At 42.7% G+C, this 57,671-nt stretch carries 55 protein-coding genes, 2 rRNA genes and 1 riboswitch (2 of these 58 only partly in view); of the genes, 55 read left to right on the top strand and 2 right to left on the bottom strand.

The window, feature by feature from the left end; all coding sequences use genetic code 11:
- From QPK24_RS00075 to rsmI, 13 genes are all read left to right on the top strand, one after another.
- Positions 1–1,796, top strand: a 23S ribosomal RNA gene (locus QPK24_RS00075); it begins 1,135 nt to the left of the window's first position.
- 80 nt (positions 1,797–1,876) lie between these two features.
- Positions 1,877–1,993, top strand: a 5S ribosomal RNA gene (gene rrf / locus QPK24_RS00080).
- 223 nt (positions 1,994–2,216) lie between these two features.
- On the top strand, positions 2,217–2,597 hold the full coding sequence (locus QPK24_RS00085; protein WP_285745258.1) for a hypothetical protein: 381 nt from the start codon (positions 2,217–2,219) through the stop codon (positions 2,595–2,597).
- Positions 2,598–3,566: 969 nt separating this feature from the next.
- Positions 3,567–3,764 (top strand): sigma factor G inhibitor Gin, encoded by a 198-nt coding sequence (locus tag QPK24_RS00090; RefSeq protein WP_160036698.1) that lies wholly within the window; start codon positions 3,567–3,569, stop codon positions 3,762–3,764.
- 224 nt (positions 3,765–3,988) lie between these two features.
- A complete protein-coding gene (locus tag QPK24_RS00095) occupies positions 3,989–5,503 on the top strand; it encodes an aminotransferase class I/II-fold pyridoxal phosphate-dependent enzyme (protein ID WP_285745261.1) in 1,515 nt (504 codons plus the stop codon).
- A 151-nt stretch (positions 5,504–5,654) separates the two neighbouring features.
- A complete protein-coding gene (gene tmk, locus QPK24_RS00100; protein ID WP_407082943.1) occupies positions 5,655–6,290 on the top strand; it encodes a dTMP kinase in 636 nt (211 codons plus the stop codon).
- Positions 6,291–6,436: 146 nt separating this feature from the next.
- Positions 6,437–6,766 carry a cyclic-di-AMP receptor gene (locus QPK24_RS00105; protein ID WP_160036695.1) on the top strand — a complete coding sequence of 110 codons (330 nt, stop codon included), beginning with the start codon at positions 6,437–6,439 and terminating at the stop codon, positions 6,764–6,766.
- Positions 6,767–6,817: 51 nt separating this feature from the next.
- The gene (locus QPK24_RS00110; RefSeq protein WP_285745263.1) at positions 6,818–7,261 is read left to right on the top strand and encodes a YaaR family protein; all 444 of its coding nucleotides are present in this window, start codon (positions 6,818–6,820) and stop codon (positions 7,259–7,261) included.
- A gap of 228 nt (positions 7,262–7,489) precedes the next feature.
- Positions 7,490–8,464 carry a DNA polymerase III subunit delta' gene (gene holB / locus QPK24_RS00115; RefSeq protein WP_160036693.1) on the top strand — a complete coding sequence of 325 codons (975 nt, stop codon included), beginning with the start codon at positions 7,490–7,492 and terminating at the stop codon, positions 8,462–8,464.
- A gap of 143 nt (positions 8,465–8,607) precedes the next feature.
- Positions 8,608–9,408 carry a PSP1 domain-containing protein gene (locus QPK24_RS00120; RefSeq protein WP_160036692.1) on the top strand — a complete coding sequence of 267 codons (801 nt, stop codon included), beginning with the start codon at positions 8,608–8,610 and terminating at the stop codon, positions 9,406–9,408.
- A 29-nt stretch (positions 9,409–9,437) separates the two neighbouring features.
- Positions 9,438–9,806 (top strand): DNA replication initiation control protein YabA, encoded by a 369-nt coding sequence (gene yabA / locus QPK24_RS00125; protein ID WP_160036691.1) that lies wholly within the window; start codon positions 9,438–9,440, stop codon positions 9,804–9,806.
- 77 nt (positions 9,807–9,883) lie between these two features.
- Positions 9,884–10,654, top strand: coding sequence for a tRNA1(Val) (adenine(37)-N6)-methyltransferase (locus QPK24_RS00130; RefSeq protein WP_285745267.1), 771 nt, complete (start codon positions 9,884–9,886; stop codon positions 10,652–10,654).
- Positions 10,651–11,538 (top strand): 16S rRNA (cytidine(1402)-2'-O)-methyltransferase, encoded by an 888-nt coding sequence (rsmI, locus tag QPK24_RS00135; RefSeq protein WP_285745269.1) that lies wholly within the window; start codon positions 10,651–10,653, stop codon positions 11,536–11,538. The genes QPK24_RS00130 and rsmI overlap by 4 nt, the downstream gene beginning before the upstream one ends.
- A gap of 199 nt (positions 11,539–11,737) precedes the next feature.
- On the opposite strand, the gene QPK24_RS00140 is transcribed toward rsmI, so the two are convergent.
- Complete coding sequence (locus tag QPK24_RS00140; RefSeq protein ID WP_047914173.1) at positions 11,738–11,992, bottom strand: AbrB/MazE/SpoVT family DNA-binding domain-containing protein; 255 nt, start codon at positions 11,990–11,992, stop codon at positions 11,738–11,740.
- Positions 11,993–12,341: 349 nt separating this feature from the next.
- Here QPK24_RS00140 and QPK24_RS00145 point away from each other — a divergent pair, with 349 nt between their 5' ends.
- The 13 genes from QPK24_RS00145 (at position 12,342) to QPK24_RS00205 (ending at position 25,039) form a co-directional block, all read left to right on the top strand.
- Positions 12,342–13,622, top strand: coding sequence for an HD domain-containing protein (locus tag QPK24_RS00145; protein WP_285745271.1), 1,281 nt, complete (start codon positions 12,342–12,344; stop codon positions 13,620–13,622).
- A gap of 60 nt (positions 13,623–13,682) precedes the next feature.
- Positions 13,683–14,447 (top strand): TatD family hydrolase, encoded by a 765-nt coding sequence (locus QPK24_RS00150; RefSeq protein WP_285745273.1) that lies wholly within the window; start codon positions 13,683–13,685, stop codon positions 14,445–14,447.
- A 189-nt stretch (positions 14,448–14,636) separates the two neighbouring features.
- A riboswitch (cyclic di-AMP (ydaO/yuaA leader) is annotated at positions 14,637–14,853 on the top strand.
- 271 nt (positions 14,854–15,124) lie between these two features.
- Positions 15,125–16,327 (top strand): resuscitation-promoting factor, encoded by a 1,203-nt coding sequence (locus tag QPK24_RS00155; RefSeq protein ID WP_285745275.1) that lies wholly within the window; start codon positions 15,125–15,127, stop codon positions 16,325–16,327.
- A 166-nt stretch (positions 16,328–16,493) separates the two neighbouring features.
- Positions 16,494–17,039 carry a ribonuclease M5 gene (rnmV, locus tag QPK24_RS00160; protein WP_285745277.1) on the top strand — a complete coding sequence of 182 codons (546 nt, stop codon included), beginning with the start codon at positions 16,494–16,496 and terminating at the stop codon, positions 17,037–17,039.
- Between the two features lie 13 nt (positions 17,040–17,052).
- Positions 17,053–17,934, top strand: coding sequence for a 16S rRNA (adenine(1518)-N(6)/adenine(1519)-N(6))-dimethyltransferase RsmA (gene rsmA, locus QPK24_RS00165; RefSeq protein ID WP_407082978.1), 882 nt, complete (start codon positions 17,053–17,055; stop codon positions 17,932–17,934).
- Between the two features lie 101 nt (positions 17,935–18,035).
- On the top strand, positions 18,036–18,944 hold the full coding sequence (gene yabG / locus QPK24_RS00170) for a sporulation peptidase YabG (RefSeq protein WP_285745279.1): 909 nt from the start codon (positions 18,036–18,038) through the stop codon (positions 18,942–18,944).
- A 252-nt stretch (positions 18,945–19,196) separates the two neighbouring features.
- A complete protein-coding gene (veg, locus tag QPK24_RS00175; protein WP_160036682.1) occupies positions 19,197–19,475 on the top strand; it encodes a biofilm formation stimulator Veg in 279 nt (92 codons plus the stop codon).
- Positions 19,476–19,754: 279 nt separating this feature from the next.
- Positions 19,755–19,931, top strand: coding sequence for a small, acid-soluble spore protein, alpha/beta type (locus tag QPK24_RS00180; protein ID WP_105406382.1), 177 nt, complete (start codon positions 19,755–19,757; stop codon positions 19,929–19,931).
- Between the two features lie 174 nt (positions 19,932–20,105).
- Positions 20,106–20,960, top strand: coding sequence for a 4-(cytidine 5'-diphospho)-2-C-methyl-D-erythritol kinase (gene ispE, locus QPK24_RS00185; protein WP_213535542.1), 855 nt, complete (start codon positions 20,106–20,108; stop codon positions 20,958–20,960).
- Positions 20,961–21,076: 116 nt separating this feature from the next.
- Positions 21,077–21,910, top strand: coding sequence for a pur operon repressor (gene purR, locus QPK24_RS00190; protein WP_285745286.1), 834 nt, complete (start codon positions 21,077–21,079; stop codon positions 21,908–21,910).
- Between the two features lie 172 nt (positions 21,911–22,082).
- Complete coding sequence (gene spoVG / locus QPK24_RS00195) at positions 22,083–22,367, top strand: septation regulator SpoVG (RefSeq protein WP_047914164.1); 285 nt, start codon at positions 22,083–22,085, stop codon at positions 22,365–22,367.
- A gap of 232 nt (positions 22,368–22,599) precedes the next feature.
- A complete protein-coding gene (gene glmU / locus QPK24_RS00200; protein WP_285745288.1) occupies positions 22,600–23,997 on the top strand; it encodes a bifunctional UDP-N-acetylglucosamine diphosphorylase/glucosamine-1-phosphate N-acetyltransferase GlmU in 1,398 nt (465 codons plus the stop codon).
- Positions 23,998–24,085: 88 nt separating this feature from the next.
- Positions 24,086–25,039, top strand: coding sequence for a ribose-phosphate diphosphokinase (locus QPK24_RS00205; protein ID WP_160036678.1), 954 nt, complete (start codon positions 24,086–24,088; stop codon positions 25,037–25,039).
- Between the two features lie 79 nt (positions 25,040–25,118).
- On the opposite strand, the gene QPK24_RS00210 is transcribed toward QPK24_RS00205, so the two are convergent.
- Positions 25,119–25,319, bottom strand: coding sequence for a hypothetical protein (locus QPK24_RS00210; RefSeq protein WP_160036677.1), 201 nt, complete (start codon positions 25,317–25,319; stop codon positions 25,119–25,121).
- A 163-nt stretch (positions 25,320–25,482) separates the two neighbouring features.
- Between QPK24_RS00210 and pth the strand changes: the two genes are divergently transcribed.
- From pth to QPK24_RS00355, 29 genes are all read left to right on the top strand, one after another.
- Positions 25,483–26,043 (top strand): aminoacyl-tRNA hydrolase, encoded by a 561-nt coding sequence (gene pth / locus QPK24_RS00215; RefSeq protein WP_285745291.1) that lies wholly within the window; start codon positions 25,483–25,485, stop codon positions 26,041–26,043.
- A gap of 85 nt (positions 26,044–26,128) precedes the next feature.
- Positions 26,129–26,359 carry an anti-sigma-F factor Fin gene (locus tag QPK24_RS00220; RefSeq protein WP_160036675.1) on the top strand — a complete coding sequence of 77 codons (231 nt, stop codon included), beginning with the start codon at positions 26,129–26,131 and terminating at the stop codon, positions 26,357–26,359.
- A gap of 259 nt (positions 26,360–26,618) precedes the next feature.
- The gene (gene mfd, locus QPK24_RS00225; RefSeq protein ID WP_285745293.1) at positions 26,619–30,143 is read left to right on the top strand and encodes a transcription-repair coupling factor; all 3,525 of its coding nucleotides are present in this window, start codon (positions 26,619–26,621) and stop codon (positions 30,141–30,143) included.
- The gene (locus tag QPK24_RS00230; RefSeq protein ID WP_285745294.1) at positions 30,130–31,293 is read left to right on the top strand and encodes a peptidylprolyl isomerase; all 1,164 of its coding nucleotides are present in this window, start codon (positions 30,130–30,132) and stop codon (positions 31,291–31,293) included. Before mfd ends, QPK24_RS00230 begins: the two co-directional genes overlap by 14 nt.
- Positions 31,294–31,571: 278 nt before the next feature.
- On the top strand, positions 31,572–32,114 hold the full coding sequence (spoVT, locus tag QPK24_RS00235) for a stage V sporulation protein T (protein ID WP_213535548.1): 543 nt from the start codon (positions 31,572–31,574) through the stop codon (positions 32,112–32,114).
- A gap of 123 nt (positions 32,115–32,237) precedes the next feature.
- Positions 32,238–33,902, top strand: a complete 1,665-nt coding sequence (locus QPK24_RS00240) for a putative polysaccharide biosynthesis protein (protein ID WP_285745295.1) — start codon at positions 32,238–32,240, stop codon at positions 33,900–33,902.
- A gap of 99 nt (positions 33,903–34,001) precedes the next feature.
- On the top strand, positions 34,002–35,501 hold the full coding sequence (yabN, locus tag QPK24_RS00245; protein ID WP_285745296.1) for a bifunctional methyltransferase/pyrophosphohydrolase YabN: 1,500 nt from the start codon (positions 34,002–34,004) through the stop codon (positions 35,499–35,501).
- 283 nt (positions 35,502–35,784) lie between these two features.
- Entirely contained in the window at positions 35,785–36,057 is a 273-nt protein-coding gene (locus QPK24_RS00250; protein WP_160036669.1) for an HU family DNA-binding protein, read from the top strand.
- Entirely contained in the window at positions 36,057–36,341 is a 285-nt protein-coding gene (locus tag QPK24_RS00255) for an RNA-binding S4 domain-containing protein (RefSeq protein ID WP_160036668.1), read from the top strand. Before QPK24_RS00250 ends, QPK24_RS00255 begins: the two co-directional genes overlap by 1 nt.
- A gap of 136 nt (positions 36,342–36,477) precedes the next feature.
- Positions 36,478–36,762 carry a sporulation protein YabP gene (yabP, locus tag QPK24_RS00260; protein WP_285745299.1) on the top strand — a complete coding sequence of 95 codons (285 nt, stop codon included), beginning with the start codon at positions 36,478–36,480 and terminating at the stop codon, positions 36,760–36,762.
- Positions 36,759–37,328 carry a spore cortex biosynthesis protein YabQ gene (yabQ, locus tag QPK24_RS00265; protein ID WP_285745300.1) on the top strand — a complete coding sequence of 190 codons (570 nt, stop codon included), beginning with the start codon at positions 36,759–36,761 and terminating at the stop codon, positions 37,326–37,328. The genes yabP and yabQ overlap by 4 nt, the downstream gene beginning before the upstream one ends.
- Positions 37,329–37,389: 61 nt before the next feature.
- On the top strand, positions 37,390–37,734 hold the full coding sequence (locus QPK24_RS00270; RefSeq protein ID WP_285745301.1) for an FtsB family cell division protein: 345 nt from the start codon (positions 37,390–37,392) through the stop codon (positions 37,732–37,734).
- 181 nt (positions 37,735–37,915) lie between these two features.
- Positions 37,916–38,446 carry a S1 domain-containing RNA-binding protein gene (locus QPK24_RS00275; RefSeq protein WP_285745302.1) on the top strand — a complete coding sequence of 177 codons (531 nt, stop codon included), beginning with the start codon at positions 37,916–37,918 and terminating at the stop codon, positions 38,444–38,446.
- A 365-nt stretch (positions 38,447–38,811) separates the two neighbouring features.
- Entirely contained in the window at positions 38,812–41,316 is a 2,505-nt protein-coding gene (spoIIE, locus tag QPK24_RS00280) for a stage II sporulation protein E (RefSeq protein WP_285745304.1), read from the top strand.
- A 96-nt stretch (positions 41,317–41,412) separates the two neighbouring features.
- Positions 41,413–42,165, top strand: coding sequence for a vWA domain-containing protein (locus tag QPK24_RS00285; RefSeq protein ID WP_285745306.1), 753 nt, complete (start codon positions 41,413–41,415; stop codon positions 42,163–42,165).
- On the top strand, positions 42,143–43,087 hold the full coding sequence (locus tag QPK24_RS00290) for a serine/threonine protein kinase (RefSeq protein ID WP_407082979.1): 945 nt from the start codon (positions 42,143–42,145) through the stop codon (positions 43,085–43,087). Before QPK24_RS00285 ends, QPK24_RS00290 begins: the two co-directional genes overlap by 23 nt.
- Positions 43,088–43,137: 50 nt before the next feature.
- The gene (tilS, locus tag QPK24_RS00295; RefSeq protein WP_285745309.1) at positions 43,138–44,550 is read left to right on the top strand and encodes a tRNA lysidine(34) synthetase TilS; all 1,413 of its coding nucleotides are present in this window, start codon (positions 43,138–43,140) and stop codon (positions 44,548–44,550) included.
- A gap of 75 nt (positions 44,551–44,625) precedes the next feature.
- A complete protein-coding gene (gene hpt / locus QPK24_RS00300) occupies positions 44,626–45,165 on the top strand; it encodes a hypoxanthine phosphoribosyltransferase (RefSeq protein ID WP_160036660.1) in 540 nt (179 codons plus the stop codon).
- Between the two features lie 100 nt (positions 45,166–45,265).
- Positions 45,266–47,302 carry an ATP-dependent zinc metalloprotease FtsH gene (gene ftsH / locus QPK24_RS00305; RefSeq protein WP_285745310.1) on the top strand — a complete coding sequence of 679 codons (2,037 nt, stop codon included), beginning with the start codon at positions 45,266–45,268 and terminating at the stop codon, positions 47,300–47,302.
- A gap of 238 nt (positions 47,303–47,540) precedes the next feature.
- Positions 47,541–48,479: a quinolinate synthase NadA gene (gene nadA, locus QPK24_RS00310; protein WP_213535559.1), complete on the top strand. Its 939-nt coding sequence runs from the start codon at positions 47,541–47,543 to the stop codon at positions 48,477–48,479.
- A 95-nt stretch (positions 48,480–48,574) separates the two neighbouring features.
- On the top strand, positions 48,575–50,200 hold the full coding sequence (gene nadB, locus QPK24_RS00315) for an L-aspartate oxidase (protein ID WP_285745311.1): 1,626 nt from the start codon (positions 48,575–48,577) through the stop codon (positions 50,198–50,200).
- Positions 50,190–51,056, top strand: a complete 867-nt coding sequence (nadC, locus tag QPK24_RS00320) for a carboxylating nicotinate-nucleotide diphosphorylase (protein ID WP_285745312.1) — start codon at positions 50,190–50,192, stop codon at positions 51,054–51,056. Before nadB ends, nadC begins: the two co-directional genes overlap by 11 nt.
- A gap of 6 nt (positions 51,057–51,062) precedes the next feature.
- Positions 51,063–51,830, top strand: coding sequence for a type III pantothenate kinase (locus QPK24_RS00325; RefSeq protein WP_285745313.1), 768 nt, complete (start codon positions 51,063–51,065; stop codon positions 51,828–51,830).
- A gap of 184 nt (positions 51,831–52,014) precedes the next feature.
- Positions 52,015–52,899 (top strand): Hsp33 family molecular chaperone HslO, encoded by an 885-nt coding sequence (gene hslO / locus QPK24_RS00330; RefSeq protein ID WP_285745314.1) that lies wholly within the window; start codon positions 52,015–52,017, stop codon positions 52,897–52,899.
- A 26-nt stretch (positions 52,900–52,925) separates the two neighbouring features.
- Complete coding sequence (locus QPK24_RS00335; RefSeq protein ID WP_285745315.1) at positions 52,926–53,870, top strand: peptidyl-prolyl cis-trans isomerase; 945 nt, start codon at positions 52,926–52,928, stop codon at positions 53,868–53,870.
- A 279-nt stretch (positions 53,871–54,149) separates the two neighbouring features.
- Positions 54,150–55,088, top strand: a complete 939-nt coding sequence (gene cysK, locus QPK24_RS00340; protein ID WP_285745316.1) for a cysteine synthase A — start codon at positions 54,150–54,152, stop codon at positions 55,086–55,088.
- Positions 55,089–55,267: 179 nt separating this feature from the next.
- Complete coding sequence (locus tag QPK24_RS00345; RefSeq protein ID WP_285745317.1) at positions 55,268–56,866, top strand: anthranilate synthase component I family protein; 1,599 nt, start codon at positions 55,268–55,270, stop codon at positions 56,864–56,866.
- 14 nt (positions 56,867–56,880) lie between these two features.
- Positions 56,881–57,456, top strand: coding sequence for an aminodeoxychorismate/anthranilate synthase component II (gene pabA / locus QPK24_RS00350; protein WP_285745318.1), 576 nt, complete (start codon positions 56,881–56,883; stop codon positions 57,454–57,456).
- Between the two features lies 1 nt (position 57,457).
- A protein-coding gene (locus tag QPK24_RS00355) for an aminotransferase class IV (protein WP_285745319.1) crosses the window boundary here: on the top strand, positions 57,458–57,671 show its start. Its footprint extends 686 nt past the window's final position; the window shows 214 of its 900 coding nt (coding positions 1–214); its start codon is at positions 57,458–57,460; the stop codon falls past the right edge of the window.

Here is a 57,671-nt window from a genome sequence, read left to right on the forward strand (position 1 = left end):
AGAGTGCGTAATAGCTCACTGGTCGAGTGACTCTGCGCCGAAAATGTAACGGGGCTAAACACACCACCGAAGCTATGGCTTGATGCTTTGCATCAGGGGTAGGGGAGCGTTGTATACCGGGTTGAAGGTAGACCGGAAGGACTGCTGGACTGTATACAAGTGAGAATGCCGGTATGAGTAACGAAAAGATCAGTGAGAATCTGATCCGCCGAAAACCTAAGGGTTCCTGAGGAAGGCTCGTCCGCTCAGGGTAAGTCGGGACCTAAGGCGAGGCCGAAAGGCGTAGTCGAAGGACAACAGGTCGAAATTCCTGTACCACCGTAAATCGTTACGAGCGATGGGGGGACGCAGTAGGGTAGTGACGCAGACTGATGGATGTCTGTCCAAGCAGTGAGGCTGATGTGTAGGCAAATCCGCACATCATAAGGCTGGGCTGTGATGGGGAGTGAAAATTACAGTAGCGAAGGTCATGATCTCAGACTGCCAAGAAAAGCCTCTAGCCAGATGAAGGTGCCCGTACCGTAAACCGACACAGGTAGGTGAGAAGAGAATTCTAAGGCGCGCGGAAGAACTCTCGTTAAGGAACTCGGCAAAATGACCCCGTAACTTCGGGAGAAGGGGTGCCCCGGTAGTGTGAATAGCACGAGGGGGCCGCAGTGAAAAGGCCCAAGCGACTGTTTAGCAAAAACACAGGTCTGTGCGAAGCCGCAAGGCGAAGTATACGGGCTGACGCCTGCCCGGTGCTGGAAGGTTAAGGGGAGTGGTTAGGGATCAGTCCCGAAGCTATGAACCGAAGCCCCAGTAAACGGCGGCCGTAACTATAACGGTCCTAAGGTAGCGAAATTCCTTGTCAGGTAAATTCTGACCCGCACGAATGGCGTAACGACTTGGGCGCTGTCTCAACGAGAGATCCGGTGAAATTTTAATACCTGTGAAGATGCAGGTTACCCGCGACAAGACGGAAAGACCCCATGGAGCTTTACTGCAGCTTGATATTGGATTTGGGTACGATCTGTACAGGATAGGTGGGAGCCTAGGAAGCATGAGCGCCAGCTTGTGTGGAGGCAACGTTGGGATACCACCCTGATCGTATCTAGGTTCTAACTTGGTACCGTGATCCGGTGCGAGGACAGTGTCAGGTGGGCAGTTTGACTGGGGCGGTCGCCTCCTAAAGAGTAACGGAGGCGCCCAAAGGTTCCCTCAGAATGGTTGGAAATCATTCGCAGAGTGTAAAGGCACAAGGGAGCTTGACTGCGAGACCTACAAGTCGAGCAGGGACGAAAGTCGGGCTTAGTGATCCGGTGGTACCGCATGGAAGGGCCATCGCTCAACGGATAAAAGCTACCCTGGGGATAACAGGCTTATCTCCCCCAAGAGTCCACATCGACGGGGAGGTTTGGCACCTCGATGTCGGCTCATCGCATCCTGGGGCTGAAGTAGGTCCCAAGGGTTGGGCTGTTCGCCCATTAAAGCGGTACGCGAGCTGGGTTCAGAACGTCGTGAGACAGTTCGGTCCCTATCTGTCGTGGGCGTAGGAAATTTGAGAGGAGCTGTCCTTAGTACGAGAGGACCGGGATGGACATACCGCTGGTGTACCAGTTGTTCCGCCAGGAGCATCGCTGGGTAGCTATGTATGGAAGGGATAAGCGCTGAAAGCATCTAAGCGCGAAGCCCACCTCAAGATGAGATTTCCCAATGAGTAAGACCCCTTGAAGACGACGAGGTAGATAGGCTGGGGGTGGAAGTGCAGCAATGCATGGAGCTGACCAGTACTAATCGGTCGAGGGCTTATCCTACAACATAAAATTGCAAAGATTGTTTCGTATCTAGTTTTCAGGGAGCAAATCCTTGAATACCGCATTTGTAAAAATGCACGTTTGGTGGCGATAGCGGAGGGGTTCCACACGTACCCATCCCGAACACGACCGTTAAGCCCTCCAGCGCCGATGGTACTTGGACCGCAGGGTCCTGGGAGAGTAGGACGTCGCCAAGCAAAGAACCACTGTCGATCAATCGATGGTGGTTTTTATTTTTTTTAAAAAGACTGTATTGAAAGAAGGTAGTAACATTTTTGTTACGGATTTACCCTTTTAAAAAGTTATAATAACTACGGGTTATAAAATAAAAGGGGTGGTATCATTTTTGCAACAAAGGGAGAATATAGGCTGCGATACAAAAAACTATGTCTCTATTGTCTGCTGTGCCTGAGTTTGTTGATGACAATGGGATGCAGCCAGAAAACTTCTTGGGAGTCATATGAAGAAGCAGCTAATGTTAAAGGTTTTCCTGTCCCAGAAGAAGCTAATCGAATGGATCGTGCAACGACTAATCCGGAAATGGATTACATACAATATTCGCTACCAGGCGTGAATAAGAACGATCAATTACCGGATGAATATATAAATGAAATTATAGAGTGGGGTTGGACTGAGGACGTAGCTAGTGAACAATCTGATACATCTGATCCAGCACCGCGTATTTTTGTGAAAGACACAACTAGAGTACATTTATCTTTGCATAATGGTTATTTAACCGTTCTTGTGCCTACACAAGATGCTTCACTAATTAAACCCAAAATCGTAGATACCAATAATTAAGACCTTTCGATTAGGAAAGGTCTTTTTTTATTTATTCATTAGCTTTAATAAGTTCAATAAGCTGATCAAATTCATTAAATTTATTAAATTTATTAAATTCATTATGCAACTATACTATTAGGTGTTAAATGTATCTTATTAGCTATAATATATTTTTACTAGGGGTGTGGTAAGTTACCACGAAGCCCCTACTGTATGTAGTATGAGATATCCTGATTTGTTACTTTTATAAGACCGTCTTTTCTTTCACGGATTAACCAGGTTATGCAGTAGAGCCTAGGGAGTAGCAACCAAAAGTGCCAGAATAATAAGTTAATGGAGAAAGCAATTGGGGCAGCTATGATAAAGATGAAGATGAGGATCAGGCTGATCCAAGTGATATGCAGGTGTATTTTTGAAAAAAAACGATAATTGACATACTGTTCTGGAATCATTCCCACCCAGGGCAGTTGCCAGGTGAACCTCCACTTCTGTAAGTATCTTTTACTGAGGAGAAGGGCGGAGCGGGAAATAACGAAATGAGTCCAAACGATTGTAATGAATGATAATACATAGCAAAGTACTCCGAACCATGTGAAGAAGAGAAGACTAATGAATAGCATAATGATGGCCAAGCTTACATAACTCCAAATGACTGGGCGCGATATGTAGTTTTTGCGTAGAAGACGATAATGATAGTATGTAGCTTCTTCTCCGATGACTTCGGGCATTCTAATAAATCCTCCCTTACCTATGAACTGATTGACTACATTTATTGTCTAAGCCACTTTTGAAACCTCTTTCATATATTGTATATCGGATAATGATATGGATAAATTTAAATGTTGTAAAGAAATAGGTACAGACACCCATTCGATATAGGATGAATAGCATAACCTATGATAAAGAAATGGTGTTTGACTATGAAAAGGTTTAAAATAGTAGAAACTGTACCATACTAATAGGAAAAGAAATAAAGGTGGGATAGTTATGGAGGCACAGCAAGTTCAGCCTAAACACAAATGTATTGTCTGTGAGCAGTCTAAAGAAGAAGGTATTTTTATTGTTTCTGAATTTATTTGTACAGATTGCGAGACCGAAATCGTGCACACAGACGCTCAAGATGCAAAATATCCTTTTTTTATTCATCAACTCAAGCAAATTTGGTTACAACAAAATAATGCATAATATATAATGCTCTTCTCTTTCAACTTTTAGAAAAGGCCTGGAAAGGCCTTTTTTATATTTCTGGCTCTGCACTATATATTTCTGGCTCTGTATTATATATTTCTAGCTAGGTATTATATATTTCTATTTCATTTATTAATTTTTTCATCTATCCTCGATGTTATTTTAATTGGAATACAATACAATATAGTTGTATCTATGAAAAGATCGGAAGGAATAAAGAAATGGACAATCACCAATTAAACAAAGATAAAGCTCCCTTGTACGAAGCTTTGGTTCAATATAAAAATTCAAAGAAACATACATACCATGTACCTGGTCATAAAAATGGACAGGTCTATTCATCTGTTGCACAGGATACATTGCTTCAAGAAGTAATGAAAATAGACGCTACAGAGATTACAGGCCTTGATGATCTGCATCATCCAGAATCGGTAATCATGGAGGCACAGCAGTTAGCAGCCGACTGTTTTGGTGCAGAGGAAAGCTTCTTTCTGGTAGGAGGAAGCACCTCAGGTAATATTGCGCTGCTTCTTACGGTATGCACTGAACCAGGGGATCTTATACTAGTACAGCGTAATGTTCATAAATCAGTAATCCATGGTCTTATGCTTGCTGGTGCACATGCAGTTTTTCTAGCTCCACAGGTAGACCCATCAAGCGGCCTTGCTACAGCACCAGCAAAATCAACGATTGAGGAAGCACTGCAGGCTTATCCGAATGCTAAAGGTGTTTTTATTACCATGCCTAATTATTATGGGATGGGATTTGATCTATCTGGTATTGCAGCAACTTGCCATAAGGCAGGTGTACCGCTTCTTGTAGATGAAGCACACGGTGCGCATTATGGACAGCATCCTGCGCTGCCTGTGTCTGCCTTAACCGCAGGAGCCGATGGAGTGGTGCAATCCACTCATAAGATGCTGTCAGCCATGACAATGGGTGCTATGCTTCATGTACAGGGGAACCTGCTGGATCGTGAGCTGCTAAAGCAGCGTTTGTCTATGATTCAGAGTTCGAGTCCGTCCTATCCCATTATGGCCTCTCTTGATCTTGCGCGCTTACATCTGCATAAGCATGGTGAGAAGGTCTTCTCTACTGGCCTTGCAGCTGTACACATGGTAGGAAAGGGAATCGAAGACTTACCCCGTTTTGGTTTATTGGATACTTTGAGAGAATCGGAGGCTTATACGGTTCAGGATCCTTTTAAACTCGTCATATATGATAAAAAGAAGCTGTTATCAGGATATGAATTGCAGGGTAAGCTCGAAGAGCAGGGCTGTGTCCCTGAAATGAGTGACGACACTTACGTTGTCCTTCTTTTTAGTCTAGGCTCCTCAGAGGAGGATGCTAGGCACCTTTTAAAGGCCTTAGTGCATATATCATTAGAAGAGGGCCCTAAAGAAATAAAACAACATCATAATTTAGAGAGCACAGCTACACATCATGTTTCCACGTGGAACATTTTGCATTCTTCTGTCTATTCTTGTCCTGTTCCTTTTCATTTAGGTAAAATAAAGAAAGAGCAAAAAGAAAAAGTTAGTATTACAAAAGCATCTAACCGAATTAGTGCAGAGATGGTTATTCCCTATCCTCCGGGTATACCTATATTGTATCCAGGAGAAATAATTAGTGAGAACATGAGAAATCATCTGATAAAACTACGGGATTCAGGAGCAAAAATTCAAGGTACTGCAGATTCGAGTTTGGAAACGATATGGGTTATGGTAGAAAAGTAATCTACTATCCGTATTCAAGAGCGAGTTCACGTTAGTAGAAATGAATGTGTCGATTTAATCAAACGTATTGTTATGAATGGTTCTCAACCATCTATAAACTAATAAATTAACGTACTCATTGCTAAAAAATAAAGCCTAGGGGAGAGAAACATTGTCTAAAGGAATATTTATCACGCTTGAGGGTGGCGAAGGATCAGGTAAAACTACCATGATTTCACGTTTATCAAATTATTTAGAAGAACGAAACATTGCTTATCTAGTAACTCGGGAGCCCGGAGGTATTGAAATAGCCGAAAAAATCAGGTCTATTATTCTAGATCCGGAACATACAGCGATGGATGCGAGAACCGAAGCACTTCTGTATGCAGCAGCACGTAGACAACATCTTGTCGAAAAGGTAATTCCCGCACTTGAGAAAGGGCTTATTGTTTTATGTGATCGGTTTGTCGATAGCAGCCTGGCATATCAAGGGTACGCAAGAGGAATTGGTGTAGAGGAAATCCGTTCAATTAATCTTTTTGCGACGGAAGATATTACGCCGGATGTTACGATTTACTTTGATGTTGACCCAGAGATTGGACTTGCAAGAATAGCAGCCAATCAAAATAGAGAAGTGAATCGTTTAGATTTGGAAAATCGTTTATTTCACGATAAGGTGAGAGAAGGTTATCTCAAATTGGTAGAAAATGAGCCGGGGAGAATAAAAATGATAGATGCTTCGTTGTCACCTGATGAAGTATTTTGTAGTTTAATTGCAAACATTGATTGCGTATTAAAGGATATTTAGGGGTATATGTCTAATAAAGACTTAAACAGAGCAAGTTTGGACTCTGGCAGTAAGGAAGGCTGTTCAAGTCGTGGAGAATAGATTTGATCTGAACAGATGAATTACATTATGGGTATTATGAATTTCTACTTAGGAGGCGTTTTTCGATGAAACTTATCGTAGCCATTATTCAAGATAAAGATAGTAACCGTCTTTCCAGCGGACTCGTGAAAGCAAACTTTCGTGCAACGAAACTTGCGAGTACAGGTGGTTTTCTAAAAGCGGGAAATACCACATTTATGATCGGGGTAGACGATGGTCAGGTAGAAGCCGTGATGAATGTAATTCGCAGCAGCTGTAAAGTAAGAGAACAACTTGTAACCCCTGTGACACCGATGAGTGGAACAACGGATTCATATTTGCCTCTGCCGGTGGAAGTACAAGTGGGCGGAGCAACCGTATTCGTATTACCAGTCGATCGTTTTGAACATTTCTAATAGAAGGAATAAACACCCTAAGTTTGTTTTAAGAAGAAAGCAGGGATACGTGTGAAAATCAACCCAGGATTTCGGCCGCTGCAGAATGGAATAAGTCCCTCTGATTCAGGTGCAAGACCTGTACAGAATAAGGAATTTACCAGCATGATGCAGCAACAGGGAGAGAGAGCATCGAATGAAGAGCTAACTCGCCGATTGAACGAAATTCAACTTCAGGGGGACCGGCTTGCACGTTCCATGACGATTCGTGAGTTAAAAGCGTATAAGCAACTCGTTAAGCGATTTTTAGAGGATACGGTAAGACAAGGCGTAAGCACGAAGGAATCTAGAGGTTGGGATCGTAGAGGACGCGGGAAACGTTATCTGCTTTTAGATGAGGTAGATGAGGTTTTGCTCAAAATGGCTGAAGAGATGCTTCAAACAGAACAAGGAAAGATGGAACTCCTTCAAAAAATAGGCGAGATTCGCGGAATGCTTATTAATCTCAGCTTTTAGATAAATGTGGAGAAAGACAAGTGAACTCTAACTTGTCTTTTTTTATATACAACGCTTCTTATAAAATGGTAATTAATTTTATTATCATCCTAAAATTTATATTACCAGCGAACATGATATAATAGATAAAGATGATGATTTGTAATTCTTTTTAGGAAGAATTCAGTTATATAGGATTGTCATACAAACATAATTCATGCGGCAATACAGCATGGGGAGGATCATCTCATGTCTTTTCGTGATATTATGGGCCAGGAAACAGCAAAACAAATGCTGCAAAGCGGACTTCGGCAGCAATCAACTAGTCATGCCTACTTATTCAGTGGTCCTTCGGGCAGCGGGCAGCGACAAATGGCTACTGCATTAGCCCAAGCGATCTATTGTACTCGTCAGGAGGATGATGCGTGCGGGGAGTGTCTGGAATGTCGTAAGGTGGAACACGGGAACCATCCGGATCTACACTATATAGAGCCTGAAGGGGCCAGCCTTAAGATTGATCAGATTCGTGAGCTGCAGAAAATTTTCAATTACCGGTCCGAGAACAACAATCGTAAAATTTACATTATAGATCAGGCAGATAAGATGACGACACAGGCTGCGAACAGCTTGCTAAAGTTTCTTGAAGAACCACAGGTACCCGCTGTAGGGATCTTAATAACAAGTAACAAAGGGGCTATGCTTCCAACGATTCTATCCAGGACTCAGGAGGTCCCCTTTAAAGCGCTTAGTCCGGAGCGAATTGAAGAGGTCTTTGTGAAAGAAGGATATTCACCTGCACTTGTGAGAACTGCCGCATTTTTAACCTCTGGGTTGGAATCATGCAAGAGTCTGCTTGACCAGAATTGGTTTGCAGAAATTAGAAATGTAATGTTACAATTAGGAGGAGAGTCACTGACGAGAGGCAGTATGTCGCTAGTTTCTGCACAACAGAAACTTTTTAAGACAGGACTTTCCGAACATCTTGAACTGATGTTTGATATGTTCCATTTGTGGTTCAAGGACATGCTTTATGTAACTTACGGCAAGCAAGAGAACGTTATTTTTATAGATCAACTTAGTTCCATTTCTACGATAGCAAGAAGTCGTTCGACAGAGCAGTGGGTATCTTATATGGATCTGGCTGCAGAATGTAGGAAAAAATTGCGTTCGAATATGAATGGGCAACTATGTGTGGAGCAATTTTTGATTGGACTTGCATCGTAACTCTTTAAGAGGGTCTAGTCAGCAATAAATATATTGTTTTTTTATTCTTTACCCTAGCAATGTCTTAACATATTACGCTTTGATTGCGGTCTTTTTTTAAAGGCTTCAATAGAGGTTTTATTGTATACAAGGGGGTTAATTTTTTGTACAGTGTAGTCGGTGTCCGTTTCAAAAAAGCGGGCAAAATTTATTACTTTGATCCCCTCGATCTTCCTATTGAAAAGGATTCTAGCGTTATTGTAGAGACCGCTCGCGGGATTGAGTACGGCAAAGTAGTTATAGGTAAGAAGGAAGTCGGGGAATCTGACGTCGTATTGCCTCTCAAAAAGGTCATTCGTATCGCAGGTGAAGCGGATGCCAAAGTAGTGGAAGAGAATAAGCTCGCAGCAAAGGACGCGTTTGGAACCTGTTTAAATAAAATCAGAGACCATGGCCTCAAAATGAAGCTGGTTGATGTGGAATTTACCTTTGATCGCAATAAAATCATATTTTACTTTACGGCAGAAGGCCGTGTGGATTTTAGAGAACTGGTAAAAGATTTGGCAAGTATTTTCCGTACTCGCATTGAACTGCGCCAGATTGGTGTGCGTGATGAGGCGAAAATGCTTGGAGGAATAGGTCCTTGTGGACGAGTACTATGTTGTTCCTCTTGGCTGGGGGATTTTGAACCCGTATCGATCAAAATGGCGAAGGATCAGAGCCTCTCGCTCAATCCAACCAAAATTTCAGGACTTTGTGGAAGACTTATGTGTTGTTTAAAATTTGAGCATGATAACTATGAGAGTGTTAAAGAGGAGATGCCAGCCGTAGGAAAACTTGTGGTTACCTCACTTGGTGAAGGTAAGGTTGTTGGAATACATGCAGGTAATCGAACCATTCATGTTCAGTTGTTTGAGATAAATAAAGTGAAAGAACTTTCAATGGATGACGTTGTCATCAAGTAAACCATTATGTTTGCTTTCGGGGTGGGATTTTGGAGAAGAAAACAGTTTTTGCGCACATTCTTGAAATGGAAACACAAATGGGACAAATGAGCAGTGATCTGGGAGAGCTGAAAATGATCGTTAAGGAATTGCTCGAAGAGAATCAGCGTATCACACTAGAGAACGAGCAACTTCGTAAGGTGTTAAAACGTGGGGCTTCTGCCGAAAAGGCAGCTCCTACACCCAAGACTCCACTACCTCAGACTCATGTCCTTGAGCCAGAAGAAGATGTCGTTGGTGAAGGTCATGACAACTTGGCTCGACTGTATTATGAAGGTTTTCATATTTGTAATGTCTATTATGGTCATTTACGAACGGAAGGCGATTGTCTGTTCTGTCTATCATTTTTGAATAAGTAATGAGCCGTAGGGGTTCCCTACGGTTTTTTTTTAGGGATCAGGAACGATATTAAGAGTAAGGCAGGGAAGAGATAATAATGAAAAGAAACGAAGTTGTTCTACATCCCTCTGAACGATTAGATGATCTACTTACGCATGATCTACAGATCATTCAGAGCGATGAGGTTTTTAGTTTTTCTATGGATGCCGTCCTCTTAGCAAGGTTTGCAGGGATTCCGAAGAGAGGAAAAATTCTAGATATATGTACGGGTAACGGTGTGATTCCCATTCTGTTAACCACTCGAACAAAGGCTTCAATTGATGCCGTAGAAATTCAGCCCAGATTAGCAGAGATGGCAAGGCGAAGTGTGCAATTAAATCAGCTGGATGAGCAGATCCAAATTTACGAGGGGGATGTGCGGAATTTTGCGGATCAGATTGGATATGGAAAGTATGATGCAATCACAGTGAATCCACCTTATATGCCGCTCAATGGAAGTGACATTAAGCTGAGTATACACCAAGCTACAGCGAGGCATGAACTAAATGGAACACTCGAAGATATCATAAAAGCTTGCATGCACCTTGTGCGCACAGGCGGCAAAGTTTCTATGGTTCATAAACCACAGCGTATCGGTGAAATTATTACACTTATGCGGAAATACCGTTTGGAGCCCAAACGTATTCGTATGGTTCACCCTAGGATGGATAAAGAGGCGAATATGGTGCTAATCGAAGCTTTACGTGATGGAAAACCGGATGTAAGAATGCTCCCGCCTCTAATTGTCTATAACGAAGAGGGACAATACTGTGAGGAGATTATGAACATCTATTATGGTGAGCACAATCTAGAGGAGGAGAATAAATGAGATTTCAGGTACAAAAAAGCTTTGATAGTCAGATACAGACAGGCACACTCTATTTAGTTGCTACACCGATAGGTAATTTAAATGATATGACTTATCGTGCGGTTCAAACATTGAAAGAGTGCGACATTATAGCAGCAGAGGACACAAGGATGACAAGGAAATTACTTAGTCATTTTGAGATTAGTCCAGAGCTTTTATTTAGTTATCATGAACATAATAAGGCTGCAAGTGGTCCGGAGCTGATACGTTATATAATAGAAGGAAAAAATTTGGCGCTTGTTAGTGATGCCGGAATGCCGGCTATTTCGGACCCTGGTTCTGATCTCGTTGCGCTGGCGATTGAAGCAGGTATTCCCGTTGTTACTGTACCAGGTGCTAATGCAGCTTTATCCGCTCTTATTGCATCAGGTTTACCTACAGAAAGGTTTACGTTCATTGGCTTCTTACCGCGTGACAAAAAAGATATGCAAAAGGTTCTAGAAACAGTAGGCTACTCCCAAGGGACATTAATCTTCTATGAATCTCCGCACCGCGTACTGAAAACATTAACCATATTACTTGAGAGTTATGGCAATCGAAACGTCGTTCTTGCTAGAGAATTGACTAAGCGACATGAGGAATATGTAAGGGGAAGCATTCAGGAATGTATAGAATGGCTTGAGGAAAATCCACCGATAGGAGAGTACTGTGTCATTGTGGAAGGGATGAGTGCTGAGGAAGAACATACGCTGCAAAATGAATGGTGGCAAAACCTAAAGTTAGATCAGCATGTAGAGCATTATGAGAACGAAGGATTATCCCGGAAGGATGCCATGAAAAAGACAGCGTCTGATCGTGGATTATCAAAAAGAGATATCTACAATGCTTTATTAAAAGAAGAATAAATGAGCTTTCAGATATCAAAAAATGCCTTCACCGGTTACATAGTGACCGAGGAAGGCATTAAGAATTATAAAAAGGTTAGAGATAACCGTAGTTAAGACTAAAATCAAAAAAAGAAAAGCACTATATATAAAATAGAGATATCTATAATTTAATTTAAAATGATAGCTTTTCTATAGCATCTTTTATAACCAATATTCTTTAATTTGTCACAGGTGCTGGGATTTCAGAAATACATTCGTGACAAACAATTTTTCCTTTGAAGTAAGTTACGTTCTCAGCATTACCACAGAAGATACAAGCAGGCTCATATTTCTTAAGCATGATGCGCTCTCCGTCAACATAGATTTCCAGAGCGTCTTTTTCTCCGATGCCTAGTGTACGACGCAGCTCGATAGGAATAACCACCCGTCCTAGTTCATCAACTTTTCTTACAATACCTGTAGATTTCATCATTAATTTGTTGCTCCTCTCGCCATCACTTATAATTGCATTATTCGACATTATTTTATCTTTTATGCTAATCATCATACCAACCATTCCCAAATCAGTCAACATTAAAAATGACTTATTAGATTAATATTTAATGAACATCTATGAAAAGGACTGGTTTATCTATGATTTTCACTGTCGCTTTTATTATTATAACGCTTGTCGATTTGGAAATCAAAACTACAGCCTAATTCGACACAAATTGTCGTAAAATGTCGAAAAAAATAATAAATAGTTGACTATAAGTCGAAATTATTGTAAGGATTGCGCGCAATTGAATTTTAATTCATTATCTTGAGGAGGATTGAGACATATGCAACTAAAACTAACTGAAGAAAAGGTTTTTAAAGATCCAGTTCATAATTATGTGCATGTTAAAGATCCGATTATCTGGCAGCTAATCAACACCCCTGAATTTCAACGACTTCGTCGAATTAGACAGCTGGGGACTTCCTATCTGACTTTTCATGGAGCTGAACATAGCCGTTTCTCCCACTCGCTAGGTGTTTATGAAATTACGAGAAAAATCATTTCTCAATTTGAGCGAAGTGGTTATACAGATTGGCCGACAGAAGAGAAACTTGTCGCACTTTGTGCGGCTCTGCTGCATGATGTGGGTCATGGACCTTTTTCACATTCAATAGAAGAAGCATTTGATATGAACCATGAAGAGTGGACATGTAAAATTATTATGGGAGATACGGAGATTGGGGCGATTCTAAGAACGGTTGCACCTGATTTTCCAGAGAAGATAGCTTCTGTCATTGAAAAGACCTACGATAAACCCATTGTAGTAAACCTTGTCTCGAGTCCACTTGATGCAGATCGTATGGATTATTTATTACGAGATGCTTATTACACGGGGGTAAACTACGGCACGATTGACCTTGATCGAATCTTAAGAATGCTGCGCCCATACCATGGCAGGGTTGTCGTAAAGGATTCAGGAATGCATGCGGTAGAAGATTATCTTATGGCGCGTTATCAAATGTATTGGCAAGTTTATTTTCATCCTGTAACCCGCAGTTCAGAAATTATTCTTCGTCAAATTTTTAGAAGAGCAAAAGAACTGGTTCAAAGCGAATATTCATTCGGTTTTATGTTACCCTCACTCCTTTCCCTCATTAAAGGGAATATTACGGTACAAGAATATCTTCGTATTGATGAGTCTATTATACAAACTGCATTTAACCAGTGGACTGAAGAGAAGGATGAATTACTACGAGATTTATGTACGCGATTTTTAGATCGGAAACTGTATAAATATGTAGAAGTGGATCTTATGTCAGCTGACGAAATTACGGAAATCACACAGGCTTTTAAAGACGCGGGCCTTAATCCAGGATATGACCTGGAAATTGATTTTCCATCTGATCTGCCGTATGATGTGTTTCGTCCGGATGATGAGGATAGCCAAAAGCAAATTATTATCATAGACAAACAGGAACGGCTGCGCGATATCTCAGAAGTATCGGAAATTGTTCGTTCCATCAGCGGCATTCAGCGCGGCAAGTATCATTTATATTTTCCAGAAGAAAAAGTGAGGAAAGTTCTTGATCAACTTCCACCTCAGATCGCAAAAATATTTTCCTAAACATGAATGTATTTTTAGAATAGATACTTTTTATTATGAGCAAGAGAGGAGCACAAAACGATGTTATTTGACACACATACACATTTAGATGCAGCGGAGTTTGACAATGATCGAGAAGAAGTGATCCAGCGTGCTCTCGATGCAGGAGTAACTCGGATGGTGAATATCGGTTTTAACCGCGAAACGATACCAACAACCATGGAACTTGTCGAAAAGTACGATTTCATCTATGGAGCTGTTGGCTGGCATCCGGTTGATGCCATTACAATGAAGGATGGAGACCTAGAGTGGATCGCTTCTTTGTGTGAGCATGAGAAAGTGGTAGCAATCGGGGAGATTGGACTAGACTATCACTGGGACACATCTCCAAAAGAAGTTCAACATACAGTTTTACGTCGTCAAATTGGACTTGCTAGAGAAATTAAGATGCCGATTATTATTCATAATCGAGATGCTCATGAGGATATCGTAAAAATTTTGCGAGAAGAAAAAGCCCATGAGGTCGGCGGTATTATGCATTCTTTTTCAGGAAGCTGGGAAACGGCACAAATGTGTCTTGATATGGGTTTCCATCTTTCATTTGGGGGACCTATCACGTTCAAGAATGCCAAACAGCCAAAAGAGGTACTTGCCAAAGTTCCGATGGATCGATTATTGATTGAGACAGACTCTCCCTACCTGACTCCGCATCCCTATCGCGGAAAGCGAAATGAAACAGGACATGTTGCACTTGTGGCAGAAGCAGCAGCAGCTCTAAAAGGGGTATCTGTTGAGGAAATCGGGGAGATTACGACCCGAAATGCACTGGAACTATTTGGAATATAATTCATATTTGGAGAAAAACAGATGAAATAGTGAGTAAATAAGAGCGATTCACCTTTTTGGAAGGATTTTTACCTGTTTATTACAAAGTTTTAACCATTTATTTAGAAAAACGTACTTGAATACCGCTTTACAACATGCATACAAACAGGATATCATCGTTTCAGTGAAATGTTGAAATATTCACTGCGTGTGTTATTCTCGCTGAATTCTTCGAAAATAGAAGAACGGGGGAACCAATAAGGTGGTCTTACAAGCGTTTAGCTTTCTAATTTAGACCATCCTATTTGATTTCAATTTGAGTCTTGGGGTGAAGGAAAAGGCACTAGCCATGAGCTAATGACCTGATCCAGGGCGACTCTTGCGTCCCAATCCGACAGCTAACTCCGTAAGCGTATAAAGAGGTAAACTCGCGTATGATGTTTCCGGTTATTTTTATGATCCTATCCGGAAGCCATGAGAGAGCTCCTCATAAACTCTCTACTGGCTTTTTGTTTTAGGAGAATAAAAGTTACAACCTCGTCATACTGTTGGTTAACAGGAGGAAACATCATGCCGCGAAGAGTGGCACATGGTGCAGAAACAGAAGCAATCTGATTCTGTATACAAATGTTATAGTCGCGTCAAAATACAATCATGCATTACTCTTGACGGCGGGACTACGAAGGAGGACGGAGTAAGTGGGAAATTTCCAACCAGAGGAGACCCATGAGTCACCATCATCCAGCAAGTCTTACGCGTTGCGATGGAAGCATGAGAATCTGCGTCAAATGATATTAGTCGCAATCTTCTCAATCGCACTGTTAGTTATGGTCTCTCTTATTGTTTACAGTCAGGGAGGTAAGGAAATTTCACTAGTCGTGGATGGAAAGGTCCAAACGCTGGAAACTCGTGAGGGTATGCTTAATGAAGTGCTGGATGAGCATGCAATAACAGTAAGCCCCCATGATGAGATTTCGATGCCGCTGAATGGAGCAATCCAAGATGGAGATCGAGTTACTATTAAACGAGCTGTTGCCGTAAACGTAACAGCAGATGGAAAAACGGAACAAATTTATACGACAAAGGATACAGTCCAGGAAGCGCTTCAAAATGAGGGCGTGAAGGTATCAGAAGATGATAAAGTATATCCTTCTGTGGACACTGCGGTGAAAGCAGATCTTAATATTAAAATTGTCCGGGTAACGAAACAAACGGCAAAACAAGAAGTTGCGATTCCTTATAAAGTAATCAAAACTGCTGACCCTAGCTTGTACAAAGGGGATAACCGCGTAATACAAAATGGGCAAGAAGGTGTGATGGTTCAAACCATCGAGAAAGTGTTCCAAGATGGGGAGCTTGTATCCAAGAAAATGACAGACAAGGCCGTATCGAAGAATCGTGTTGATAAAGTCATTGCAGTCGGGTCCAAGAAAAAGCCAGAGCCGAAACCTGAACCTAAGCCTGAGACACTTGTGGCAGCAGCTAGTACAACAAATGTAAGTAGCAAGTCTTTATCAGATAAAGTGAAGAAGGTATCTTCCTCTTCTTCAAGCAGTGATACAATAACGAAAGACGGCGTTTCTTTCAAAGCGAAAAAAGTACTTAATAATGTTTCTATGACTGCGTATTCTTCAGAAGAAGAAGGCATAGGAACAAAGACAGCATCCGGTACTCGTGTACAAGAAGGTCGCACAATTGCGGTTGATCCGAATGTGATACCACTTGGATGGTGGGTGTATATTGAAGGCGTCGGCTTCCGCCGTGCTGAAGATACCGGCGGTGCTATTAAAGGAAATAAAATAGATGTCTATTATGACAGTCTGGATCAAGCCTTAACTTTTGGCCGTAAAAAGGGAAAAACCGTGTATGTCATCGGTCCTGTGAAGCCGGAACTGAACTAAAATATAATTTACAATGCATCACTAATGCTATAGTATTAACAACATGATTCGGTGATGCTATATAAGGTGAACGGAAGTTTAGACCACAGGTCTATCGTTTGCCTCTTACATGCAGAAGAGGAAATTTTCCTCTTCTCTTTTTGTTTAGAAAGGAAGACAAGCGGTCATGATTAAAGAAATTATTGTCGTTGAAGGCAGAGATGATACTGTAGCAATTAAACGGGCTGTAGATGCAGATACCATTGAAACGGGAGGCTCTGCTATTAATGCTCAAATTTTGAGAAAAATCGAACTTGCCCAGCAGAGAAGGGGTGTAATTGTACTTACAGATCCTGATCATGCTGGAGAACGCATTCGTAAAATAATAGCGAATAAAATTCCCGGGGTAAGTCATGCTTTCATAAAAGAAAAAGATGCAACTCGTAAAGGCGATATTGGTGTTGAGAATGCTTCACCGGAAGCGATTCGTGAGGCATTATCTAGAGCTCATACAGCGTATGAGGCAGCTAAGCCGCTTATTGACTGGCAGGACTTGATCGAAGCAGGTCTTATTGTACATCCAGATGCTTCTGCTCGGCGTATGGAGCTTGGTAACATTTTGGGAATCGGTTATTGTAACGGAAAACAGCTATATAAAAGACTAACGATGTTTCAGATTAGTCGTGAAGAGTTTGTAAATGCACTTGAGCAAATTGAACAAAAAGGATTGTGAGAATGTGAAGAGTATGGATGAAATTGCAACACCTAGGCGGACAAAAGAGATTATTGCAAGACACGGATTTTCTTTTAAGAAAAGCTTGGGACAAAACTTTCTTATTGATCAGAACATCCTCCACAAAATTGTAGATGCTGCAAATTTGGATGAAAACAAAGGTGCGCTGGAGATAGGACCAGGTATCGGGGCACTGACTGAAAAACTGGCGCAGGCAGCTAAGAAAGTAACCGCAGTGGAAATTGATCAGCGCCTGATTCCGATTTTGCGAGAAGTACTCGAACCTTATCCTAATATATATTTACATCACGGAGATGTTCTTAAAACAGATTTACCTGCATTATTTAAAGAAAATTTTAGTGACATCGATCAAGTCAGTGTCGTGGCTAACCTTCCGTATTACGTGACAACCCCTATTCTGATGAAGCTGCTCGAAGAGAAGCTGCCGATCGATAATATTGTGGTTATGATTCAAAAAGAGGTAGCAGAGAGAATGGCTGCATCTCCAGGAACAAAAGATTACGGTACCCTGAGTATTGCTGTGCAATATTACAGTGAACCTGAGCTAGTGTGCATCGTACCGCATACGGTCTTTATACCTCAGCCTAATGTAGAGTCTGCTGTTATTCGATTGAAGGTAAGGGAGAAGCCTCCTGTTGAGGTAACAAGCGAAAAACACTTCTTTGAAGTGGTCCATGCTTCATTTGCACAGCGGCGGAAGACGATAGCAAACAACTTGAAAAGCCGTTTCTTTACAAAAGAAAATAAAGATGAATTAGAACCGCTTCTGATTAAGGCAGGTATTGAACCGACAAGACGCGGGGAAACGCTCAGTATTGAGGAGTATGCTCGTTTGAGTGCTGTTTTACTAGAAGCAGGTATAGGTACGGAATAAATTATAATTATGATCCAAGGATCTGAGAGTTCATATTTTTTATCACCTACGAACCAAAGCAGGGGGATGCCCATACCATAGGGTTAGAGGTGATAATGTTGATGAATGTAGGAGACTTGGTCATTCGGAAGTCGTACGGTGGTGACGTTACTTTCCGGGTAGAGGGCCTCCAGGAGGATAAAGCGGTGATTAAAGGAACCGAGTTTAGGCTTCTTGCCGATTCTCCCCTGGATGATCTGGTGAAAGTGCCATACGAACCAGAGACGAAAAAAACAAGGTTGGCTCACATAAAAGCCAATGAATCGTATTCGCTGCTTCAGCAGCATCGCAAGGAACAGGCGCAGCGTAATCAGGCAGGACTTATTGATGATTGGAACCATACAGCAGTAAAGGCGGAAACTCCCTCTTATTTTGAGATGCCAGGTAAGGTGCTACATTTGGATGGAGACCCTAATTACTTAAAGAAAAGCATGGCGCTTTACGAAAGGCTGCGTGTACCGGCTGAAGGACATTTTGTACATGAAGCCTCTATGGCAGATACTCTCTACCGCTTATTACCGCGTTCCCGTCCAGATATTGTTGTTATCACAGGACATGATGGTGTTTTGAAGAGTAGACAGCCGTACGATCTATATAACATCAATCATTATAAAAACTCAGCTAATTTCATTGCTGCTATCCAAGTAGCAAGACAATATGAGTGGCATCTTGATGCACTCACTATTGTGGCGGGGGCATGTCAGTCTCATTTTGAGGCGCTGATCCGTGCCGGTGCTAATTTTGCTAGTTCACCTAGCCGAGTGCTGATTCATGCTCTTGATCCGGTATACGTAGCGGCTAAGGCTGCTTTTACTTCTGTTAAAGATACAATGAATATGAATGATATCGTTCATCATACCATTACAGGAAGTGAAGGAATTGGCGGTCTTGAATCCAAAGGAAGTTACCGAATCGGGCTGCCTCCATTACAAGATTTATCGACTTTAAAAGTTACACCAGCTGCAATCTAAAGATCTGGAGTGAACCTTTTGAAGCTTTCTAGAGAACAGATTCCTTTAGAGGGATCTGTTTTTTTGTTTCGTATAACAACAGACTAACAAAACAATAAGGGATGTTTCATAAAAATGATTGGAATAAACGTAGATTCCGCTAAAAAATTCGTTGACAACATATTTTTGATACTGATATAATTATTTATTTAATTTGACATTACATATGAAACGTTGTATAATGGACAAGAGGAAAGAGGTGGTCGTTACACGATGGCTAAAAATACGCTATTGGATATTAAACGAAGTCTCGACGCTCACGTTGGTCAGAAGATCTTGCTTCGTGCGAACGGCGGACGCCGTAAGACAATTGAGCGGACCGGTGTACTCGAAGAAACGTACCCTTCTGTTTTTATTGTCAAGCTAGATCAAGAACAACAAACGTTTAAACGAGTGTCTTACAGTTACGCCGATATTTTAACTGAATCTGTACAAGTTTCAATTTTTGATCCTGAGCAGGTTGCAAGTGAAATATCGTATACCGAAGTGTAGGCATGATTTTTGTAAGGTGGTCTTATCCTGTTTAAGCAGGGTGAGGCCATTTTTTTGTATGAGGAGAGGTTTCATGGGAACGTCATGTCCTTATAGCCCGCTGTTATATCGTTGTTATATCTTACTAAGCGGTATAAAACTAGCAGTATAACCCTACGCTTGGCTTAGACCTTATTAAGCAGCAGGGAATGGCCATAAGTGTTAATGCATATTGTTTCTGTACTACAGAGATACTAAGGGTGCAGGAAATTATCAGTCCCCTTATAAGGAGGAACCATCATGAGCCGCAGAAGACGCAGTGTAATGTCAGAGGAACTTAAGAATGAGCTTGCAAAAGACTTGGGGTTTTATGATACTGTTCAGCAGGAAGGCTGGGGAGGCATCAAGGCCAAAGACGCAGGTAATATGGTAAAGCGGGCCATTCAGCTCGCTGAACAGGCTGCGAGAAAGTCCTAGAAGGAATATAGCATGAGACTCCCTGAAAGATGGGGGTCTTTTCTCTATATTTCATCCCTATCGTTTACTGAGCAGGCAGAAGTTATTCTAAGATCGACAGAATGACTTGACAGCGTCATTTTGATATAATATGTTAAGTTGTCTTGAGGGAAAAGCTAAGGGTGGGTGAACGCCTTGAAAATTTACGAAAAAGCTCCTGCAAAAATTAATTTAATGCTGGATGTATTACATAAAAGAAACGATGGGTATCATGAAGTTGAGATGATCATGACAATGGTCGATCTTGCTGACCGAATCGAGATGGCGGAAATGCCTCGCGATACCATCATGATTTCAAGCCAGGCGGGATATATCCCTCTTGATGAGAAGAATTTAGCCTTTCAGGCTGCCAGACTAGTAAAAGAGCGATATAACGTCAAGAAAGGCGTCTATATTCATTTAGATAAAAAAATCCCAGTTGCTGCAGGACTAGCAGGGGGAAGCAGTGATGCTGCTGCAACACTGCGAGGACTAAATAAACTCTGGGGTCTCGGTATTTCTGATGAAGAGCTTAGACTTCTAGGCGCAGAGCTTGGGTCTGATGTCCCTTTCTGTATAACAGGAGGAACCGCTCTTGCTACAGGAAGAGGAGAAAAACTCTCGATGATGCCAAATCCTCCTCAGTGCTGGGTTATCCTTGCGAAGCCGCCGATCAATGTATCAACGGCTGAGGTCTATGGACGTGTACGAAGCGACCGTATTACACATCATCCTTCGGCCAAAAGAATGGAAGAGGCTATTCGCAATCAGTCCTTCGCAGGGGTTTGCCAGGAACTTGGTAATGTTTTAGAAGATGTTACTTTAAAACTTCATCCTGAAGTAGGTCAATTGAAGGAGGCCATGCTGCGTCTTGGCGCCGATGGTGTATTGATGTCAGGCAGCGGACCTACCGTATTTGGACTAGTCTCCAAAGAATCGAAAGTACCGAGGATTTACAACGGGCTGCGTGGCTTCTGTAAAGAAGTTTATGCGGTAAGATTACTAACTTAGAATAATTTTTTCCAAATATAGTGCTATTTTCATTTGTTGCATTGTACAAATACGTACAAAATGATATATTTATTAGCAAATATTCGGATTTGGAAGTAGATCGTGAGGAATCGTCTGTGAAGAAATTGAAACGTAGTGCACGTTTGGTTGAAATGACACAATACTTGCTCTCTAGACCACATACCTTAATCCCGCTTACTACTTTTGCGGAACGATATGGAGCTGCGAAGTCGTCTATAAGCGAAGATTTAGCTATCATTAAAGAAGTATTTGAAGAAGAGGGCATGGGAGATTTGCAAACTCTTGCAGGTGCTGCAGGAGGCGTGAAATTCATGCCGAAAATGTCTCAAGAACGGGCTTTCTCTTTTATTAAGCAGCTGTGCAGTAAGTTAGAACAGCCTGACCGGATTTTACCGGGCGGATATCTATACATGTCTGATTTGCTGGGACAACCGTCGGTTGTCAATGAAATTGGTAAGATTCTTGCCACTGCTTTCTCGGGTCTTGAGATTGATGCCGTTATGACGGTAGAAACAAAGGGAATTCCTTTGGCTTATGCGGTAGGCTCTCAGTTGAATCTTCCTGTTGTTCTTGTTAGACGCGATCATCAGGTGACTGAAGGATCAGCTGTAAGCATTAACTATGTATCAGGTTCTCATAAAAGCCTTCATACGATGTCTCTTTCGAGAAGAGCGCTGCCTGAAAAATCTCGTGTGCTTATTGTAGATGACTTTATGAAAGCAGGAGGAACGGTTCAGGGGATGATTGATCTCCTCGGTGAGTTTAATGCTGAAGTCGCAGGTGTAGGTGTATTGGTTGAATCAGGAACGGTAGATTCGGAGGAACGCCTGCTCCATGATTATATTTCCCTAGCCACGTTAACTGCTGTTGATGCAAAAACAAAGCAGATTACGGTGAAGCCTGGAAATTACTTTAATGCTCTTCAATAATTTGCTGTTTTTTGGTGAGTTTACACTAATTTTGTCGAAAATGTACTAAATCGGCTCAAACGCAAAAAAATTCCTGAAATTAGGACATTTTGTAGCAGTAAAAAGAAGGAAATCTTGCATGTTGTGTGGAATTATTACACCAAGTTCCGATGGAAAAAGGTGGTGAACACACATGCAGATCACAGATGTCAGACTCCGCCGCGTTAATTCTGAGGGGAGAATGAAGGCAATAGCTTCGATTACTATTGATAATGAGTTTGTCGTTCATGACATTCGAGTTATTGACGGTAACAATGGAATGTTCGTTGCTATGCCAAGTAAGCGGACTCCTGATGGAGAATTCCGTGACATCGCCCATCCGATTTCTTCAGGGACTCGCGAGAAGATTCAAGCTGCTGTATTGGCTGAATACGAGCGCGCCGCAACTGAAGAAGAGGTTATCGAAGAAGGCGCATAATAACATTATTGGGGTTCGAAAGAAAAGAGAGTCATTCTATGGCTCTCTTTTCTTTTTTTCAATAATGAAGTATATTCTTTAATGAGTAAGATTGAGCGAAGTGGCATCCCTTCCTGAAGATAAGGATTAGGGTATAATTGTTTGCGCCCAATTCACTGTTGAATAGTCCTGAGATCCTTTTTTGGAATTAGAGTGGATAACATTACAATTACAGCGTAGGAGGTCGGGATTGTTGAAAAGAATGGCTATTATTCTTGCCGCAGGGCAAGGAAAACGTATGAAGTCGAAGCTATATAAAGTACTCCATCCTGTATGTGGTAAACCGATGGTTGGTCATGTTTTGGATACAGTAGGAAAAGCTGGGGTAACACGTAATATTGTTGTTGTAGGACATGGTGCTGAAGCTGTAAAATCATATCTTGGTTCAGCTGCTGAATACGTACTACAGGAACAACAACTCGGTACAGGACATGCGGTTAAGATGGCAAAGGATATGCTTGGCAAAGAAGAAGGAACCACAATTGTCATCTGTGGAGATACTCCTTTGGTAACAAAAGAAACATTAGAAGGTTTGATGGAGCTCCATGAGTCTCGCGGAGCAGCGGCAACGGTGCTGACAGCACATATGGATAATCCAGCTGGCTACGGCCGTGTGATTCGCAGCAACGAAGGATCTGTAACTAAAATTGTAGAACAGAAAGATTGCAGTCCGGAAGAAGATGCTGTACAAGAAATCAATACAGGTACGTATTGTTTCGATAATGCTAAGCTGTTTGCAGCTTTGGATAAAGTAACAAATAATAATGCACAACAAGAATATTACCTTACTGATGTGATTGGTATTTTCCGTGAAGCGGGAGAAACCATTGAAGCATACATGACACATGATGCTGCAGAATCCATTGGTGTAAATGATCGTGTAGCTCTATCTGAGGCGGAAGGTTTCATGAGACAACGTCTTGTGCGCAAACATATGCTGAATGGAGTAACCATTATTGATCCTTCATCTACGTATATTGGCGCTGATGTTACGATTGGTTCGGATACTGTTCTTTATCCAGGTACCATGCTTAAAGGTAACACAGTTATTGGTGAGGGTTCCGTCATTGGGCCAAATACCGATATTGAAGACAGTACAATTGGAGATAACGTCACCGTTAAACATTCTGTACTCAGTAAAGCAGAAGTGGGGAACGGTTCTTCCGTGGGTCCATTCGCATATTTACGCCCAGCATCCAAACTTGGTGAAAATGTTAAGATCGGTGATTTTGTAGAGATCAAAAACGCGACCATTGATAATGGCTCAAAAGTTTCGCATTTGAGTTATGTTGGAGATGCTGCTGTCGGCAAGAATGTAAATATCGGCTGCGGAGCAATAACTGTGAACTACGATGGTTATAATAAGTCTGTTACAGAAATTGAAGATGACGCGTTTGTAGGAAGTAATGTGAATTTAATTGCACCTGTTAAAGTAGGCAAAGGCGCTTATGTCGTTGCAGGATCAACGATTACGCACTCTGTATCAGATAATGACCTTGCTATTGCAAGAGTCCGTCAAGAAAATAAGCCGGGATACGCAGATAAGATTCGTGCTCGTGCCAAAGCTAAGAAAAACAACAAGAATTCATAATGAAATGCTGTTCTATACGAATAGCGCCGACTTTTATGAGCAGAACTAAAATCGATTCCAATGAACCAGCACGGAGGTTTTCTATTTTATGACTTATTTTGATTCCAAACTAAAAATATTTACTTGTAACTCTAACCCGAAACTCGCACATCAAATTGCCGACTACATCGGAATTCCAATGGGTGAGTCTCATACAACAAGCTTTAGCGATGGCGAGATTCAAGTAAAACTGTCAGAGAGTGTACGTGGCAGCCATGTGTATATCGTACAATCCACTTGCTTGCCAGTTAACGACAACTTGATGGAAATGCTTGTTATGATTGATGCACTAAAGCGTGCTTCTGCTAAAACCATTAACGTAGTTATTCCGTATTATGGATATGCAAGACAAGACCGTAAAGCACGTTCTAGAGATCCAATTACGGCTAAACTCGTAGCAAACTTGATTGAAAAAGCAGGAGCGACACGTGTTATTGCTATGGACCTGCATGCAATGCAGATTCAAGGATTTTTTGATATCCCTGTAGATCATATGCTTGCAGTTCCAATTATTGCACAATACTTCCGCTCCAAGCAGATCGAGAATCCGGTTGTTGTATCTCCGGACCATGGCGGCGTTGTACGCGCAAGAAAATTGGCTGATTTCCTAAATGCGCCGCTTGCTATTATTGACAAGCGCAGACCTGAACCGAATGTAAGTGAAGTGATGAATATCATCGGTAACATTGAAGGGAAAACAGCAATTCTAATTGATGATATTATCGATACAGCAGGTACGATTGTTCTTGGCGCGAATGCACTGATGGAAGGCGGAGCGAAAGAAGTGTACGCTTGCTGTACTCATCCCGTTCTTTCCGGACCTGCTATGGAACGACTGGAGAACTCACCGCTTAAGGAAGTTGTAGTGACGGATACCATTCCGATTACTCATCCAAATCCAACGAATAAGCTGAATGTGCTTTCTGTAGCACCGCTACTAGGCGAAGCTATTATCCGGGTTCATGAGGAATTGTCGATTAGTAAATTGTTCGAAATTGAATAGTTCTGCATAGTTAACATGAAAGAGGGGTTACATTGTCTTGGATAAGACATTGTAACCCCTGTCGGCGTATGATCTGATTTTAGTACCCTGGCCTTGAAATAAAGTAGTGGCAGGCACGGTTAAATAAAACACTGCCCACTTCCACAAAATGTTCATCGTAATGAGTGATGTAACCAATATCGATGTGTCTGTCTCGGTCATACACTTGTACCGGTATGGCCTGTTCCATATGATGCTGAAACTGGGACAGCTGCGTTAAACGTTCTATATCGTGGCGCATAACCGGGTCACCCTTTCATTGGTTGCTATTACTCGCTTTCCGCTGTATACAATTGTTTTTATTGTAAAGTGAAAAAGACCGTAAGTCCACATCAGCGGATCTAGCGATGTCTTTTTTGATATTTTGTTCGTTACTCATCTATAAGAGGAAGGAGGAGCATATTATGAAATGGATTGTAGGACTTGGGAATCCAGGTTCTGAATATGCTAAGACAAGACATAATGTTGGATTTATGGCACTGGATGCCTTAGCAGAACGACATAACATATCTATTAATCAGAGCAAGTGTAAGGCGCTTATTGGAGAAGGAATGATCCAAGGAGAAAAAGCGGTTCTGATTAAGCCGATGACCTATATGAATCTTTCTGGAGAAACAGTCCGAGCTTATATGGATTATTATAAGGTTGCCCTGGAAGATTTAATTGTGGTCTACGATGATATGGATACAGAGGTTGGAAAAATACGACTTCGGTATCAAGGAAGCGCGGGCGGACATAATGGAATTAAATCCATCATCCAGCATACAGGTACTCAGCAGTTCAACCGAATACGCATGGGTATCTCAAGACCCGAACCAGGGCATGCCATTGTTGATTATGTCCTTTCCAACTTTCCAAAGAAGGAAAAAGAGGCGCTGACTTCAATGATAGAGTCCACTTGTGATGCTTTGGAGTATGCAATGAAGGAATCATTCGAGAGAACAATGGCTAAATTTAATGGCTAATTTTTAATTCTATTCTGATCGATGGGCTAAACTGGCAGTCTCCTGGAAAGACTAAAGATATTAATCTCTTTCAGGAGGCATATCTATGCAAATCCATTATGTCTGTCGTCATTGCCGCTCATCTATAGGAAGTATCGAGGCGGATCTAACGACAGAGGTCCGATTAGGTCTTCATTTCTTGACCCCTTCAGAGCGTCAAGATATAATTGCCTATAATTCAAAAGGCGAGCAGATTGTCAGTATTACCTGCAGCTATTGTACGGAAGCAATCATGGACCATCCAGAGCTTAGCCTCATTGCAAGTCCCTTGCAGTAAGCTTACGTTTATGAACATAAGATTCATTGAGCTTTATGGGAAGACTCATTCCATTCCCTCTAGCCTTGGCTGTAAGTGCTGAGGCTTTTTTTTCAGTTACAGAGCAGTAAATAAGCGGCATGTTCTGACTTTACCTATGGTAAGGCCAGATAAAAAAGATTATGATGAGATAACCAGTATCCAAAAGTTTACATTTACCATGCAGACTATCTTTTATAAATAGCAGATAGATTAGAAAGTGATAAGAGAGGTGCCCCTTTTGCTACAAGCACTTATTGATGCCTATTCCAAAGATTCTGATTTTGAATCGATTGCATCCGGCGTTACGTCGGGAATGAAGGAGCAGTTGATCTCCGGTTTGACTGGGTCGGCTCGTCAAATCATGATAGCTGCCTTACACAAGCATCTAGATCGACCAATGCTCGTTGTGACCCATAATATGTTTGCAGCGCAGAAAGTGGCAGATGATCTACAGGAAGCGCTTTCTGCAGATCAAGTCCTTTTATACCCTGCAAACGAGTTAATTGCTGCGGAGGCAGCTATATCAAGTCCAGAAACCCTTGCACAGCGTATAGATGTTCTCCTCAAGTGTGCCAAAGGATTTCGTGGTATTGTCGTTATTCCTTTATCGGGAGCTCGCCGGTATTTACCTTCTCCTGAGATTATTGCAAATGCGGAAATTACATTACAGCAGGGCGGAACGCTTGAGCTGGATTCCTTCCTTCGCGGTATGGTGGAGCTGGGATATGAACGAGTTGAACGCGTAGAAACACAAGGAGAGATGAGCATCCGTGGAGGGATCATTGACTTCTTCCCTGTGACTTCTGGGCTTGCTTATCGTGTGGAATTATTTGATGATGAGATTGATTCGATACGTACCTTTGATCCGATAGATCAGCGTTCTATTGATAAGATTAATCAGGTTGTCATTACACCTTGCAAGGAATTAATTGCAAACGAAGCGAAAATGAAGCAAGCCGCAGATCGAGCGGCCATTTTGCTTGAAGAACAATTAGAAAAGACGACCGACCGGCAGGCGAAACTTCGTCTACGCGATGAAATCCATCGTGAGATCGAACTGCTGCGTGAACATGTCTATTTTCCTGAAATATATAAATATGTAACAGAGTTATACCCTGAGAAACAAACTATCTATGACTTTATGCCCCAGGATACAGTCCTGATATTTGACGAGCCGGCCAGGCTTCTGGAAACGGGAAAACAACTTGAGCGGGATGAGTCCGAGTGGAGTATGCATTTGCTCCAAAATGGCAAAACGCTGCCACAGCTTACTCTTTCCCTTGATCATGAAGAAGTTTTATATAAACGTCCATTCCAGACGTTATTTATTTCTGTTTTCCTAAGACAGGTTCCACATACATTACCTCAGAACATTCTGAACATGGTCAGCCGCAGTATGCAGGACTTCCATGGCCAAATGAATGTGCTAAAAGCGGAAATGGAGCGCTGGCAAAAAGCAGGCGTACAGGTCTTTATGCTGGCAAGCAGCGAAGAACGACTGGACCGAATGCGCCGTGTATTACAGGATTACGATATACATGAACCGACCATGATGATCGGCAGCTTACAGAGTGGTTTTGAGATGCCTTCGATTCATTTAGCCGTCATTACGGAAGGCGAGATGTTCTCCCAAAAACAACGTAAAGTTCGCAAACCTATTCGTAATGTAGATAATGCAGAACGTATTAAGAGTTACAGTGAACTTAAGGTTGGGGATTATGTTGTCCATCAGAACCACGGTATTGGTAAGTATATGGGGATCGGCACATTAGAAGTAGGTGGAATCCATAAGGATTACATGCATATTCTATATGCTGGCGGAGATAAGCTGTCTGTTCCTATTGAACAGATTGACCTCATCCAGAAGTATGTAGGATCAGAAGAGAAAGAACCAAAAATCTATAAACTTGGCGGCAATGACTGGACACGTGTTAAAAATAAAGTTCGGAGTTCTGTTCAGGATATAGCGGATGATTTGATCAAACTGTATGCAGCTCGTCAATCTTCACCTGGTTATGCCTTTGAAAAAGATACGGCCGAACAGCAGGAATTTGAAGATTTATTCCCTTATGATGAAACAAGGGATCAGGAAAGAGCAATTGAAGAAATTAAAAAAGACATGGAACAAAGTCGTCCTATGGATCGTTTATTATGCGGGGATGTAGGATACGGCAAAACCGAAGTAGCCATCCGAGCTGCATTCAAAGCAGCAATCGAAGGGAAACAGGTTGCAGTACTTGTTCCTACAACGATTCTTGCGCAGCAACATTATGAAACATTCCGTGAGCGTTTTTCTGGATATCCATTTAATGTGAGCGTTCTGAGCCGGTTCCGTTCTCGTAAGGAACAGAATGAGACGACGAAGGGAATCAAGGATGGAACTATTGATATTGTAATCGGTACGCATCGTTTATTATCTCAAGACCTTGTCTTTAAAGATCTGGGGCTGCTGATTGTGGATGAGGAACAACGTTTTGGGGTGACTCATAAAGAAAAGCTCAAGAAGCTGAAGACGAATGTGGACGTACTAACACTAACGGCAACACCAATTCCTCGAACCCTTCATATGTCTATGCTGGGTGTACGTGACTTATCAGTTATTGAGACGCCTCCAGAAAACCGTTTCCCTGTGCAGACCTATGTTGTTGAGCACAGTCAGACTTTGGTTCGGGAAGCTATAGAGCGGGAACTGGCAAGAGGCGGGCAAGTGTACTACCTATATAACCGTGTTCAAGGAATTCAAGAGATGGCTGCGGAGATTTCAGATCTTGTCCCTGGCGCAAAAGTCGGTGTGGGGCATGGGCAGATGACAGAGTCCGAACTTGAGAAGACGATTCTTGATTTTCTGGATGGAGAGTTTGACGTGCTTGTCAGCACCAGTATTATTGAAACAGGGGTTGATATCCCGAACGTCAATACATTGATCGTACATGATGCTGATAAAATGGGACTTTCTCAGCTGTATCAGCTGCGCGGACGAGTTGGACGTTCCAACCGAATAGCGTATGCCTATTTTACGTATCAAAGGGATAAAGTTCTGACAGAAGTAGCAGAAAAAAGGCTTCAATCCATCAAGGAGTTTACAGAGCTTGGCTCCGGTTTCAAAATTGCTATGCGGGATCTAACGATTCGGGGAGCTGGAAACCTGCTTGGAGCAGAGCAGCACGGGTTTATCGCCTCAGTCGGTTTTGATCTCTACTCACAGATGCTCGCCGAAGAAATTAATAAACGTAAAGTGACCATGCTGGGTGAGGAAGCTCCACAAGAATCCAGCTGGACAACAGCCATTGATCTAGCGATCGATGCTTACTTACCATCTGATTACATCTATGACAGCATTCAAAAAATTGAAATTTACAAAAAAGTGGCTGTTCTTGCTTCCTTTGATGATACGATGGAATTAGAAGATGAACTGGTGGATCGTTTTGGTGATTTACCAGAGGCAGTTACGAATTTGCTCACTGTGGCGAGACTTAAAATCTATGGTAAAGCCTATGGTATTGAGTCGATTGTACAGCGAGGAGATGACATAACTTTAAAATTCTATGAGGGTCAAGAAAATGCTGTAAATGGAGTAAAACTTATTCAGATTGGAAATCAGTTTGAAAGACGTGTACAATTTGAACAAGGACAAAGTATGTCTATTCATGTAAAAGGTAAAGGACTCAGCGATTTGGAGCTTCTTCAATTGCTAGAGAAATTCCTTGCAGCCATGAAGGATGCTTTTAAATCAAAGGGGGAACTTCAAGATGTTGCGAAGTAATAAAAAATCCTGGAAGACGATTGCGGTGACAATGGTCGGCGTATTATCAATATCTCTTCTGGCTGCTTGTGGAAATGGCGATGATCAGAATTCGGCAAGCGACGATAAGAGTGCGATCATCGTTAAATATGATGGCGGCGAAATTACAGAGAATGAATTTAACACTGAGATGAAAATCATGAAATTTATGAGTCCTCAGTACGCACAGCTCATGGAAATGGATGAATTCCGTGAATATCTAGTTGAGCAGCAAGTGACTTATGAGTATTTGAGCAATCAAGCTTCTGAGGAATCCAAGAAACAAGGAGAAGAAGAAGCAGACAATCAGCTTGCTCAGATGAAAGAACAAGTTGGAGATGAGCAGTGGAAAGCAATGCTCGAAAATTATGAACTTACAGAAGCAGATATCAAAAATTATATGGCTCGTGTTTTGACCATTGTTAAGGATAAATCACCAAAAGTAACAGAAGAAGAGCTTAAAGCACAATACGACGCTAGCCCGGAACAATTTATTACAGCTACCGTTCGTCACGTCCTGATTAGCTTCCAAGATCCTGAAACACAAGAAGAGCGTGCAGAAGGGGAAGCACTGAAAATCGCAAAAGAGGTAAAAGCAAAACTGGATAAAGGGGAAGACTTTGCTGCGGTAGCAAAAAAATACTCCGAGGATCCAGGTTCTGCTGAAAATGGCGGTTTGTATGAAGATACTCCTATTGTATCTTGGGTAGAAGCTTTCAAAGAAGCTGCTAAAACTTTAGAAATTAACAAGATCAGTGATCCTGTTGAAACCGATTATGGATATCACATTATCAAGGTAGAGAAACGTACAGAACCAACCTTTGAAGAATTAACACAGGAACAAAAAGATACCCTTGCGAATACGATCGTAAATACACAAATCCAGACCTTCATGGAAAAAGAGCTTGATGGAATTATGAAAGGTGAAATCAAGCTTCCTGCAAATCCTGCAGCAGAAAAAGAAGGAACGGATACAGAGGGAACAGGTACTGAGGGTACACAATCGGAAACTCCAGAAGGTTCCGATACAGGAACTGAAGGGACTGACAAAGGTACAGATCAAGGAACAACAGGTACCGAAGGAACCGATGCAGGTAAAGAAAGTACAGATAAAACAACCGACGGCAAATAACCCGATCGGACAAGCAGCACAGTATAGGACGTAATCCATTAGACGCGGGGAACCGCGTCTTTTTGGTATACCAAAACCTTCTAAGAAGGTTAATTCTTTTATGATGGCAAATTTTTAAAATCACTTTATCGAACGATATTAAAAGGTCTATGTATAAGGAAATGGGAACAGATGAATACTATGGTTTAGATATCACACTAAACTAACTACCTTAATCCCTCCGTTATAAAAAGGACAGTAGTTGAAAAATCTTCTCGAGAAAGTGAGGCAACATGTAAATGAAAGCTACTGGTATCGTCCGCCGTATTGATGACCTCGGTCGTGTCGTAATTCCCAAAGAAATTCGTCGTACTTTACGCATTCGTGAAGGTGATCCGCTTGAAATTTTTGTGGATCGGGATGGCGAGGTTATTCTGAAGAAGTATTCACCGATTGGTGAATTGGGTGATTTTGCAAAGGAATATGCGGAATCCTTGTTTGAAAGTACAGGACATGTAACGCTCATTACTGACCGTGATACGATTATTACGGTAGCAGGCGGATCTAAAAAAGAATACCTGGAGAAGCAAATCGGAAATTTGGTTGAGCACTCCATGGATAACCGTAAAACGTTGCTTGAGAACAGCAGTGGATCTTATGAAATTGCTAAAGATCATAACGAAACTTTATCATCCTTTGTTGTAGCACCGATTATATCTGGAGGAGATCCTATTGGTGCCGTGATACTGTACAGCAAAGATGAATCAACAAAAATGTCTCAACTTGAAGTGAAAATGTCTGAAACCGCAGCCGCGTTTCTTGGCAAGCAAATGGAGCAGTAAAGAACATTAAACTCCCGCCTGTAAGAGGGCAGGAGTTTTTTGCTTTTACATAAAGAGGTATAATAGGTTTCGTATTGTAAAGAAACATAGCGTCTACCCTAAAGAAGAAGTAGGTAAGCCTATATGAAATCAATGGAAACCAGTACAAAAATGCTCCAAGGAGCATTTATACTCAGCGTTGCTGCACTATTATCAAAACTGATTGGAACACTGCAGAAGATCCCTCTGCAAAATATAGCGGGTGACAGTGTATTTGGTATTTATAATACGGTTTACCCTTTTTACATGATGTTCATTACACTCGCGACAGCTGGTTTCCCTATCGCAGTATCCAAGCTGGTTGCTGAAGCCAACGCTAGGGGAGACCAAGCCGAAGGTGAGCGTGTTCTTAAAGTTACTTCTGTGCTCTTAGCAGTACTTGGAGGCCTGCTCAGCCTGCTCATGTATCAATTCGCTCCGCAGATTAGCCGTTTTATTGATAATGAAGAGGTAGTTCTCTCCATTCGTACTGCTTCTTTGGCATTTTTATTTGTGCCTGTCATGACAGGTCTTAGGGGATACTTCCAGGGCTTGCAGGATATGATGCCTACGGCTGTTTCTCAGATCACAGAGCAGACTGTCCGTGTAACCGTCATGCTTGTATTATTATTTATACTGATTGAACGGGGAGCATCAGCAGAAACAATTGCAGCAGGGGCCATGTTAGGGTCTGCCGCAGGTGGAGCCGCCGCACTGCTCTTTATGTGGTTTTTCTGGGTTAGAAGGGGAAAGAGGAGAGCAAATCATTCAGAACAGCTGCGATCCGATGAGAATGTGCTTTTTGGTGAGAAGAGCCTGAAATCAGATCGAAAGTCTACATCTACTCTTCTCATTAGTGTGCTCCGTTATGCTATCCCCGTTGCACTTGGTTCGGTAGTCGTCCCATTAATGAATATGGTTGATACCTTCACTGTTCCACGTCTGCTTAAGCAGGAAGGGATGGCTGATATAGAAACAATGAGATTTTTTGGTATCTATAACCGGGGGATTCCGCTTGTACAACTCGTAACTATGCTGGCAACAACATTATCGGTGTTATTCATCCCTGCTATTGCTGAAGCGAAGGTGCGAAATGACCATAATACAATCCGTAGGCAAAGCAGTCTTGCCCTCAAGTGGTTTTGGCTCATTGGTCTGGCTGCCGCGGCAGGAATGGCGGTACTGGCTGGACCCATCAACCAGATGCTTTATATTACGACCGAAGGAACAAGTACGATGCGTATATTGGCACTCACTGCTGCCGGAAGCGCAGTCAGCGTCATCGCTGCAGCCTTACTTCAAGGGTATGGTGCAGTGAAAGCACCGGCTTTTATTATGCTCACTGCCGCAGGTGTCAAAACAATGCTAAATGAGCTGTTAGTTCCGTATCTAGGTATCAATGGAGCAGCATGGTCCTCGGCAGCAGCTTATGCGCTGGCTGCTTTGTTAAACGTATTACTGCTTGCTCGTATACTGAGGCTGCGGGTATCCTTCAATGCTGGCTTATTCAAACCATTTCTCATTATCGCTGTAATGTCACTGACGGCAGCCGGAGTAGCATGGGGAACAGAGGTTATGATTGGGGCTTTAGGAATTAGTTTAGGCAACCGAATGACTGCCCTTGTGCAAAGTCTGCTCAGCATTACAGCAGGCGTTATCATATTCATGATCGGTACGATCCGTACAAAATGGATAACAGCAGAAGAGATCGCTATGCTCCCTAAGGGAGAGAAGCTGATGAAGCTGTTTCACAAATTAAGATTAGTATAAACAGTAACAAGAAGTGCTCTATTTTTGGCTTGATGCAAAAGCATGATATAGTTACAGTTAGCAAGGTTTATTTAGAAGCCATTTATTTGGAGGGGTCACATGAGCACAGCAATCACAGTGGTTGGTCTAGGTTCAGGCGGGGAAGATCAACTGACTTTAGGTATTTTAAAAAGGTTACAAAAAGCAAGCAGAATTTATGTTCGGACGCTTGATCATCCGGTATGCAAAGATTTAGAAAATCTTCATTTATCGTTGAATTCGTTCGATTATATATATGAAGCAAAGAGTTCTTTTCCAGAAGTCTATGATAGTATAGCAAACGAGCTTATTCAGCTTGCGAAGCAAGGCACTGCGGGCGAAGAGATCGTGTATGCTGTACCCGGACATCCTATGGTAGCAGAGGCAACGGTAGGATTGCTAAAAGAGCGCTGCGCTGATCAAGGAATTCCTCTCTCTATACTTGGGGGAGAAAGCTTTCTCGATGAGGCATTTATAAGACTTGGATTTGATCCTATCGAAGGATTTCAATTACTTGATGCGGGGGTTATTGACCGCGAATTGCTGCAGCCTAAGCTACATACGGTCATTGGACAAGTGTATGATGTATTCACTGCATCTGACGTTAAGCTCAGTCTGATGGAGGTGTATCCAGATGACACGAAGATCATTGTCGGACACGCACTCGGTATTGAAGGTCAAGAAGTCATTCAGGAAGTTGAGCTGTATGAGCTGGATCGTGTAGAAGGATACGGAAATTTATCACTTATTTATATACCGAAAAGTGACAATGAGCAGCTCACTAGACGTACGTTTGGCCGCCTTCATGAGATTGTAGAAATCCTGCGAAGCCCGGAAGGATGTCCTTGGGACCGCGAACAAACCCATGCTTCCATCCGCAAGAATCTGATTGAGGAAACATATGAAGTCTTGGAGACAATCGATGATGACGATCCAGATCATATGAAAGAAGAGCTTGGCGACTTGCTGCTTCAAATCATGCTGCACGCTCAGATGGAAGAAGAGCTGGGTACATTTGACGTCTATGATGTCATTCAAGGTCTGAATGACAAGCTTATTTTTAGACACCCGCATGTATTTGGAGATAACAAGGCAGAAGATGCTGGAGAAGCGCTAGCCAACTGGGAAGCGATGAAAGCAGAAGAGAAGAAGCTCAAAGGACAAGCGAAAGAGGGAATTTCTATACTTGATGGAGTTCCTAGAGATCTTCCAGCGTTAATGAAAGCTTACAAACTTCAAAAGAAAGCATCGAAAGTCGGTTTTGACTGGGATCAAGTAGAAGACGTGTTTGTTAAGGTTGAGGAAGAGCTTGGCGAACTAAAAGAGGCAATTAAGCTGAATTATGCTGCAGAAGAGCAGATGTTGGAACTTGGTGATGTTTTATTCGCTACTGCTAACATCTCGAGGTTTATTGGAGCGGATCCGGAGGAAGCGCTAGCTGCTACGAACCGTAAATTTACTCGTAGATTTAAGTACATTGAATCTCGTCTTGCCGAGCAAGGAAAGACCATAGAAGACAGCACGCTTGAAGAGATGGAAGCATGCTGGCAAGAGGCTAAACAGGAACTGAAAGATTACTAACGCTCAAAATCGGGATTGAAAGTCATAGATAGCGGGTATTTGAATTATAAGAGAACTGCTGTCATGAATTAAAATGGGCATGGTTTGACAACGATACCTAAAATGTCGTATTCTTTACCAAACTTGAAACCACTGCGTGTGTCATATTAAAAAAAGGCGCATTGCAGCAGGATTTTTAGTGACTTAGCAAGAATAGAAGTGTAGTAACGGCACGTGATACTAAGAAGCGTTTTTACGCAGGAAGTGCACGTCGTATTTTCTTTAATTTGGGAGGCCTTTAATAATGAATAAAACAGATTTGGTAAACAATATTTCAGAAAAAAGTGGACTTACAAAAAAAGACGTAGAAGCAGTTCTTAATGGTTTCCTTGGTGAAATTACAGATGCCCTTGCAAATGGCGACAAAGTACAACTCATTGGCTTTGGCACTTTCGAAACTCGCAGACGTTCCGGACGTACAGGACGTAACCCGCAAACAGGAAATACGATTGAAATTCCAGAATCTAATGTTCCTGCATTTAAGGCAGGAAATAAACTTAAAGAAGCTGTAAAATAATGAGAGTAGATAAATTCCTTAAAGTTTCGAGACTGATTAAACGCCGTACGGTGGCTAAGGATGTCTCCGAACAGGGGAGAGTCCTGATCAATGGACGAGAGGCGAAGCCAAGTAGTGCTGTCAAAGTCGGTGATGAAATTACTGTACAGTTCGGTCAGAAACTTGTAACCGTTCGAGTAGAGCGTTTGGCAGAAAGCACGCGTAAAGAAGAGGCTTCGAGTCTATTCACCGTGGTGAAAGAAGAGCCTATTGCCAGAGATAACGGGTTGGACTTTTTAAGTTAAACCTTTGTTTTACAGTAACAAGCGTGCTAATCCCGATTTAGAAGGGAGAAGCACGCTTTTTTAATTTCCTTCTGCTACTGTTCTAATCCTTCTTAACCTCCCATAAGCTAGGTGTAAGAAGGGAGGGGTACATGCCATGATAGACCATGTAAAACCGAAACAGCACAGTTTAAACATGCAGAACCGGAAGCAACTTGATATCACAGGTGTTTTGAATGTGGAGAGCTTTGATAATGAGGAATTCCTACTCAAGACAGAGCTCGGTCACCTAACCATTAGAGGGCAAAATTTACATATTAAAAACCTCAGTCTTGAAGAGGGACTTTTATCGATTGAAGGTCATGTAAGTTTTCTTGCCTATTTAGATCCCGGTTCAAGTTCCAAATCCGGAAAAGGAATTCTCGGCAAGTTGTTCAAATGAATCCAGAAATTCAGTGGATTACGTTAGGATGGATGCTCTTCTCCGGAGCGGCACTGGGAATGGTCTATGACAGTTACCGGGTCCTGTCTCTCTCGTTCCGGTTTCCGAGATGGAGTATCCATACAATCGATTTGGTATATTGGATCGCAGCAGCCGTGTTTGTATTTAACATGCTGTATGCGAGTAACCATGGAGAGTTACGATTTTATGTCTTTTTGGGGCTTTTTTTAGGGGTTTGGGTCTATTTTTTGGTTTTAAGTGTTTTGACTCAAAAAATTGTGGTAATGTTAATTGGAATTATAAAGCAGTTTTGTTATATAATTTACCGTGCGCTTTACATCATCTTAGTCATTCCTATCAAAGGTATACTTCGGATATTACGGATCTTGTTTGGTTTTGTTATAGCGATTCTCCTTTTTCTGATCAGAATGGTTTATTACATAATAAGACCGTTTCTTAAACTTCTTTATTTGCCGATAAGACCCTTGATCAGTAAATGGCAGACTCCAAGCTGGATGGCACGGATGTTCAGCCGGATTAAAGAATGGTGGAACTACTGGTTCTGATCTATTAACAAACCGAGCTGGTTAGCTTAAATTCCTACCTAATCATGAAGGAGGTACGCGTATGAAATCATCGTCTGGGCGCAGTGTTCAAAATTTAAAGCAAGCTGGACCTCAGAAGAAAAAAGTAACAGGAGCTCGGAGGCGAATCATGCTATGGCTTGCCTTTATGATCTGTTTCACAGGATGGGCAGGATACACATTCATTAATCAGTCTACTCAAATGGCGGACAAGAGTGCCAAGCTGCAGGAGATCAAGGTGACACAGACAAAAACAGAACAAGCACTTGAAGAGCTTAAGCAGGAAGTGGGAAGGCTTCAAGATCCTGAATATATCGGGCAAATTGCACGAAAAAAATATGGAATGTATTTACCTGGAGAGACACCAATCTATCCAGTTGATGAATAATATAGCACTAGAACTTGAATTCTGTTTTACCACTGGAATTATGTTCAAAATTAACCGAAATTAGGCGCGTTAACAGGCGTTCGTTCAGTTGACCTTGGTTTAATCCATAAGGTATAATTAATTTACCGCAACAGATTTAAAAATCGGGTTGTATATTTTTAAGGGAGGATCATTTTATTCTATGGCAATTGAAGTGGGCACCAAATTAGAGGGCAAAGTGACAGGCATCACGCATTTCGGAGCATTCGTGGATCTGTCTGGAGGTGTCACGGGTCTCGTTCACATCTCGGAAATCGCTGACAATTATGTCAAAGACGTCAACGATCATTTGAAAGTTAATGATACGGTAACTGTTAAGGTTATCAATGTTGACAAGGACGGAAAGATTGGACTTTCAATCAAGCAGGCGGTTGACCGTCCAGCAGGTGAAGTACAACAGCAAGCTCGTCCACCAAGAACACCAAGACCGGAACGTACCGGAGGAGATAGAGAGCGATTTAGCGGCGGCGCTGGTAACAGTGGCGGCGGCAGCTATAACAATCGTGAACGGGGAGGGCGTCCTTACAAACCTTCTGCCGGCAAGCCTTCGTTTGGCAAGCCTTCATTTGAGGATAAAATGTCACGCTTTCTGAAAGACAGTGAAGAGCGGATTTCGTCGTTGAAGAAGAACACCGAAGGTAAACGCGGAGGTCGCGGCGCAAAACGCGTGTAAGTCACCAACCTGATCTTGCATATATAAGTACGTGAATAGAGAGAACCGCAGACTTTAGAGTCTGCGGTTTTTTTGTCGCATCTCAAGAATCGTCCGACATGTTTCAAGCTAGTTCCAGTATTCTCATTCCATATCGCTACCATTTTATGACTACGGAAAGAATGACTCGGCAAGCGCTGAAATTGTCATAACGCTCTTTAAACCTATATGGGCTGTCCTTTTAATTCGCAACTCTGTTATTTCGCAGACCCCCTATTTTTGTCGGAAATTTCTTTTTGTGACATCTTAGTTTCTGACAAACTTTCACAGAACAAGCTGACTATAATGGGAAACATCAAATCAAACATTGGGGAGCGAAGCGAAACATGGACAAGTGGAATGTAATACCTTTTCCAGGAATCAAAGCTGGTAAACGGGGAAAAGAGCTGCGTGCCGATGTAAGCATGAGGATGAAGACATGGATAGGATCCTTGCGAGCCGTACAGATCATATCTGAAAAGAAATGGATGATTCTGCTGACGGTGATGGGTTTTTTGCTAGGAAAGGCTATGATATTAGACGAGCTCTCACCATTTGCCATAGCCTACTTTGCGGTTATTTTATTCTTGAGAAGGGATTTCTTAATTCCCGTGGGAGCCGCGATTCTCGCCGGCAGTTTTTTCTCGCCTTATCCAACCTTCTTTATCATCGCTGCCGAACTAGGAATCTTTTATCTGCTGTACAAAGGACTCTCCTCTTTTGGGAAAACCGAATTATCTTATGCGCCTGTCATGGTTTTTACCTCGGCTTTTATGGTGAATTTGTTTACCGTCCTGATCGGACCCTCATTCACATGGTACGCGGTCCTAATGATGACTATCGATGCGGTGCTGAGCTTTGTACTCACCATGGTGTTCATACAGGCGATCCCCATCTTTACTTATCGGAAAAAGAATGTAAACCTCCGCAGCGAGGAGATCCTGTGTCTAATCATTTTACTGGCATCCGTCATGACAGGAGCGGTTGGGTTTACGGTCTACCACTTATCAGCTGAAAATGTACTATCTAGATATCTGTTACTCCTCTTTGCCTTTGTAGGCGGGGCACCGCTTGGTGCGTCAGTAGGTGTACTTACGGGACTGATCTTAAGCCTGGCGAATATGTCAGCCATCTATCAGATGAGCTTGCTTGCATTTGCAGGGATGTTGGCCGGAATGATGAAGGAAGGAAAAAAACTAGGTGTATCTCTAGGGATGCTGCTTGGATCCTCCATCTTATCTATCTATTTAGGGGGAACCGGAGATGTAATCACATCGACGTATGAGAGCTGTGCTGCCATTCTTCTTTTTTTACTGACGCCTAAAAGCATGTTACAAGTTATTTCTAAATATGTACCTGGGACACAGGATCACAGCTATTCACAGCATGAATACGCGAAACGGATCAGGGACCTGACTGCCGAGCGGGTCGATCGTTTTTCACAAGTGTTTAAGCAGCTATCTAAGAGTTTTGATCAGATGTCCGGGGTTAATGAGATGGGACAAGGACAACAGGATATGGAACATTTTATGAATGCTGTTGCAGAAGGGACCTGCACATCTTGTTTTAAACAAGAGCAGTGTTGGGACGGCAAGTTCTATCAGACCTATAAGTATATGACAGAAATGATGACTTCAATTGAAGAAAATCCGAATTTTCAGGCAAAGGATATTCCGGCATCCTGGACAAAAAGTTGTGCTAAGACAGGCGCTGTACTTGATGTGATGAAGCGTCAGTACGGGCTACACCAAGATAATATGCAATGGAAACGCCAAATATACGACAGTAGAATGCTTGTAGCAGAACAATTATCCGGCGTGTCTCAGGTAATGGAGGACCTGGCACGGGAAATACAGCGCGAAACAAAGGTAATGCACAAGCAGGAGGAACAGATTAGATCAGCACTTGAGCAGCTAGGTTTGTCCATCCATAGTATCGATATTATTAACCTGGACGCAGGGAAAGTCGAGATTGAGATTGTACATGCCTATACGAAAGGATTTGATGAATGCCGAAAAATTATTGCTCCGCTTTTATCTGATATTATTGGTGAGCATATTGCAGTTGTAGAAGAAACAATGACTCTTCCGAAGCAGGGGCTTGCAACTGTAACTTTCGGATCAGCGAAGACATATGAAGTCACAACAGGCGTAGCTGGAGCAGCCAAGGGTGGAGGCCTTCTTTCGGGCGACAGCTTCAGCACAGTTGAACTTGGCAACGGCACCTTTGTTGTCGCACTCAGTGACGGTATGGGAAATGGAGAACGGGCAAGGCTTGAGAGCAGTACTGCTCTTGGTATCCTGGAACAGCTGCTACAATCAGGTATGGATGCAAAACTTGCCATCAAATCAGTTAATTCTATACTGATGCTTAGGTCTACAGAGGAATTTTTTGCGACTGTGGATATGGCGCTCATTGATCAGTATTCAGCACAGACAACATTTATGAAGATAGGATCTACTCCAAGCTTCATTAAAAGAGGAGAAGAGGTAATTCCGATATCAGCAAGTAATCTTCCTGTTGGCATTATTAAAGATATAGAGGTTGATCTAGTCACTACGCAGCTGCTTCCAGGGGATATCGTCATTATGATGACAGATGGTATATATGATGCACCCGGGTACGCTGTAAATAAAGAAATGTGGATGAAACGGATGATTCAGGAGATGGATAGTGAAGATCCACAAGAAATTGCCGATATCTTATTAGAGCGTGTCATTCGTTATCAGCAGAATAAGATTCATGATGACATGACCGTTGTCGTTGGTAAAGTGGATCATTTTAACCCTGAATGGGCCACACTTCGTATCCCGGGTATTGATCGGATGGAACGTCCTAGGACAGTCAGCTGATCCGTGGATATTTAATATAGAAGGAAAGTCCTCGTTTGAACCCAACCTATTATGGAAATAATAGGAAGAAGTTCGAGACTAAAGGGGATGAGAAAGATGAAGCAAATTTTACTCATAACAGACGGATGCTCTAATGTTGGTTCAAATCCAGTACTTGCTGCTGCAAATGCCTTGGAGGAAGGCATTACGGTGAATGTAGTGGGCGTGGTGGATTATGGAACCATTGGTGACCTTGGGGGACAAGAGATTGAAGCGATTGCGAAAGCAGGGGGTGGAATAAGCCGGATTGTAGGTACACCCATATTAGCAAAAACCATGCAGATGATGACGCGAAAAACAGTGGTTCAGACCATTGAACTAGCGGTTAATAAAGAGCTTAAACAAATTCTGGGCAAAAGTGCGGGCAGTATTGCGGAACTTCCTTTGCATCAGCGCGCAGAGGTGGTTCAAGTACTGGATCATTTGACAGAGACAACACCGCTTCAAGTTGCCTTACTTATCGATGCAAGTGCTAGTATGAAGCCGAAGCTCGCTGCCGTTGAAGAAGGAATTCGAGATTTGATGCTCAGCCTTCAAGCGCGTGAAGGAAGAAGTCAGATCTCTGTATTTCATTTTCCTGGGAGACAAGGCAGTGAAGATGCAGTACTTGATATCAAATGGACAAGCGACATGAACGCACTTCGATCGGTTTTTACTAAGCTGGATATGAGAGGTGCGACACCTACCGGGCCTGCAATATTAAAGGTGATTGATTATTATCGTTATGGTACACTAAACGAGAATGACCTGTATGATCGCGATTACGGAGCAAAAGAAGGGATGCATGGTGACTATGCCGCTGGATCCTGATCTTACTCCTGGAACTGTAGTTATCGGCAAATGGAAGAATAATAAATATATTATTCAGAGAGTGCTGGGTAAGGGAGCGAATGGGATCGTTTATTTGGTTCAGCGTGAACCGGGTGGAGGCCGGTATGCGCTCAAGATGGGTTTTAATCCACTTGATTTGCAGTCGGAGATTAATGTTCTTACTTCATTAGCGAAGAAGGATCATCACCTTGGAGGTAGGAATGGCTTCTCTTCCTATTTAAAAGAAGTCGATAATTACCAGGTCGGCGGAAGAGAAATTTCTTTTTATGTCATGACCTATGTCAGAGGTGAGCCGCTTCATTTATTTATCCGTAGGAATGGACCAGAATGGATGATGCTTGTCGGGCTTCGAATTTTAAAAAAGCTTGCTGAGCTGCACCGGTTAGGATATATATTCTGTGACTTGAAGCCGCAAAATGTACTTGTTTCTTCATATGGTGAGGTGGAGCTCATCGATTATGGAGGAGCGAGTCCTGTAGGACGCAGTGTAAAGCAGTTCACAGAGTGGTATGATAGAGGGTACTGGAATGCAGGCAGCCGTGTCGCAGACCAGAAATATGATGTGTTTTCCTTTGCCCTTCTTCTTATTCATCTTCTGGAGGGAGAAGAATTAAGAAGGACTACTGGAAACAGTCTCCCTCAATTAAGAGGAATACCTGCCCTTTTAACTATCATTCATAAGAGTGAGCGGCTAGCGTCATATAGAAGTTGGCTTCAAAAGGCAATACAGGGTGATTATGACGATGCTGAGGATGCCTTCTTATCGTGGAAAAAGCAAGTCTACAGAGTAAGAAGCGGACCTAAGAACGCTTCATCAGAACCAACCCCAGGATGGTTAATTCCATCTTTTGCGTTATCAGCTCTAATTATGGCTGGGGCAGTGATCCTCATGCTTCGCTAAAATTAGAGGGTACATACCTTGAAATATCTGAGTTAGAAAAGAGGAACATCATGAAAGGACCGAAACTTGAACCTACGGTAATGCAAATTGCTGCTACAGCAGAGGAGTATCAATTGTGGAAACCGGGTCACCGGATTGTAGTCGCAGTATCCGGTGGGGCGGATTCTGTGGCTCTTTTACATATTCTTCATCAAATATCTCTCTACCGTACACCGCTCACCTTGATCTGTGCCCATGTACATCATGGGTATCGTGCAGAGTCGGATGCTGAAGCCGAGCTGGTACAAAAATATGCGGAATCGATGCACATCCCCTTTGAAATGGTTCATCTAAATATGCCGAAATATTTAGAGGAGACAGGGCGCAACTCACAGGATGCGGCACGTGAAAGAAGATATGCTTTTCTTCATCAAGTCGCAGAGAAGTATAAGGCAGACAGCATTGCTCTGGCACATCATGCCGATGATCAGGCCGAGACGGTTATGCTGCATATGCTGCGAGGAAGCGGTGCTTCGGGACTTTCAGGTATGAAAATCAAACGAACTGAAAAAAACGTGGAACTTATTAGGCCATGTTTACGTATTACCAAGACGGACTTGGAAAAGCTCTGTGAAAAAGAAGAGCTTCCCTATCTCATTGATAGTAGTAATATGAATCGTAAATATCTTAGAAATGTAATCCGACTGGATGTGCTTCCTTTTTTGGGGCAATATAATGGGCAGATAAAGGAATCTCTTTATCGGATGGCCGAAGTGATCGGCACAGAAGATGACTATATGGAAGCAGCTGCAGAGCAAACCTTTGCTGATATGGTCATGAAGTCAGGTGATCAACTCACCTTTTCTGTGCCTGCGTTTAAGGGGCTACATGTCGCTTTACAACGAAGGCTCATTAAATTAATATTAAATTATCTGCCTTCAAACGATGATTTTGCTACTTTTTCAAGAATAGAATCCATACGTAAGGGAGTGGTTCAGACCGAACCGACGACTTGGATTCTTGATATAGGTCAGGGTATCGTTTGTATGCGGGAATATAACAGTATTATTTTTACTGCCCGGAAGTCTGTATCTGAGCATTACAGTTATCAGTTGCATTCTCCAGATGGAGAATCATTTCTCTATCTGAATGAGATTAAAAGAACCATTCATTTGGCTCATTCAAAGGGGATGTGCAGGCCGCTTTCTGCTAATGAAGCACAGTTTGATTTGAGCAAACTTCATTGGCCGCTTACCGTAAGAGCACGATTGCCTGGAGATACCATGAAAGTAATGGGATTAAACGGAAGTAAAAAGGTGAAAGATATTTTTATCGACGCCAAAATTCCGCCGTCCCTGCGTTCTCGTATCCCCCTCGTGTGTGATGTTGAAGGAAACATCCTCTGGATTCCGGGCGTAAGACGCTCCATCCATGCTCCCGTTACCGATCAATCTGCACAGGTCATTCAAATGTGGATCGAGTAGCTATTACGCGCAGACGGTTGGCAGTAATGGTGCAGATAAGACTTTCATAGTATAACTTTAGGGGGTTCACTAACGTTGCAGAACGATATTCAAGAAATTTTAATTAGTGAAGAAGAAATTCAAGGTAAAATCAAGGAATTAGGCGAAGTATTAAGCAAGGAATTCGCTGATCGTAATCCTTTAGTGATTTGTGTACTTAAAGGTGCGTTTATATTTATGGCTGATTTGGTTAAAAACATAACAGTGCCTCTTGAAATGGACTTTATGGCTGTATCAAGTTATGGCGCTTCTACCAAGTCTTCCGGTGTAGTCAAGATCATCAAGGATTTAGACCAATCCGTTGAGGGCCGGGATGTTCTTATTGTAGAAGATATTATCGACAGCGGGCTTACGCTAAGCCATCTGATTGAACTTCTACGGAACAGAGGTGCTAAATCGACAACGGTGGTTACCTTGTTTGATAAGCCGTCTGGCCGTTCTGTTGATCTTGAAGCGGATTATACGGGCTTTGTCCTGCCAGATGCATTTGTAGTTGGCTACGGTTTGGATTATGCTGAACATTACCGGAACCTGCCTTATATCGGGATTCTGAAACCGGAGATTTACAGTAACTAAAATCCCGGCAGAATAATGATAGAATCGCGTTTGCCCATTTGTTGAGAAGGGCAGAATGGCTATGGTAAAATAACTAAGGTGTCTCGAGAGGAGGTAGGGGATGAATCGGTTCATCCGGAATTCTGGTTTTTATCTAATTTTATTTTTAGTTGTAGTCGGCATCTACCAGGTTATTAATGGTGGAAGTGAAGCGGCTGATACCCCTAAATACAACGAGTTTCGTCAGGAATTATCTGCAAATAACGTAGAGAATTTAAGCATTCAGTTTGATGGATATGCTTACCAGGTAACGGGACAGTATGTAACCCCGCCTGCTGAAAAAGCCAAGAACTTTATTACTTACATTCCTGCTACGGATGCTGCAGTCCAAGAAATTGCAGATGCCAGTGAAGCGAACGGAATAGCAATGGAAGCGAAACCGATGAAGGGTGACAGTATTTGGCTGACACTACTAACGTCGTTTATACCTCTTATTTTGATGTTTGTCCTCTTCTTCTTCCTGTTTAATCAGGCGCAAGGCGGCGGCGGCAAAGTGATGAACTTTGGTAAGAGCCGTGCACGTTTATATAATGAAGAGAAGAAAAAAGTTACTTTTGAAGATGTTGCAGGAGCGGACGAAGAGAAGCAAGAGCTTGTCGAAGTTGTTGAGTTCCTGAAAGATCCTCGTAAATTCGCAGCAGTAGGTGCTAGAATTCCAAAAGGGGTTCTACTGAATGGTCCTCCGGGAACAGGTAAAACACTCCTTGCACGAGCTGTCGCTGGGGAAGCGGGCGTACCGTTCTTCAGTATCTCGGGTTCTGACTTCGTCGAAATGTTTGTCGGTGTCGGTGCATCCCGTGTGCGTGACTTGTTTGAAAATGCGAAGAAAAATGCTCCATGTATCATCTTTATTGATGAGATTGATGCGGTTGGTCGTCAGCGTGGTGCTGGACTCGGCGGTGGACATGATGAGCGTGAGCAGACACTAAACCAATTGCTCGTTGAGATGGATGGTTTCGGAGCAAACGAAGGTATTATTATCATTGCTGCAACAAACCGTCAAGATATTCTTGACCCTGCACTTCTTCGTCCAGGTCGTTTTGACCGTCAAATTACAGTTGACCGTCCTGATGTAAAAGGCCGTGAAGCTGTTCTTAAAGTACATGCTCGTAACAAACCTCTTACTAAAGACGTGAAGATGGATGTAATCGCGAAGCGTACAACTGGATTTACAGGTGCAGATCTTGAGAACCTGCTTAATGAAGCAGCCCTTCTTGCTGCTAGACGTAATCGTAAAGATATTTCCATGCGTGAGATGGATGAAGCGATTGACCGTGTAATTGTTGGTACCGAGAAGAAGAGCCGCGTAGTAAGCGACCGGGAAAAACGGATTGTTGCTTTCCATGAAGCTGGTCACACGATTGTAGGTTACTTCCTCGAGCATGCTGATATGGTTCACAAAGTGACGATCGTTCCTCGTGGTCGTGCAGGCGGATATGTAATTATGATGCCAAAAGAAGATCGTATGCTGGCAACGAAACAAGAATTGCTTGATAAAGTAACAGGGTTACTAGGTGGTCGTGTATCTGAGGAACTGTTTATCGGTGAGATCGGTACAGGAGCCTATAGTGACTTCCAACAAGCTACAAGTATCGTTCGCAGCATGGTGATGGAATATGGTATGAGTGAAAAACTTGGACCACTACAATTTGGTAATTCCCAAGGTCAAGTATTCTTGGGTCGTGACTTCGGACACGAGCCGAACTACAGTGATTCTATTGCATATGAGATCGATAAAGAAATGCACCGTATGGTTACAGAATGCTATGAGAAAGCAAAAGATTTGCTTACCAAGTATTCTAAAGAGGTTCACCTTATTGCGGAAACTCTGCTTGAAAGAGAAACTCTTGATCTTGAAGATATCAAGCAGTTGATCGAAAACGGAGTAATTACGGAAAAAGAAGAAGGAAATACGGGAGGATCTTCTGAAGGCGGAGAACCTATTATCGACAATGTCGGTGATGTTAAAGTTCGCATTCAAGGAAAAGAGAACAACGGCGGAACACCGGCGGAAGAAATTCCAAACCATGTTCCAAATCAGCCGGAGTCAGAATCTACACCTCCAACGGATCCAGACAATAACAAACCTACTTCATAAGGTTGCTATACACGAAAAACCGGAGAACAGCTGATGTTCTCCGGTTTTTTGCGTTATTACATTCGTTTAGCTCTAAATTGCGTCTATTTTGTGAATTGACAGGGCAGGGTGCGCCGTGTAAATTAGTTGTAAACAAAAGGAATTTTTGTATACGACTTTGTGAATCGATTAACAAGCGGGGGCATACACTGCAAAGTGAACGTAGTATTTGCTATTTCATAAAAGGAGAGGGTCAACAGTGGAGGTTCAGGCACTAGAACGTAAGGCCGAGATGAATCGTGAGTTGAAAGAGCGACTTAAAGTACTAAAGAAGGAACGAAATGCAATTATTCTTGCTCATTATTATCAACGAGATGAAATTCAGGAAGTAGCAGACTTCCGTGGAGACTCGTTCCTTCTAGCTCAGAAGGCCGCAGAGACCGATGCCGAAGTTATCGTTTTTTGTGGTGTCCACTTCATGGGAGAAAGCGCCAAAATTTTGGCTCCAAATAAAAAAGTGATTATTCCCGATGAACGTGCTGGCTGCCCCATGGCTGATATGGTCAACGTAGAAGGACTTCGCAAATTAAAAGAGCAGCATCCAAATGCGAAGGTCGTTACATACATTAACTCCTCTGCCGAGATTAAAGCGGAGACCGATATATGCTGTACTTCTGCTAACGCAGTGAAGGTGATTCAATCGCTTGATGCGGAAGAGATTATATGGGTTCCTGATAAGAATCTCGGACATTATGTTCAGCAGCATACCGATAAGAAGATGATTATATGGGAAGGGTACTGCAATACACATGACATGCTGACAATCAAAGATGTCGTTGAAATGCGTGCTAAATATCCCGATGCAGAATTCGTGGTTCATCCGGAATGCCGCCCAGAAGTGGTTGAGATGGGTGATTTTGTAGGAAGCACGACAGCAATTCTCGAGTACTGTAAAAAATCCGACCGCAAACAATTCATTGTCGGTACGGAAGACGGTACAGGATATCAACTTCGAGTAGACAGTCCGGACAAAACCTTCCACTTTGCGACCAAATTCCTTGTTTGCCCAAATATGAAAGTAAATAACCTTAAGAAACTGGTAAAAGCACTGGAGACAATGAAGCCAGAAATTTATGTACCTCCTGCTGTTGCTGATCGTGCACGTTTATCCTTAGAGCGCATGTTACAAGTAAAATAGGTTGAAGGGGGAGCTTTCAAATGAAGGTACACCCCCTTTTCTATGTATGCATGATTAACGAGAACAACATTATAGGAGACAGGTGAGGATGCCAGGTGATACCTTCTTACTTAATTGATTTGGATATAGCGACTTTACCTCAAGTAGAGACAGAACTTCTTGTTATCGGTACAGGTATAGCAGGATTATTTACAGCAATCGAGGCAAGCAGGGATCGGCAGGTTCTTATGATTACGAAAAGAACGTTGCTGGAGAGTAATACGAGATATGCGCAAGGTGGAATTGCAGCAGTCACTGCAGAGGATGATTCACCTGCCTACCATATGCAGGATACGCTTACTGCGGGTGCGGGTCTGTGCCGAGAAGAGGCTGTGAAAGTGCTTGTTAGCGAGGGGCCGGAAAGAGTCAGAGAATTAATCAGTCTTGGGACTGCTTTTGATATAGAGAATGGGGAACTGGCATTAACACAGGAAGGAGCACACAGTCATCGCCGGATTCTACATGCGAATGGAGATGCGACGGGGTACGAGATTGTAAGAGCATTAGCCAAGCAAGTTGCTTCTCATGCATCGATTAAAGTATGGGATGAACATTTTGTTATTGATCTTGTAACGCAGTCCGGTGAGTGCAGGGGGGCTATTGTACAGGAAGCTGATGGCAGACGGATCTATGTAAAAGCAGATGCGGTTGTACTCTGTTCTGGGGGAGCAGGCCAATTATATCGATATACTACAAACCCGGAAGTGGCTACTGCAGATGGTATAGCGATGGCTTACCGGGCAGGGGCCGAAATACGAGACATGGAATTCATTCAATTTCATCCGACATCTCTTTGTTATCCAGGGGCTCCTCGCTTTCTAATATCTGAGGCTGTACGCGGTGAAGGAGCAGTGCTTCGTAATATTCGCGGTGAACGTTTTATGCATAAATACCATCCACAGCTCGAGCTCGCTCCGCGTGATATCGTGGCAAGAGCCATTGTTAGTGAGATGGAGCTTACAAAGGCAACCCAAGTATATCTTGATATCACCCATGAGACCCTTGACCGGATTAAGCTTCGCTTCCCGACAATCTATGAGACCTGTATGAACTATGGGCTGGATTTGGCTTCGGACTGGATTCCTGTAGCACCTGCTGCTCACTATATGATGGGCGGAGTGAAAACAGATTTACATGGAGAAAGCAGTATTCAGCGGCTTTTTGCCTGTGGAGAGGTTTCATCTACCGGAGTCCATGGAGCAAATCGGCTGGCCAGCAATTCTTTATCAGAGGCCATCGTTTTTGGGAAAAGAATTGTAAATCGCATACGCGAACTCACTCCTCTAAAGGAATCTGTTTCTGTTCCTTTCGTTCCTTCTCTGAACAGAAAGGAAGTTTTCGTCGAAGTGAGTTCAATTCATGCTAGAAGACTTGCCCTGCAGAAAACAATGGTACGAGGAGTAGGACTTCGGCGCTCAGAGCAAGGTTTATTACAGGCCAAGTCACTGCTCGAGAAAGAGCTGGCTATATTTAATACCAGCCTTACTACCCAAGAAGAATATGAGTTTGCCAATCTACTTACGTGCGCCATACTTGTTACCGAGGGGGCACTTCACCGCAAAGAGAGCCGAGGAGCTCATTATCGGGAGGATTATCCTGATTGTGACGATCTTTTGTGGCAGAAGCATACGGTGCAACAGCGTGAACGTAAAATTGCGGAGGAAGTTAGTCATGCTACTTAATGGATATAATGAAGTATTAACCCAATCAATTAAAAGTTGGCTCAGGGAAGATGTTGGCTCAGGGGATGTCACAACCTTGGCTACCATTCCTGAGGGACATCAGTCCAAGGCTGTAATTCATGCAAAAGAAGCCGGGATTATTGCAGGACTCTCTATTGCAGAACTTGTTTTTCATATCGTTGACCCTTCACTTGAATTTCATGCAGAATTGAAGGATGGAGATAAAGCAAAAAAGGGGACAATACTTTGTGTGGTAGAGGGAAGTACGCACAGTCTGCTAACAGGCGAGAGGTTGGCTTTAAATTTATTGCAGCGGCTTTCAGGTATTGCGACCAAAACTCGCACTTATGTAGATGCTATAGCAGATCTACCGGTGCGGTTAGTGGATACACGAAAGACAACACCAGGCCACAGGCAGCTTGAAAAATATGCAGTACGGGTCGGTGGAGGTTATAATCACCGGTTTGGACTGTATGATGCAGTTATGATTAAAGATAATCACATCAAGGGTTCTGGAGGGATAACACAAGCTATTGAAAGAGCCAGAGCAAGGATCCCGCACACCATGACAATTGAAGTGGAGACAGAGAACCTAAACCAAGTAAATGAGGCTATTGAAGCGGGAGCAGATATTATTATGCTTGATAATATGAATGAAGAGATGATGCGTGAGGCAGTTAGGCATATCCGTGAGGCAGCCCCGCATGTTAAAATAGAAGCTTCAGGCAACGTTTCTCTTGCCACCATTCGTGGTATAGCTGAGACGGGAGTAGATATTATCTCCGTAGGAAGACTGACTTACTCCTTTGAAAGCCTAGATATCAGTCTTGATTTAAACGAAAAGAAAGGAGGATAATCCTCTTTGATCCTTGTAGTAGATGTAGGTAACAGTAATATTGTGCTTGGTATATACAAGCATCGTGAACTTCTCCATCATTTTCGTATCAGCACTTCGAGACAGTCAACGGTAGATGAGTATGGTATTCTCATTCATAGCTTTTTTCAGATGTCGGGTATATCAACTTCAGAAATTGAAGGAATCATTATCTCTTCTGTTGTACCGCCGCTGATGAATGTGCTGGAGGAAATGTGTATTAAATATGTTGGCAAGAAACCACTTATCGTCGGTCCTGGTATTAAAACAGGGTTGAATCTTCGTTATGAGAATCCTCGTGAGGTAGGTGCGGACCGGATCGTGAACGCAGTAGCGGCAATTGATCAATTTAACTGCCCTCTAGTCGTCGTCGATTTTGGTACGGCAACGACCTTTGATTGTATAGATGGAGAAGGTAATTACCTGGGCGGAGCTATTGTGCCGGGTATCGGGATTTCTACTGAGGCATTATATCAACGTGCTTCTAAATTGCCGCGTATCGAACTCGAGAAACCGAAGAAAGTAATCGGACGAAATACCATCCATGCCATGCAAGCAGGCATCATTTTCGGTTATGCAGGACAGGTTGATGGAATCGTGGAACGAATTAAGGAAGAGATGAAAGCTACACCAAAAGTGATTGCCACGGGCGGTTTGGCAGAACTTATCGCAAGTGAGACAAGAACCATCGAAGTGGTAAGTCCTATGTTGACACTTGAAGGTCTGCGGATTATATACGAACGAAATAAAGGGTAACCTTACTAAATAAAAGATAATGGAAAAAGGGATAGGCAGTCACCTTTCTTCCGTTATCTTTTTCGATTACAATAAAGAAAGTGCTGACTTAGACGAAATATGAATTTGCACAATCTTCATAAGGGAGCAGCCTGGCTTGCCTTGTGAAATTATAAATAGGACGAAACAGAAGGAGCATAACAGAATGGAAAAGATGAATGACCGATTGGTGCGTGGTACAGCTTTAGGTGGACGTGTTCGTGCGTTTTCGATCCGTACAACGAATTTGGTAGAAGAATTGAGAAGAAGACACGATACATTCCCTACAGCAACAGCTGCGATGGGGCGGACCGTTACGGCTACTGCCATCATGGGCGCTATGCTGAAAGGGGAAGAGAAACTGACCATTCAAGTAAACGGGAATGGGCCTATTGGTCAAATCGTAGCAGATGCAAATGCCAAAGGTGAAGTAAGAGGATACGTTAAGAATCCACATGTCCACTTACCAAGTAATAGTAAAGGTAAACTTGATGTAGCTGGAGCTGTAGGTACTTCCGGATTCATTCATATTACGAAGGATCTTGGACTCAAAGAACCTTACCGTGGAAGTACTCCTATTATTTCAGGTGAACTAGGCGAAGACTTTACGTATTATTTTGCTAAATCAGAACAAACACCTTCTGCAGTAGGTCTTGGTGTCTTAGTTGATACCGATAACTCTGTTATTGTATCGGGAGGATTTATTATTCAGCTCTTGCCTGGACTCAGTGATGAGGAAATTTCGGCAATTGAGGATGCAATCAGTAACATGCCGCCAGTAACCACCCTCTTGGACCAAGGGCTTGATGTGGAAGAAATGCTCCGCAAGATTTTACCGGATGTTGTAATCCATGACAGCATGGATATCGTCTTCCAGTGTCAATGTAGCCGTAAACGTGTAGAGCAAACACTGATCTCGCTTGGAGAATCCGAGCTTACTGATTTAATTGAAGAAGAAGGCCGAGCTGAAGTTGTGTGTCAGTTCTGTAATGAAGCATATGAATTTACGAAAAGTGACCTGGAAACCATTCTTGAGCAAGCGAGAAGCTAAAACCGTTATGGGGTAGATGAGATGGGATGACGAAACAAGAAAAAGGACTTTGGGTGACTGTCGTTGTGCTGAGCGTAGGTGTTATTTTTATGGGGACGTTTATCTTTCGTGGAATGAACGATTCGAGTACAAATACAGACCTTAGTGCTTCAGATTGGAAAGAGCCGGTTGCAAGTATTGCTGGGCAAATGATTTCGGAGAAGCAATGGGTGGATGCACTTAAGACACGTTATGGTAACAAAGTTTTAATGGAAATGCTTAATCGTCAGGCCGTTCTCGCAGAAGCTAAATTACAAGGGCTGACTGTAACTGAATCTCAAGTTGACAAAGAACTGCAATCTTCGATGGAGGGCTATTCCTCAGAACAAGCTTTTTATGATGAGATGTGGAATCAGTTTGGAATGAGCTTAGAGGAACTAAGGGCAGAGGCAACCTATCAAGTTTTGCTTGAAGAAATTGCAACAAGAGACATTGCAGTCAGTGAAGCAGCAGTACAAGAGTATTATGAGGAACATGAAGCAGATTATAAACCCATCCGTCTGTTTGATATTTCTATGATTCAAGTGGATGATCTTGATTCAGCGAATCACGTCCTTGAACGGATCGAAGCGGGTGAAGCTTTCGGAGAAGTGGCAGAGAGTGAGTCGACGGATGAATACAGCCGTGAATCCAAAGGGAGACTTGGCCTTATTGAAGAGAATGACCCTTTTCAACCGGAGGAAATGATGAGGCTTGCGGAAGAGATCCAAATTGGTGATGTCGCCGGTCCTGTTCAAGTGGATGAACACTATATTATTGTTCGTTTAAATGATATCGAAGAGAAACAAGGGATGACATTTGAAGAGGCAATGGAAGATATCCGAATGATGCTTGCTTTAAATGATTCCATTCCGTTGTCAGAATTAGAAGAGCAGCTTCGCAGTAAATATGGAGCTGATATAAGAGTAAAGCTGGAGAGACCTGCTTCCTAAGGGAAGGGGCCTCTTTTTCTGCGCTATTTTTTTCTAACATTATTGACATTATGAAGCAAGGTTGATAATATTAAATTTATAAAAACCCACCTATTTAGTCGGAAATATAGTTGTGGGCAAAAGAATGGAAAGAGTCTGGACAGTGCAGTAAAGTAAGCAGATCGTCCTGCCTGAGAGCATGGTCCAGCTCATATAATACAACTAGAATACACATTGGCATATGAAATAGAAGAAGCAATCATTCGTTCAACTTCATTTAATCCAAGGAGGGCAATTATCATGGCTAAGGTTGTCAATAATGTTACGGAACTGATCGGTGGAACACCGCTTGTTCGCTTGAATCGCGTTGTACCTGAAGGTAGTGCGGAAGTATATGTGAAACTTGAATACCAAAACCCTGGTTCTAGTGTGAAAGATCGGATCGCGATCAGTATCATAGAGGATGCAGAGCAGTCTGGCCGAATTAAACCAGGCGACACGATTGTAGAAGCAACAAGTGGTAATACGGGAATTGGGCTGGCCATGGTAGCAGCGGCTAAAGGATATCGTTCAATTATTGTTATGCCTGAGACGATGAGCTTAGAGCGTCGTAATTTGCTTCGTGCATATGGTGCAGAGCTTGTGCTTACTCCTGGATCAGAAGGAATGAATGGTGCGGTTAAAAAAGCAGAAGCAATCGTAGAAGAAAATTCCGGTTATTTCATGGCAGAACAATTTAAGAACCAATCTAATGTTAAAATCCACCGTGAAACTACGGGACCTGAAATTGTAGAAGCAATTCAGTCCGTGGGCGGATCTTTGGATGCATTTGTAGCTGGAATCGGTACAGGAGGTACGATTACAGGAGCAGGTGAAGTACTCAAAGAGTCTTTCCCAGACATTAAAATTTATGCAGTGGAACCAGCAGCTTCACCAATCCTAGCAGGCGGAGCGCCAGGTCCTCATAAAATTCAAGGCATCGGTGCAAACTTTGTTCCTGAGATTCTAAATCAGGATGTTTATGATGAAATCATTCATATTGAGAATGAGGATGCATTTGAAACGGCTCGCCAAGTAGCTAAAGAAGAGGGAATCCTCGCAGGGATCTCTTCTGGAGCAGCCATCCGTGCTGCGCTGAAAGTGGCAAAAGAGCTGGGTGAAGGTAAACGTGTTGTTGCGATTGTTCCAAGCAATGGGGAACGTTACCTCAGCACACCTCTTTATAATTTTGAAGGCTAAGACTGACGAGCAGGATACTCGAGTGGACTTTTTACCTCTACATTCATAACAAATTATATAACCCTGTGCCGCAACTCATTTGCAGGCACAGGGTTTTTTATCATCTGCTTTTAAAATGCAGAATGCTTTAGTATACTAACAGACAATAGACAAGGTCAGCCTGGAGGAAAGAAGCGTACATGAATAAGGTAACTACAACCTACGAGGATTGGAAAGTATGGAGCAAAGACGATTGGACGGTGCTTCCCTATGTAACAAAAATGAAACTTAAGAAGTCACCCGCTCTTCGTTCCTGGAAGCCTGCATGGGAACAGGCTTCTCCCTATGCTTTTGTACTGGAAAGCGGAAAGGACGGGACATATACCTATCTTGGTTTATGTCCGGCAGCCATTGTGACGGGGAAGGGTAAACAGGCAGAGGTGAAAATTCTCGGTGTGGCAGATGGAGCCAACCAAGAGCATCGTTTTCATTCACATGGGACGATGACAGGAGATCCCCTGCAAATAATCGAAGAGTGGATCCAACCTTACCGTGCTCCTCGGGTTCAAGGGACACCGCCGTTTTCCGGCGGGGTTGTAGGTTACCTAAGTTATGATGTGGCTCGCTCCCTTGAGAAGCTGCCTGAACTTGCGAAAGATGACCCAAGTCTTCCTGATTATATGTGGATGCGATTTGAAGAAGTGTGGACTATTGATCATGAAGAGAATGCTGTCTACTCTTCAGTTTACACAGTTCTAAACAAAGATGAGCCGTTAGAGAAGCAGTTCAAGCAAGCCGCTTCCAGAGCGGAGGTTATGCTTCGCAGCTGGGAACATATGATGGAAACTGCAGCAACCTCTTATTATATCCGAGAGCAAGCAGAGCGGATTCAGCGGCTGGAGCAGGCTAGCGCTGAAGGCAATGCACATATGGATGTAGCTCAAGGCTGGGAATCTCCTTTTAATAAAGAAGCCTTTGAACTAGCTGTTAAGAAAGTGCAGGATTATATCGGGCAGGGAGATGTCTTTCAGGTTAATCTTTCATTAAGGCAGGATAAGGAGCTATATACTTCACCTGATGATGTGTATGAGTGGCTTCGTGTAATTAACCCTTCCCCTTATATGGGATACGTTCAGACACCAGATTTTCAGCTGGTAAGCGGCTCTCCAGAGCTGCTAATTAAACTCACGCAGGGTAAGGTTATCGCAAGACCCATCGCAGGAACAAGACGCAGGGGAGCGACCTCAGAAGAGGACAAGCGTATGGCGGAAGAACTGCTTCATACGGAAAAAGAGCGGGCTGAGCATATTATGCTCGTGGATCTGGAGCGCAACGACATCGGTAGAGTAGCGAGATATGGATCAGTGCGTGTTCCCGAACTTATGACCATTGAATACTATTCGCATGTAATGCATCTAGTTTCACAAGTAGAAGGTATCTTGGCTGAAGATAAAAATGCCTTTGATGTGATTGCTGCTGCATTCCCAGGGGGGACCATTACAGGTGCTCCTAAGGTAAGAACGATGGAGATTATTGAGGAACTGGAACCAGTGAGACGCGGCCCCTACACAGGATCAATTGGCTGGATTTCCTATCAAGGGGACATGGAACTAAATATCATTATTCGTACCCTCGCAGTGAAGGATAACATCGGTTATATTCAGGCAGGAGCAGGAATTGTAATTGATTCAGATCCTTACCGGGAATATAGGGAATCAAAGAACAAAGCAAGGGCAGTTATGAAGGCTGTACAGTATAGTGAAGAAGCTGCTATGCAGCGAAGCAGAGACGAGAACTAGAGGAGGTTTTTTATATGATTTTGGTTATTGATAACTATGATTCTTTTACGTATAACCTCGTGCAGTATCTAGGTGAGCTAGGTGAGGAAGTAGAGGTACGCCGGAATGATGAAATCGATATTGCTGGGATTGAAGCACTTGCGCCAGATCATATCTTGATTTCGCCAGGTCCATGTACACCAAATGAGGCAGGAATCAGTCTTGAGTTACTGCATCATTTTAAAGGAAAAATTCCAATGTTCGGTGTTTGTCTTGGACACCAGGCAATTGGTCAGGCTTTTGGAGGAAACGTCGTTAGGGCAGAACGTTTGATGCATGGGAAAACATCGCCTATTTATCATGGGGGAACGTCTGTATTTGAAGGAATTCCATCTCCATTTACAGCTACGAGATATCATTCTCTACTCGTGGAGAGAGAGAGTCTTCCTGACTGCTTGGAGATTACAGCAGAGACAGAAGAAGGAGAGATTATGGGACTCAGACATAAAGAATATGCGATTGAAGGCGTACAATTCCATCCGGAATCGATCGTTACCGATTATGGTCATCATATGCTCCGCAACTTCCTGCGTCAGAAAGCAATTGTATAAGATGAAATACGTCATGCTGAATGGGCAATTGACTGAGACAACGAAAGCCGCGATTCCTGTAATGGATCACGGCTTCTTATACGGAATGGGTCTATTTGAGACTTTTCGAACCTATGGGGGCAAACCTTCGTTACTGTCTCGTCATCTTCAAAGGCTTTCTGAGGGTTGTAAGGATTTAGGGATTCCTTTTCGGGCGGAAGAACATAAACTGGAGA

Source organism: Paenibacillus polygoni (genome assembly GCF_030263935.1).
Lineage (GTDB): Bacteria > Bacillota > Bacilli > Paenibacillales > Paenibacillaceae > Paenibacillus > Paenibacillus polygoni.

Excerpts from the sequence above, each read along its gene's own strand:
- QPK24_RS00085 (WP_285745258.1), top strand. The coding sequence starts at position 2,217 with ATGACAATGGGATGCAGCCAGAAAACTTCTTGGGAGTCATATGAAGAA.
- QPK24_RS00090 (WP_160036698.1), top strand. The coding sequence starts at position 3,567 with ATGGAGGCACAGCAAGTTCAGCCTAAACACAAATGTATTGTCTGTGAG.
- QPK24_RS00095 (WP_285745261.1), top strand. The coding sequence starts at position 3,989 with ATGGACAATCACCAATTAAACAAAGATAAAGCTCCCTTGTACGAAGCT.
- QPK24_RS00105 (WP_160036695.1), top strand. The coding sequence starts at position 6,437 with ATGAAACTTATCGTAGCCATTATTCAAGATAAAGATAGTAACCGTCTT.
- holB (WP_160036693.1), top strand. The coding sequence starts at position 7,490 with ATGTCTTTTCGTGATATTATGGGCCAGGAAACAGCAAAACAAATGCTG.
- QPK24_RS00130 (WP_285745267.1), top strand. The coding sequence starts at position 9,884 with ATGAAAAGAAACGAAGTTGTTCTACATCCCTCTGAACGATTAGATGAT.
- rsmI (WP_285745269.1), top strand. The coding sequence starts at position 10,651 with ATGAGATTTCAGGTACAAAAAAGCTTTGATAGTCAGATACAGACAGGC.
- QPK24_RS00140 (WP_047914173.1), bottom strand. The coding sequence starts at position 11,992 with ATGATGAAATCTACAGGTATTGTAAGAAAAGTTGATGAACTAGGACGG.
- QPK24_RS00145 (WP_285745271.1), top strand. The coding sequence starts at position 12,342 with ATGCAACTAAAACTAACTGAAGAAAAGGTTTTTAAAGATCCAGTTCAT.
- QPK24_RS00150 (WP_285745273.1), top strand. The coding sequence starts at position 13,683 with ATGTTATTTGACACACATACACATTTAGATGCAGCGGAGTTTGACAAT.
- rnmV (WP_285745277.1), top strand. The coding sequence starts at position 16,494 with ATGATTAAAGAAATTATTGTCGTTGAAGGCAGAGATGATACTGTAGCA.
- rsmA (WP_407082978.1), top strand. The coding sequence starts at position 17,053 with ATGGATGAAATTGCAACACCTAGGCGGACAAAAGAGATTATTGCAAGA.
- yabG (WP_285745279.1), top strand. The coding sequence starts at position 18,036 with ATGAATGTAGGAGACTTGGTCATTCGGAAGTCGTACGGTGGTGACGTT.
- veg (WP_160036682.1), top strand. The coding sequence starts at position 19,197 with ATGGCTAAAAATACGCTATTGGATATTAAACGAAGTCTCGACGCTCAC.
- QPK24_RS00180 (WP_105406382.1), top strand. The coding sequence starts at position 19,755 with ATGAGCCGCAGAAGACGCAGTGTAATGTCAGAGGAACTTAAGAATGAG.
- spoVG (WP_047914164.1), top strand. The coding sequence starts at position 22,083 with ATGCAGATCACAGATGTCAGACTCCGCCGCGTTAATTCTGAGGGGAGA.
- QPK24_RS00205 (WP_160036678.1), top strand. The coding sequence starts at position 24,086 with ATGACTTATTTTGATTCCAAACTAAAAATATTTACTTGTAACTCTAAC.
- QPK24_RS00210 (WP_160036677.1), bottom strand. The coding sequence starts at position 25,319 with ATGCGCCACGATATAGAACGTTTAACGCAGCTGTCCCAGTTTCAGCAT.
- pth (WP_285745291.1), top strand. The coding sequence starts at position 25,483 with ATGAAATGGATTGTAGGACTTGGGAATCCAGGTTCTGAATATGCTAAG.
- QPK24_RS00220 (WP_160036675.1), top strand. The coding sequence starts at position 26,129 with ATGCAAATCCATTATGTCTGTCGTCATTGCCGCTCATCTATAGGAAGT.
- QPK24_RS00230 (WP_285745294.1), top strand. The coding sequence starts at position 30,130 with ATGTTGCGAAGTAATAAAAAATCCTGGAAGACGATTGCGGTGACAATG.
- spoVT (WP_213535548.1), top strand. The coding sequence starts at position 31,572 with ATGAAAGCTACTGGTATCGTCCGCCGTATTGATGACCTCGGTCGTGTC.
- QPK24_RS00240 (WP_285745295.1), top strand. The coding sequence starts at position 32,238 with ATGAAATCAATGGAAACCAGTACAAAAATGCTCCAAGGAGCATTTATA.
- yabN (WP_285745296.1), top strand. The coding sequence starts at position 34,002 with ATGAGCACAGCAATCACAGTGGTTGGTCTAGGTTCAGGCGGGGAAGAT.
- QPK24_RS00250 (WP_160036669.1), top strand. The coding sequence starts at position 35,785 with ATGAATAAAACAGATTTGGTAAACAATATTTCAGAAAAAAGTGGACTT.
- QPK24_RS00255 (WP_160036668.1), top strand. The coding sequence starts at position 36,057 with ATGAGAGTAGATAAATTCCTTAAAGTTTCGAGACTGATTAAACGCCGT.
- yabP (WP_285745299.1), top strand. The coding sequence starts at position 36,478 with ATGATAGACCATGTAAAACCGAAACAGCACAGTTTAAACATGCAGAAC.
- yabQ (WP_285745300.1), top strand. The coding sequence starts at position 36,759 with ATGAATCCAGAAATTCAGTGGATTACGTTAGGATGGATGCTCTTCTCC.
- QPK24_RS00270 (WP_285745301.1), top strand. The coding sequence starts at position 37,390 with ATGAAATCATCGTCTGGGCGCAGTGTTCAAAATTTAAAGCAAGCTGGA.
- QPK24_RS00275 (WP_285745302.1), top strand. The coding sequence starts at position 37,916 with ATGGCAATTGAAGTGGGCACCAAATTAGAGGGCAAAGTGACAGGCATC.
- spoIIE (WP_285745304.1), top strand. The coding sequence starts at position 38,812 with ATGGACAAGTGGAATGTAATACCTTTTCCAGGAATCAAAGCTGGTAAA.
- QPK24_RS00285 (WP_285745306.1), top strand. The coding sequence starts at position 41,413 with ATGAAGCAAATTTTACTCATAACAGACGGATGCTCTAATGTTGGTTCA.
- tilS (WP_285745309.1), top strand. The coding sequence starts at position 43,138 with ATGAAAGGACCGAAACTTGAACCTACGGTAATGCAAATTGCTGCTACA.
- ftsH (WP_285745310.1), top strand. The coding sequence starts at position 45,266 with ATGAATCGGTTCATCCGGAATTCTGGTTTTTATCTAATTTTATTTTTA.
- nadC (WP_285745312.1), top strand. The coding sequence starts at position 50,190 with ATGCTACTTAATGGATATAATGAAGTATTAACCCAATCAATTAAAAGT.
- hslO (WP_285745314.1), top strand. The coding sequence starts at position 52,015 with ATGGAAAAGATGAATGACCGATTGGTGCGTGGTACAGCTTTAGGTGGA.
- QPK24_RS00335 (WP_285745315.1), top strand. The coding sequence starts at position 52,926 with ATGACGAAACAAGAAAAAGGACTTTGGGTGACTGTCGTTGTGCTGAGC.
- cysK (WP_285745316.1), top strand. The coding sequence starts at position 54,150 with ATGGCTAAGGTTGTCAATAATGTTACGGAACTGATCGGTGGAACACCG.
- QPK24_RS00345 (WP_285745317.1), top strand. The coding sequence starts at position 55,268 with ATGAATAAGGTAACTACAACCTACGAGGATTGGAAAGTATGGAGCAAA.
- pabA (WP_285745318.1), top strand. The coding sequence starts at position 56,881 with ATGATTTTGGTTATTGATAACTATGATTCTTTTACGTATAACCTCGTG.